General features: G+C 68.8%; 51 protein-coding genes (1 of these 51 only partly in view). 23 read left to right on the top strand and 28 right to left on the bottom strand.

Annotation, left to right across the window (positions count from 1 at the left end):
• From atpA to Q0Z44_RS05860, 6 genes are all read right to left on the bottom strand, one after another.
• Positions 1 to 1,104, bottom strand: the 5' portion of a protein-coding gene (gene atpA / locus Q0Z44_RS05885; RefSeq protein ID WP_298011210.1) for a F0F1 ATP synthase subunit alpha. It extends 450 nt beyond the left edge of the window; 1,104 of the gene's 1,554 nt are visible here — the first part of the coding sequence; it begins with the start codon at positions 1,102 to 1,104; its stop codon lies off the left edge, out of view.
• 118 nt (positions 1,105 to 1,222) lie between these two features.
• A complete protein-coding gene (locus tag Q0Z44_RS05880; protein ID WP_298011209.1) occupies positions 1,223 to 1,756 on the bottom strand; it encodes a F0F1 ATP synthase subunit delta in 534 nt (177 codons plus the stop codon).
• Positions 1,757 to 1,758: 2 nt separating this feature from the next.
• On the bottom strand, positions 1,759 to 2,229 hold the full coding sequence (locus Q0Z44_RS05875; RefSeq protein ID WP_109037740.1) for a F0F1 ATP synthase subunit B: 471 nt from the start codon (positions 2,227 to 2,229) through the stop codon (positions 1,759 to 1,761).
• A 50-nt stretch (positions 2,230 to 2,279) separates the two neighbouring features.
• Positions 2,280 to 2,537: a F0F1 ATP synthase subunit C gene (atpE, locus tag Q0Z44_RS05870; protein WP_058088930.1), complete on the bottom strand. Its 258-nt coding sequence runs from the start codon at positions 2,535 to 2,537 to the stop codon at positions 2,280 to 2,282.
• 66 nt (positions 2,538 to 2,603) lie between these two features.
• A complete protein-coding gene (gene atpB / locus Q0Z44_RS05865; protein WP_298011208.1) occupies positions 2,604 to 3,500 on the bottom strand; it encodes a F0F1 ATP synthase subunit A in 897 nt (298 codons plus the stop codon).
• Positions 3,501 to 3,512: 12 nt separating this feature from the next.
• Positions 3,513 to 4,022 (bottom strand): ATP synthase subunit I, encoded by a 510-nt coding sequence (locus Q0Z44_RS05860; protein WP_298011207.1) that lies wholly within the window; start codon positions 4,020 to 4,022, stop codon positions 3,513 to 3,515.
• A gap of 398 nt (positions 4,023 to 4,420) precedes the next feature.
• Here Q0Z44_RS05860 and Q0Z44_RS05855 point away from each other — a divergent pair, with 398 nt between their 5' ends.
• Genes Q0Z44_RS05855 through Q0Z44_RS05845 form a run of 3 tightly spaced genes read left to right on the top strand, consistent with a single transcriptional unit; the run spans position 4,421 to position 8,069 of the window.
• Positions 4,421 to 5,275 carry a hypothetical protein gene (locus Q0Z44_RS05855; protein WP_298011206.1) on the top strand — a complete coding sequence of 285 codons (855 nt, stop codon included), beginning with the start codon at positions 4,421 to 4,423 and terminating at the stop codon, positions 5,273 to 5,275.
• Positions 5,276 to 5,277: 2 nt separating this feature from the next.
• Positions 5,278 to 6,921 carry a GH3 auxin-responsive promoter family protein gene (locus tag Q0Z44_RS05850; protein WP_298011205.1) on the top strand — a complete coding sequence of 548 codons (1,644 nt, stop codon included), beginning with the start codon at positions 5,278 to 5,280 and terminating at the stop codon, positions 6,919 to 6,921.
• 50 nt (positions 6,922 to 6,971) lie between these two features.
• Positions 6,972 to 8,069 carry a hypothetical protein gene (locus Q0Z44_RS05845; RefSeq protein ID WP_298011204.1) on the top strand — a complete coding sequence of 366 codons (1,098 nt, stop codon included), beginning with the start codon at positions 6,972 to 6,974 and terminating at the stop codon, positions 8,067 to 8,069.
• Between the two features lie 26 nt (positions 8,070 to 8,095).
• Here Q0Z44_RS05845 and Q0Z44_RS05840 read toward each other — a convergent pair whose 3' ends face one another.
• The gene (locus Q0Z44_RS05840; protein WP_298011203.1) at positions 8,096 to 9,469 is read right to left on the bottom strand and encodes a hypothetical protein; all 1,374 of its coding nucleotides are present in this window, start codon (positions 9,467 to 9,469) and stop codon (positions 8,096 to 8,098) included.
• A gap of 136 nt (positions 9,470 to 9,605) precedes the next feature.
• On the opposite strand from Q0Z44_RS05840, the gene hemE reads away from it, so the two are divergent.
• Entirely contained in the window at positions 9,606 to 10,718 is a 1,113-nt protein-coding gene (gene hemE, locus Q0Z44_RS05835; protein ID WP_298011202.1) for a uroporphyrinogen decarboxylase, read from the top strand.
• A 27-nt stretch (positions 10,719 to 10,745) separates the two neighbouring features.
• Here the strand turns inward: hemE and Q0Z44_RS05830 are convergent, their stop codons facing one another.
• Complete coding sequence (locus tag Q0Z44_RS05830) at positions 10,746 to 11,825, bottom strand: septal ring lytic transglycosylase RlpA family protein (protein WP_298011201.1); 1,080 nt, start codon at positions 11,823 to 11,825, stop codon at positions 10,746 to 10,748.
• A 203-nt stretch (positions 11,826 to 12,028) separates the two neighbouring features.
• Here Q0Z44_RS05830 and Q0Z44_RS05825 point away from each other — a divergent pair, with 203 nt between their 5' ends.
• The 3 genes from Q0Z44_RS05825 to Q0Z44_RS05815 all read left to right on the top strand — a co-directional run bounded on the left by Q0Z44_RS05825 (position 12,029) and on the right by Q0Z44_RS05815 (position 16,007).
• Complete coding sequence (locus tag Q0Z44_RS05825; RefSeq protein ID WP_298011200.1) at positions 12,029 to 13,288, top strand: alpha/beta fold hydrolase; 1,260 nt, start codon at positions 12,029 to 12,031, stop codon at positions 13,286 to 13,288.
• Positions 13,288 to 15,378, top strand: coding sequence for a UvrD-helicase domain-containing protein (locus Q0Z44_RS05820; RefSeq protein WP_298011199.1), 2,091 nt, complete (start codon positions 13,288 to 13,290; stop codon positions 15,376 to 15,378). The genes Q0Z44_RS05825 and Q0Z44_RS05820 overlap by 1 nt, the downstream gene beginning before the upstream one ends.
• 206 nt (positions 15,379 to 15,584) lie before the next feature.
• Complete coding sequence (locus Q0Z44_RS05815) at positions 15,585 to 16,007, top strand: OsmC family protein (RefSeq protein ID WP_298011198.1); 423 nt, start codon at positions 15,585 to 15,587, stop codon at positions 16,005 to 16,007.
• Between the two features lie 12 nt (positions 16,008 to 16,019).
• Here the strand turns inward: Q0Z44_RS05815 and coq7 are convergent, their stop codons facing one another.
• The 9 genes from coq7 to Q0Z44_RS05770 all read right to left on the bottom strand — a co-directional run bounded on the left by coq7 (position 16,020) and on the right by Q0Z44_RS05770 (position 27,351).
• On the bottom strand, positions 16,020 to 16,682 hold the full coding sequence (gene coq7, locus Q0Z44_RS05810) for a 2-polyprenyl-3-methyl-6-methoxy-1,4-benzoquinone monooxygenase (RefSeq protein WP_298011197.1): 663 nt from the start codon (positions 16,680 to 16,682) through the stop codon (positions 16,020 to 16,022).
• Positions 16,683 to 16,758: 76 nt separating this feature from the next.
• The gene (gene rodA, locus Q0Z44_RS05805; RefSeq protein ID WP_298011196.1) at positions 16,759 to 17,913 is read right to left on the bottom strand and encodes a rod shape-determining protein RodA; all 1,155 of its coding nucleotides are present in this window, start codon (positions 17,911 to 17,913) and stop codon (positions 16,759 to 16,761) included.
• Entirely contained in the window at positions 17,910 to 20,051 is a 2,142-nt protein-coding gene (mrdA, locus tag Q0Z44_RS05800; protein WP_298011195.1) for a penicillin-binding protein 2, read from the bottom strand. The genes rodA and mrdA overlap by 4 nt, the downstream gene beginning before the upstream one ends.
• Positions 20,052 to 20,122: 71 nt before the next feature.
• A complete protein-coding gene (locus Q0Z44_RS05795; RefSeq protein WP_298011194.1) occupies positions 20,123 to 21,799 on the bottom strand; it encodes a ShlB/FhaC/HecB family hemolysin secretion/activation protein in 1,677 nt (558 codons plus the stop codon).
• 94 nt (positions 21,800 to 21,893) lie between these two features.
• Positions 21,894 to 23,708 carry a filamentous hemagglutinin N-terminal domain-containing protein gene (locus Q0Z44_RS05790; RefSeq protein ID WP_298011193.1) on the bottom strand — a complete coding sequence of 605 codons (1,815 nt, stop codon included), beginning with the start codon at positions 23,706 to 23,708 and terminating at the stop codon, positions 21,894 to 21,896.
• A 60-nt stretch (positions 23,709 to 23,768) separates the two neighbouring features.
• Positions 23,769 to 24,605, bottom strand: coding sequence for a PEP-CTERM sorting domain-containing protein (locus tag Q0Z44_RS05785; RefSeq protein WP_298011192.1), 837 nt, complete (start codon positions 24,603 to 24,605; stop codon positions 23,769 to 23,771).
• Positions 24,606 to 24,753: 148 nt separating this feature from the next.
• Positions 24,754 to 25,269: a rod shape-determining protein MreD gene (mreD, locus tag Q0Z44_RS05780; protein WP_298011191.1), complete on the bottom strand. Its 516-nt coding sequence runs from the start codon at positions 25,267 to 25,269 to the stop codon at positions 24,754 to 24,756.
• A complete protein-coding gene (mreC, locus tag Q0Z44_RS05775; RefSeq protein ID WP_109037763.1) occupies positions 25,266 to 26,225 on the bottom strand; it encodes a rod shape-determining protein MreC in 960 nt (319 codons plus the stop codon). The genes mreD and mreC overlap by 4 nt, the downstream gene beginning before the upstream one ends.
• Before the next feature lie 82 nt (positions 26,226 to 26,307).
• Positions 26,308 to 27,351, bottom strand: a complete 1,044-nt coding sequence (locus Q0Z44_RS05770; RefSeq protein ID WP_109037765.1) for a rod shape-determining protein — start codon at positions 27,349 to 27,351, stop codon at positions 26,308 to 26,310.
• Between the two features lie 384 nt (positions 27,352 to 27,735).
• Between Q0Z44_RS05770 and gatC the strand changes: the two genes are divergently transcribed.
• From gatC to Q0Z44_RS05745, 5 genes are all read left to right on the top strand, one after another.
• Entirely contained in the window at positions 27,736 to 28,035 is a 300-nt protein-coding gene (gene gatC, locus Q0Z44_RS05765) for an Asp-tRNA(Asn)/Glu-tRNA(Gln) amidotransferase subunit GatC (RefSeq protein ID WP_109037767.1), read from the top strand.
• Positions 28,032 to 29,588: an Asp-tRNA(Asn)/Glu-tRNA(Gln) amidotransferase subunit GatA gene (gatA, locus tag Q0Z44_RS05760; RefSeq protein WP_298011190.1), complete on the top strand. Its 1,557-nt coding sequence runs from the start codon at positions 28,032 to 28,034 to the stop codon at positions 29,586 to 29,588. The genes gatC and gatA overlap by 4 nt, the downstream gene beginning before the upstream one ends.
• A 26-nt stretch (positions 29,589 to 29,614) precedes the next feature.
• Positions 29,615 to 31,093: an Asp-tRNA(Asn)/Glu-tRNA(Gln) amidotransferase subunit GatB gene (gene gatB / locus Q0Z44_RS05755; RefSeq protein WP_298011189.1), complete on the top strand. Its 1,479-nt coding sequence runs from the start codon at positions 29,615 to 29,617 to the stop codon at positions 31,091 to 31,093.
• Between the two features lie 81 nt (positions 31,094 to 31,174).
• Positions 31,175 to 31,660, top strand: a complete 486-nt coding sequence (locus Q0Z44_RS05750) for a hypothetical protein (protein WP_298011188.1) — start codon at positions 31,175 to 31,177, stop codon at positions 31,658 to 31,660.
• Complete coding sequence (locus tag Q0Z44_RS05745) at positions 31,657 to 33,033, top strand: GAF domain-containing protein (protein ID WP_298011187.1); 1,377 nt, start codon at positions 31,657 to 31,659, stop codon at positions 33,031 to 33,033. Before Q0Z44_RS05750 ends, Q0Z44_RS05745 begins: the two co-directional genes overlap by 4 nt.
• Before the next feature lie 16 nt (positions 33,034 to 33,049).
• Here Q0Z44_RS05745 and Q0Z44_RS05740 read toward each other — a convergent pair whose 3' ends face one another.
• The 3 genes from Q0Z44_RS05740 to pyrE form a co-directional block, all read right to left on the bottom strand.
• Entirely contained in the window at positions 33,050 to 33,784 is a 735-nt protein-coding gene (locus Q0Z44_RS05740) for a hypothetical protein (RefSeq protein WP_298011186.1), read from the bottom strand.
• A gap of 112 nt (positions 33,785 to 33,896) precedes the next feature.
• Entirely contained in the window at positions 33,897 to 34,649 is a 753-nt protein-coding gene (locus Q0Z44_RS05735) for a DUF4124 domain-containing protein (RefSeq protein ID WP_298011185.1), read from the bottom strand.
• Between the two features lie 63 nt (positions 34,650 to 34,712).
• A complete protein-coding gene (pyrE, locus tag Q0Z44_RS05730) occupies positions 34,713 to 35,390 on the bottom strand; it encodes an orotate phosphoribosyltransferase (RefSeq protein WP_298011184.1) in 678 nt (225 codons plus the stop codon).
• Positions 35,391 to 35,405: 15 nt separating this feature from the next.
• Here pyrE and Q0Z44_RS05725 point away from each other — a divergent pair, with 15 nt between their 5' ends.
• Both Q0Z44_RS05725 and Q0Z44_RS05720 read left to right on the top strand, forming a co-directional pair.
• Positions 35,406 to 36,218 carry an exodeoxyribonuclease III gene (locus tag Q0Z44_RS05725; RefSeq protein ID WP_298011183.1) on the top strand — a complete coding sequence of 271 codons (813 nt, stop codon included), beginning with the start codon at positions 35,406 to 35,408 and terminating at the stop codon, positions 36,216 to 36,218.
• 318 nt (positions 36,219 to 36,536) lie between these two features.
• Positions 36,537 to 36,875 carry an RNA-binding protein gene (locus Q0Z44_RS05720; RefSeq protein ID WP_298011182.1) on the top strand — a complete coding sequence of 113 codons (339 nt, stop codon included), beginning with the start codon at positions 36,537 to 36,539 and terminating at the stop codon, positions 36,873 to 36,875.
• 60 nt (positions 36,876 to 36,935) lie between these two features.
• On the opposite strand, the gene Q0Z44_RS05715 is transcribed toward Q0Z44_RS05720, so the two are convergent.
• The 4 genes from Q0Z44_RS05715 to Q0Z44_RS05700 all read right to left on the bottom strand — a co-directional run bounded on the left by Q0Z44_RS05715 (position 36,936) and on the right by Q0Z44_RS05700 (position 42,267).
• Positions 36,936 to 38,381 (bottom strand): SulP family inorganic anion transporter, encoded by a 1,446-nt coding sequence (locus tag Q0Z44_RS05715; RefSeq protein WP_298011181.1) that lies wholly within the window; start codon positions 38,379 to 38,381, stop codon positions 36,936 to 36,938.
• A gap of 71 nt (positions 38,382 to 38,452) precedes the next feature.
• On the bottom strand, positions 38,453 to 39,910 hold the full coding sequence (locus tag Q0Z44_RS05710) for an NAD(P)/FAD-dependent oxidoreductase (protein WP_298011180.1): 1,458 nt from the start codon (positions 39,908 to 39,910) through the stop codon (positions 38,453 to 38,455).
• A gap of 74 nt (positions 39,911 to 39,984) precedes the next feature.
• Positions 39,985 to 41,181, bottom strand: a complete 1,197-nt coding sequence (locus tag Q0Z44_RS05705; protein ID WP_298011179.1) for an alkane 1-monooxygenase — start codon at positions 41,179 to 41,181, stop codon at positions 39,985 to 39,987.
• A 42-nt stretch (positions 41,182 to 41,223) separates the two neighbouring features.
• Positions 41,224 to 42,267 carry a 2Fe-2S iron-sulfur cluster binding domain-containing protein gene (locus Q0Z44_RS05700; protein WP_298011178.1) on the bottom strand — a complete coding sequence of 348 codons (1,044 nt, stop codon included), beginning with the start codon at positions 42,265 to 42,267 and terminating at the stop codon, positions 41,224 to 41,226.
• A 106-nt stretch (positions 42,268 to 42,373) separates the two neighbouring features.
• On the opposite strand from Q0Z44_RS05700, the gene Q0Z44_RS05695 reads away from it, so the two are divergent.
• The 5 genes from Q0Z44_RS05695 (at position 42,374) to Q0Z44_RS05675 (ending at position 46,634) form a co-directional block, all read left to right on the top strand.
• Positions 42,374 to 43,396: an AraC family transcriptional regulator gene (locus tag Q0Z44_RS05695; RefSeq protein ID WP_298011177.1), complete on the top strand. Its 1,023-nt coding sequence runs from the start codon at positions 42,374 to 42,376 to the stop codon at positions 43,394 to 43,396.
• A gap of 197 nt (positions 43,397 to 43,593) precedes the next feature.
• The gene (locus Q0Z44_RS05690; RefSeq protein WP_366517576.1) at positions 43,594 to 44,307 is read left to right on the top strand and encodes an EAL domain-containing protein; all 714 of its coding nucleotides are present in this window, start codon (positions 43,594 to 43,596) and stop codon (positions 44,305 to 44,307) included.
• 40 nt (positions 44,308 to 44,347) lie between these two features.
• Positions 44,348 to 44,794: a thioesterase family protein gene (locus tag Q0Z44_RS05685; protein ID WP_298011175.1), complete on the top strand. Its 447-nt coding sequence runs from the start codon at positions 44,348 to 44,350 to the stop codon at positions 44,792 to 44,794.
• A 67-nt stretch (positions 44,795 to 44,861) separates the two neighbouring features.
• Positions 44,862 to 45,698: an OBAP family protein gene (locus tag Q0Z44_RS05680; RefSeq protein ID WP_298011174.1), complete on the top strand. Its 837-nt coding sequence runs from the start codon at positions 44,862 to 44,864 to the stop codon at positions 45,696 to 45,698.
• A 12-nt stretch (positions 45,699 to 45,710) separates the two neighbouring features.
• The gene (locus Q0Z44_RS05675) at positions 45,711 to 46,634 is read left to right on the top strand and encodes a hypothetical protein (RefSeq protein ID WP_298011173.1); all 924 of its coding nucleotides are present in this window, start codon (positions 45,711 to 45,713) and stop codon (positions 46,632 to 46,634) included.
• A gap of 27 nt (positions 46,635 to 46,661) precedes the next feature.
• Here the strand turns inward: Q0Z44_RS05675 and Q0Z44_RS05670 are convergent, their stop codons facing one another.
• From Q0Z44_RS05670 to selD, 4 genes are all read right to left on the bottom strand, one after another.
• Entirely contained in the window at positions 46,662 to 47,771 is a 1,110-nt protein-coding gene (locus tag Q0Z44_RS05670) for a phospholipase A (protein ID WP_298011172.1), read from the bottom strand.
• 191 nt (positions 47,772 to 47,962) lie between these two features.
• A complete protein-coding gene (locus Q0Z44_RS05665) occupies positions 47,963 to 48,862 on the bottom strand; it encodes an NAD(P)/FAD-dependent oxidoreductase (RefSeq protein WP_298011171.1) in 900 nt (299 codons plus the stop codon).
• A 14-nt stretch (positions 48,863 to 48,876) separates the two neighbouring features.
• Positions 48,877 to 49,530, bottom strand: a complete 654-nt coding sequence (locus Q0Z44_RS05660) for a type 1 glutamine amidotransferase family protein (RefSeq protein WP_298011170.1) — start codon at positions 49,528 to 49,530, stop codon at positions 48,877 to 48,879.
• Positions 49,531 to 49,581: 51 nt separating this feature from the next.
• A complete protein-coding gene (selD, locus tag Q0Z44_RS05655; protein WP_298011169.1) occupies positions 49,582 to 50,634 on the bottom strand; it encodes a selenide, water dikinase SelD in 1,053 nt (350 codons plus the stop codon).
• A 45-nt stretch (positions 50,635 to 50,679) separates the two neighbouring features.
• On the opposite strand from selD, the gene mnmH reads away from it, so the two are divergent.
• Genes mnmH through Q0Z44_RS05635 form a run of 4 tightly spaced genes read left to right on the top strand, consistent with a single transcriptional unit; the run spans position 50,680 to position 55,081 of the window.
• On the top strand, positions 50,680 to 51,747 hold the full coding sequence (mnmH, locus tag Q0Z44_RS05650; RefSeq protein WP_298011168.1) for a tRNA 2-selenouridine(34) synthase MnmH: 1,068 nt from the start codon (positions 50,680 to 50,682) through the stop codon (positions 51,745 to 51,747).
• Positions 51,737 to 52,492, top strand: coding sequence for an ATP-binding cassette domain-containing protein (locus Q0Z44_RS05645; protein WP_298011167.1), 756 nt, complete (start codon positions 51,737 to 51,739; stop codon positions 52,490 to 52,492). Before mnmH ends, Q0Z44_RS05645 begins: the two co-directional genes overlap by 11 nt.
• Complete coding sequence (locus tag Q0Z44_RS05640) at positions 52,467 to 54,188, top strand: ABC transporter permease subunit (protein ID WP_298011166.1); 1,722 nt, start codon at positions 52,467 to 52,469, stop codon at positions 54,186 to 54,188. Before Q0Z44_RS05645 ends, Q0Z44_RS05640 begins: the two co-directional genes overlap by 26 nt.
• Positions 54,185 to 55,081, top strand: coding sequence for a putative selenate ABC transporter substrate-binding protein (locus tag Q0Z44_RS05635; protein WP_298011165.1), 897 nt, complete (start codon positions 54,185 to 54,187; stop codon positions 55,079 to 55,081). Before Q0Z44_RS05640 ends, Q0Z44_RS05635 begins: the two co-directional genes overlap by 4 nt.
• Positions 55,082 to 55,221 lie beyond the last annotated feature (140 nt).

The following is a 55,221-nucleotide window of genomic DNA, read 5'->3' as shown; positions in this document are numbered from 1 at the left end:
GCCAGCGTTGAACAGGCTGGTTTCCAGGAAGATCTGACCGTCGGTGATCGAGATCACGTTGGTCGGAACGAAAGCGGACACGTCACCGGCTTGGGTTTCGATGATCGGCAGGGCCGTCAGCGAACCGGTCTTGCCCTTGACTTCGCCATTGGTGAAGGCTTCGACGTAGTCGGCGTTCACGCGGGCGGCGCGCTCGAGCAGGCGCGAGTGGATGTAGAACACGTCGCCGGGGAAGGCTTCACGGCCGGGCGGACGACGCAGCAGCAGCGAGACCTGACGGTAGGCCACGGCCTGCTTGGACAGGTCGTCGTACACAATCAGGGCGTCTTGACCGCGGTCGCGGAAGTACTCGCCCATGGCGCAGCCAGAGTAGGCGGACACGAACTGCATGGCAGCCGAGTCAGAAGCCGAGGCGGCCACCACGATGGTGTACTCCATGGCGCCAGCCTGTTCCAGCGAGCGCACGACGTTCTTGATCGACGAAGCCTTCTGACCGATGGCGACGTAGATACAGGTGACGCCCTGGCCCTTCTGGTTGATGATCGCGTCGATGGCGACGGCGGTCTTGCCGGTCTGACGGTCACCGATGATCAGCTCGCGCTGGCCACGGCCGATCGGCACCATCGAGTCGATCGACTTGATGCCGGTCTGCAGCGGCTGGTCAACGGACTGACGTGCGATCACGCCGGGGGCGATCTTCTCGATGGGAGAAGACAGCTTGGCGTTGATCGGGCCCTTGCCGTCGATGGGCTGACCCAGGGCGTTCACCACGCGGCCGACCAGCTCGGGGCCCACGGGCACTTCCAGGATGCGGCCCGTGCACTTCACGGTGTCGCCTTCGGAGATGTGCTCGTACTCGCCCAGAATCACGGCGCCGACGGAGTCGCGCTCGAGGTTCAGGGCCAGGCCGAAAGTGGGCACGCCAGCGGCGTTGGCGGGGAACTCCAGCATTTCGCCTTGCATCGCATCGGACAAGCCGTGGACGCGCACGATACCGTCCGTCACGGAGATGACGGTACCCTGGTTGCGAATGTCGGCAGCCGCGCCGAGACCTTCGATGCGGCTCTTGATCAGTTCGGAAATTTCTGCGGGATTCAATTGCATTGCTTAGCTCCCAGTCTGGTCAAGGGCTGCACCTTGGCAAACCTCGTTGACGGCAACCGGTGGCACGAAGCCACCGGCGGGGTTGAGCGACTGTTCTTGGTTGAGGCCGGGCTCCGGATCACGCCAGGAGGGCCGACTTCATGCGTTCCAGGCGGGCCTTGACCGAGGTGTCGAGCACCTCGTCACCGACCACGACGCGCACGCCACCGATGAGGCCGGCATCGACCTCCACCTTGGCTTCCAGCTTGCGGCCGAAGCGCTTCTCGAGCGGCGTCACGATGTCGGCCACCTGGGCGTCCGAGATCGGGAAAGCGCTGACGATGCGGGCTTCAGACACGCCCTGGCGGGCTTGCACGAGCGCTTGGAACTGCTCGGCCATCAGCGGCAATGCCGCCAGACGGCCGTTCTCCAGAACGGTACGCAGGAAGTTGGCCACGACCGGCGCGAGAGCCACCTTGGCAGCCTCGGTGAGCACGCCGAACACCTGGTCCTGAGTGACACGGGGGTTGTCGGCGAAGCTCTGCACAGCGGCGTCGCTGGCGACCTGGGCCAGGGCAGCGACTTGCGCCACCCAGGCGGATTGCTCCGCCTCCGGTGTGGCCTTGAACAGCGCTTCGGCGTAAGGACGGGCGATGGTGGCAAGCTCGGCCATGATCACAGCTCCGACTTCAGGCGGCTCAGCAGGTCGGCATGGACCTCCGGAGACACCTCACGACGCAGAATCTGCTCGGCACCCTTGACGGCCAGACCGGCGACCTGCTCGCGCAGGGCTTCACGGGCCTGGATGGCCTGCTGATCGGCTTCGGCCTTGGCGTCGGCTACGATCTTGGCGGCTTCTTGCGAAGCGCGCTGCTTGGCCTCCTCAACGATGGCCGCGGCACGCTTTTCAGCGTCGGCCAGTCGTTGGGCGATCTCGTCACGGGATTGGGCGAGCTGTTCCTGGACGCTCTTGTTGGCATTCGCCAGTTCCAGCTTGGCCTTGTCGGCGGCAGCCAGACCGTCGGCGATCTTGCTTGCGCGCTCGTCGAGCGCCTTCGTGATCGGCGGCCACACGAATTTCATCGTGAACCACCACAGGATCCCGAAGACCACGATCTGCGCGAACAGCGTTGCGTTCAGATTCACGGCTCGGACCTTTCTCGGTTAAATGGGATGTTCAGTCGAGAACGGACCGATTACTTGGCCAGAGCGGCGATGAAGGGGTTCGCGAAGGCGAACAGCATGGCGATACCGACACCGATCAGGAAGGCGGCGTCGATCAGACCGGCCAGCAGGAACATCTTGGTCTGCAGTTCGTTCATCAGTTCGGGCTGACGAGCGGTGGCTTCGAAGTACTTGCCACCCATCAGAGCGATACCGATACAGGCACCGATGGCGCCCAGGGCGATGATCAGACCACAAGCCAGAGCGACGTTTGCCAACACCAGTTCCATGATTGCTCCTAAAGAAAGTAAGGTTGGTTTAGAGAAAAGGGAGAGAGGACTTTTTGTGAAACCTGATCAGTGACCTTCGTGGGCCTGACCGATGTACACCAGGGTCAACATCATGAAGATGAACGCTTGCAGCGCAATGATCAGGATGTGGAAGATGGCCCAGGCCGAACCGGCCAGCACGCCCAGCATCCAGAGGCCGACGCCTCCAGCCGACAGGGACGCACCGACAGCGGCGCCGAGCAGGGCGATCAGCATGAACACGAGTTCGCCAGCGTACATGTTGCCCCACAGTCGCATGCCGTGGGAGATGGTCTTGGCGCCGAACTCGACCAGGTTCAGGAAGAAGTTCGGGATCAGCAGCAGGATGGTGCCGACGGGGCCATGGGCGTGGAACGGGGCCGTGAACAGCTCCTTGATCCAGCCGCCGACACCCTTGATCTTCATGTTGTAGTACAGGCAGATCAGCAGCACGGAGATGGACATGCCCAGGGTGATGGACAGGTCAGCGGTGGGCACGACGCGCATGTAGGCGTGGTGCGGGTCGTGGCCGGCCGCAGCGTAGACGCCTTCCCAGACACGGGGCAGCAGGTCGACGGGCAGCAGGTCCATCGCGTTCATGAAGAAGATCCAGATGAACACGGTCAGGGCCGCCGGGGCCACGGCCTTGCGCGAGGTGGCGTTGTGCACGATGCCCTTGGCCTGGGTGTCGACCAACTCGACCAGCAGTTCAACGGCAGCCTGGAAGCGGCCGGGCACGCCAGAGGTGGCCTTGCGGGCTGCCTTCCACAGCAGGAAGACACCCAGGGCACCCATCACGACGGACCAGAACACCGAGTCGATGTTGATGTAGGACCAGTCGACGATGGCCTGCGGCTCGACCTTGTTCTGCAGGTGACGGAGGTGGTGCCCGATGTACTCGGGTGCAGTGAGCGCGTGTTCAGCGGCGTGAGCTTCGGCAGACATCGGCAGTTCTCGTTAAACAGATTTCTTCGCGCGGCCCTGCCCCAAGAGCAGAACCACTCCAATCACTTTCAGGCACAACACCAGGGTCACCAGCATGGCCGCCCAGTCGATCGGACGGAGCAGCACGGGCGACAGCGCCAACATGGCCCCGCTCAACCCGAGCTTGAGCAACTCCCACACGAGGAGCGCCCCCACACTGCGTCCCGCGCCCCGCCCGAAGATCCCGCGCGCCATCAGGGCATTGGGTATCACGACCACCGCACCGCCATACAGGGCAGACACAGCAGAAGCCGGGCTTTGCGACAGGACACCCCAGACCAGCGCGACCAGCACCGCCACCGATGCCTGCCAGGCGAGAATTCGCCAGACCGACATGGAAGGGTGCCTGGCAACAAGGGCTTGCGCCTCCTGTCGCGTCAGCGGCCGGACGGGGGGATCGATGTCTTCGGTCCAATCGGAATCGTCGAAGGCCTGTTGCGCTGCATGCTGACCTCCCGGCTTGTGACTCTGAGGTGGCTGCATGACGACTCGCTTGGCGCATTCAACCCGCTGACTGGGCGCCCGGCCTCCTGGATCTGACAGAAGACGCAGCGCACGCGTGAACAGCGGCGACAGTGGAGCAAGACACCGACCTGCGTCGGCAAAACCTAAAGATTATACGCGGTTACCCGGAGCCGAACCAAGCCCCGGCACTGTACTGAGTTGACACATCCCTTACACGGACGTCCGCGTCGCGGCGCACTGGCGACGCACTTGATCACCCGCCCCCTCATGTCGCGGTGCACTGAGGGCAAGCCCGGTGCCTGCCCCCGCGGTCGGCCGGCATCCTGTGTTTAACAAGCGGCCAACAACGGGTCGCAGATGCAGTCACCCACACGGCCGTGCTCGCACACAGGCCGCGTTCCTCCCCGGAGCCCGCGATGTCTTCTTCAGCCTCTCGCGACAAGGTCAGCACGTTCTTCAGGCCGATCTCAGCCGTCACGGTCACCCACATCCGGCAGATGTACGACCTGTACGCCGGCTTCTACGAGAACACCTCGCTGGATGTCTTTCTCAATGACCTGAGCAAGAAGTCGGGCGTGATCCTCGTGACGCGCAAGGCCGACGACCGGGTGGTGGGTTTCTCGACGCAGACCTTCTTCGACCTGAAGGTGGACGGCAGGCGTGTGCGCGGCATCTTCAGTGGCGACACGATCGTCGACCCCGCCTACTGGGGCAACAACGCGCTGGCCAACACGTTCTACCGGCGGCTGGTGATCGAGCGGATCAAGCAGCCGTTCGTGCCCTTCTACTGGTTCCTGATCTCGAAGGGCTACAAGACCTACCTGCTGCTGACCAACAACTTCTATAACTACTACCCGAATGTGCGCGGGCAGGACGAGAAGTACCGCCGCATCACCGAGGCGTATTGCGAGCAGCTGTTCCCACAGTACTTCGACCGCGAGAAGATGCTGCTGGATTTCGGCGACGACTATGTGCGCCTGAAGGGCGACGTCGCCGACATCACGCCGGAGCTGCGCGCGACCAATCCGCACATCGCGTTCTTCGAGAAGGTGAACCCGACATGGCGGCGCGGCACGGAGGTGCCATGCATCGGCGCCTGCGACTACGAGAGCCTGTTCCGATCCATCGTGGACGTGCCGGTGAAGTGGGTGCGCAAGCACCTGCTGGGCACCCACCGGCCGGCGGGGCTGGACGTCGAGCGCAAGCCGGCGCGCAGCGTGGTGTGGCGTGAGTCCGACGCCGAAGGCATCGAGCAGGGCCGGACCTTGTGAGCATGGGAGCAGGCGCGACGTTGGGGCACCACCTGCTGAAGGCGCTGGTTGAACCAGGGCGGCGGCGGTTTGCACGGCACGTGAGCGAGCTGGAGTCGGTGCAGCGGGCCAGGCTGGCGCGCTGGCTGTCGGCGGCGGCGCGCTCACCCGAGGGACAGCGGCGTGGCGTGCGGGCCGACTGGTCGTGGGAAGAGTTTGCCCGCCAGCAGCCGGTGACCACCTATGCAGACTACGCGACCGCACTGAGCGCCCAGCGCCAGCAGCGGCAGGCGCTGCTGATCGATTCGCCGGTGATGCGCTACCAACCCACCAGCGGGTCGACCTCGGCGGTGAAGTGGATCCCGTACACGCGGCTGTTTCTCGACGAGCTCGATCAGGTCATCACCGCGTGGGTGGGTGACCTGTACCGGCAGTTCCCGAACCAGGGCCACGGGACGCATTACTGGTCGCTGTCGTGGATCCCGACGGCGTTGCGGGGCCAGACCGCGGGCGACATCAACGATGACATGAAGATGCTGTCGTGGGGCAAGCGCCTGCTGGCCTATCTGACGCAGGCGGCGCCGCAGGAGATCGCGCTGGCCGAGACCTCGGAGGATTCGCTGTTCGCCACGGCGGCCTGGCTGGCCGCCGACCGTTCGCTGGGCTTCATGTCAGTGTGGAGCCCGACCTTCGGCATCGGGCTGCTCGAGCAGATGGGGGCCTGGCGTGCCGAACTGGCCGAGGTGCTGCAGCGGGGAGACTGGGGGGCGCGTGCCCCTCGCATGACCGGCGTGCCCTGTCCGCGCGCGCCCCATGCAGCACGGCTTCTGGCCGCCTGGAATGGGGTGCCGGACGGCGGCTTCTTTCAGCAGCTGTGGCCGGAGCTTGCGGTGCTGAGCGCCTGGGACACGGCCGCGGCGGCCCCGTGGGCGCGGCGCCTGCAAGGTCTGCTGCCGCATGCGGCCTTTCAGGGCAAGGGCCTGTGGGCGACCGAAGGGGTGGTGACGTTTCCCTTCGAGGGGCGCTATCCGCTGGCCTACCTGAGCCATGTCTACGAGTTCGAGGATGCACACGATGGCCGTGTGCTGGCGCCGTGGCAACTGCGCACGGGTCAGGAGGTGATTCCCCTGCTGACCACGGGCAGCGGCTTTGCGCGCTATCGCATGAGCGACGTGTTGCGGGTGGATGCGCCGCTGGGCCAGGTGCCGTGCTTCACCTTTCTTGGCCGCAACGACGGGGTCGACCTGGTGGGCGAGAAGACGAGCGCCCAGACGGCACAGGCCGTTCAGGACAGTCTGACGCTGGACGGCGCCCTGCCCGTGACGCTGCTGGCCCTTGATGAGGCGCGCCGCGGCCAGCCTGGCTATGTGCTGCTGGTGGAGTGCGATGGCACGCGGCCACGGGCCGCACTCGAGCACGATCTGGCGAGACAGGTGGAGCAGGCCCTGCAGGCCAACTTCCATTACAAGCTCGCGCGCGAGCTGGGTCAGCTGCAGCCGGCTGCCTGCGTGGCACTGCCCCACATGCGGGCCATCTACCTCGAGCAATGCCGCGAGCGCGGAATGATCGAGGGCAACATCAAGATCGAACCGCTGCGCCACTGGACGGGCCCCGCACCCGCCGTGCTGCGCGACGCACTGGATGGCTGCGTGCTGTCGGCCGCCTGAACCCCCTTCGCCCCACCGCCTCTGTCGCTCCCATTTCAAGCAGTCTCGCCATGGCCATCACCATCCGTCTGGGCACCCCCGCCGACAACCCCCGCATCCAGGACCTGATCACCAAGATCACCATGCCGGGCCTGGCGCAGATGTGCTTTCAGCGCACGCCCGACTTCTTCACCGGTGCGCGGGTGATCGGTGACGAGTTCATCCTCGCCGTGGCCGAGGACGACGAGCGCCCGGAGGTGCTCGCGGGGCTCACCGTGATCTCGGGGCGCGACCTCTACATCAGCGGCCAGAAGCGCCGTGTGTACTACTCGGGTGACACGCGGGTCGACCCCTTCTACCGGCGGCGGGGCATTGCCTCGTCGCTGTTCATGGAGCAGAAGAAGTACCGCACCGACCAGGAGTTGCTGCAGGGCATCGTGCTCAAGGACAACACGGCCCCGCTGGAGGCTGCGGCCAACGTGGCCGACGGCGTGCTGTTCCGCTTCTGGGTGAGCCACACGATCGAAACGAGCTTCATCTATGTCCGCAAGCAGGCCCCGCGCATCCCGAAGGGCGTGACCTTGCGGCAGGCCACGCGCGCCGATGCGCCGCGCATGCAGGCCTACTTCGACCGCGAGGCACCGCGTCGCAACGGCTACCCGGTATACGACTTCGGCAAGCTGCTGGCCGGTGACCCGTACTACACCGGGCTGCGCATTGAGGACTATGTGCTGGCCGAACGGCACGGCGAGATCGTCGGGATGCTGGCGGGTTGGGATCAGAAGGCCTACAAGCAGACGCGCATCGTGGGCTTCAAGCCGGTGGTGAAGGTGCTGCGGCCGCTCTACAACCTCTACGTGGGGCTGGCGGGCGGCTTCCGGCTGCCGCCGGTGGGCGGCGTGCTGAACTACCTGACGGTCTACAACACGCTGGTGAGCGAGGACGACCCGGCCGTGCACCGCGCGCTGCTGGACTGGTTGATGGCGCACCAGGGCCAGAAATACGATGCGATCGCGACGGCATTCACGCACGGCGACCCGCTGGCAGAGGTGCCACGCGGCTACAAACGGCAGAAGCTCATCTCGAGCAACTTCTGGCTGAGCTATGGCGACGACCCGCGGCCCGGCATCGATGCACGGCCGCTGTATGTGGAGCTGGGCCGGCTCTGATCCACCCCGGGCGTGAAGCCCGGCCGTCAGGCGGCGGCGCGGGCGACGGGCAACTCGGGTGGCCCCTCCGTGGCGGACAGGACCTCGTCCGCCATGCGGGCCAGCACCGCGTCCACCCGGGTCAGGAAGGCGCGCACATCGGCCTCGTCGGTTTCGGCGCGCTGCCAGGTCATGGGGATGCCGAGGCGGCCATCGAGCTCGGTGAGCACTGGCAGCGGCGAGATGCTGTTGACCACACCGACCATCTGCTCGACACGCACGCGCCCGGCAGGCGGCTGGATCGCGGCGACATCGCCCAGGCTGGTCGCGTGGCAGCTGATTTTCGGGAATCGACCGGCGCGCATCATCTTCACCGCGATGTGGCCGATGAGCGTGCGGCCCAGCCAGGGCGTCAGCTCGTCCCACAGGTAGGTCCAGGCCATTTCGCGGCGGGCGTAGCGGGCCTGGCCTTCGCGGATGGCGGCGTCGACCGAGCGCACGCGGGCGAGCAGCGGCTTGCGGGGATCCGCTTCGATCACGAGGAAGGCGCCGACGTGGTTGCCCCACAGCGGACCGTGGCCGGCCGATGCAGGGTAATGCCGGCGCAGGTTGACGGAGATGCGGATGACGGCCGCGGCCAGCGGGTCATCGGGCGCCTGCTCGAGAAAGGCCTGGGCCAGCGCGGCCACGACCAGGGTGTTGAGCGACACACCGCGCCCCCGGGCGGCAGCGCGCAGCCGCGCTGTGCCGACAGGCACCTGGTGGTGGCACAGGCCGGTGGTGGTGTAGTGCGGCTGCAGGCGGGTGGGCAGTTGCTGCACGTGCAGCGCGGCCAACTGCCGTCGCTCGGCAACGCGGTGGGCGCGCGACCGCCAGAGTTGACGCGGCCACTGCCACCAGTGCGTGGGCGCGATGGCGCCCAGCATCGAGGGTGCCTCGAGCGGCATCGGCTCGATGGGGCCGCCCTCGAGGCCCCGCAGCAGTTGTGACACGAGGTGCACCATGGTCATGCCATCGGCAAAGATGTGGGGCACGCCGAAGATCAGCGCGGGGCGCGCCGGATGGGGAGCGAAGTGAACCCGCACACCCAGGCCGCGCTCGAGCGGCACGACCTCATGCAGGGCGTCGCGGTGCCAGGCCAGCAGGACATCCGGGTCATCGAGCTCAAGGCCGGGGTGGACACGCAGCACGCGCTCGAACAGCTGGTCGATCAGCCGCCCCTCGGGCAGCACGCGGAACTGGCAGCGATGCAGGCCCGGCTCGACCACCGTCCTCAGCTTGGGGTAGGCCGTGATCAGCGCGCGTAGCACGCCGCGCAGCGTAGCCTCGTCGACGGGGGCGCTCAGGCGCACCAGATAGGGCTGGATCATCGTGCCCGCCAGGCCCTCGATGGCGGCATAGCCGTGCTCGGTGCGGTTCATCGGCACCGTCGAAGGAGGCTCATCAGACAAAACGTGTGACATACAACGCATGCTGGCAGAGCCGGATGTGATCTGGCTCAGGACTTGCGCGCCCTCCCCCCTGAGTGCGCTGAGGGGGACTGCCTACAATGCGCGGATGACCGTCGCCACCTCATCCCCCTCGCTGCCCCCTCTGGCCAACGACCGCTTTCTGCGCGCCTGCCTGCGCCTGCCCACCGACTGCACGCCTGTGTGGCTGATGCGCCAGGCCGGCCGCTACCTTCCGGAGTACCGCGCCACGCGCGACCAGGCTGGCAGCTTCATGGGCCTGGCCACCAACCCGGAGCTGGCCTGCGAGGTGACGATGCAGCCGCTGCGCCGCTATGACCTCGACGCGGCCATCCTGTTCAGCGACATCCTGACCGTGCCCGACGCCATGGGCCTGGGTCTGAGCTTTGCCGTCGGAGAAGGCCCGAAGTTCGCCAAGGTGGTGCGCGACGAGGCCGCCGTGGCCGCGCTGGCCGTGCCGGACATGGACAAGCTGCGCTATGTGTTCGATGCCGTGCGCACCATCCGCCGCGAGCTGTCGGACGCCAACGGCGTGGGCAAGGTGCCGCTGATTGGTTTCTCGGGCAGCCCCTGGACGCTGGCCTGCTACATGGTCGAAGGCGGCGGCTCGGACGACTACCGCGCCGTCAAGACGCTGATGTACCAGCGCCCGGACCTGATGCACCGCATCCTGAGCGTCAACGCCGACGCCGTGGCGCTGTATCTGAACACGCAGATCGAAGCCGGCGCGCAGGCCGTGATGGTGTTCGACTCGTGGGGTGGCGTGCTGGCCGACGGTGCCTTCCAGCAGTTCAGCCTGGCCTACACGCAGCGCGTGCTCGCCCAGCTGAAGAAGGAACACAACGGCTTCCGCATCCCGCACATCGTGTTCACCAAGGGCGGCGGCATCTGGTTGAACGAGATCGCCGACAGCGGCGCTGACGTGGTGGGCCTCGACTGGACCATGGGGCTGGACAAGGCCCGCGCCCTGACCGGCGACCGCGTGGCCCTGCAAGGCAACCTGGATCCGAACGTGCTGTTTGCCAACCCCGAGCAGGTGCAGGCCGAGGTCAAGCGCACGCTGGACGCCTTCGGCAAGCACACGGCGCAATCGGGCCACGTGTTCAACCTGGGCCACGGCATCAGCCAGTTCACTCCGCCGGAAAACGTCTCGGTGCTGGTGGACACGGTGCACGCCCACAGCCGCGCGCTGCACGGCTGACCCATCCGGGCGGCCGATCGACGTCGATCAGCGCCGCTCGATCACGACCGGGCGCACCTGCAGCGCATGCTGCGCCTGGCGGGCTGCCGCGTGCGCCTGCTCGCGCGAGGCATACGGCCCGACCTGCAGCTTGAACAGCGAAGCCTCCTGGAACACCGCCAGCAGCGGTTGAAGTGCGTGCAGATCGGTGGCGATGCGCTGCTGCAAGCGCTCGACGCCGTCTCGGCGCGTCAGCGCGGCCAGCTGGACCCAGAAACCGCGCGCGGCGGTCGTGTAGGCCCGCGCGGGAGCCGGCTCGGTGGCCACCGGGGGAGTTGCCGGCGGCGTGGCCACGGCGGGCGCGGTCGATCCTGCGGTCAGCGTGACAGGCTCCGCGCCGCCCTCGATGCGGCCCGAAGCCAGGGTCGCGGCCTCGCTTTCCGGCGAACCGGGCAGCGTCGGGTCGAGCGGGGTGCCGCGGCGCCAGGCCCCCGAGCGGATCTCGTCAAAGGTCAGGCGCTCGACCTCGACCTCACTGAGCCCGCCGGTGATGCCCAGCCGGTGGGCGGCCGCATAGCTGAGATCGATGACGCGCTCGCGGTGGAAGGGCCCGCGGTCGTTGATGCGCACGATGACCTCCTTGCCGGAAGCCACATGGCGGACGCGGGCGTAGCTCGGGATGGGCAGGGTGCGGTGCGCGGCCGTGAGGCCGTAGACGCTGTACAGCTCGCCACTGGCGGTGCGGCGGCCATGAAAACGCGTGCCGTACCACGACGCGAGCCCGCGTTCGCGGAATGCCAGGTCTTCGCGTTCCGGCGTGTAACGCTGACCCAGCGCGGTGTAAGGCTTGTTGGCGCCACCGGAGCGGATGGGCTCGATACGCGGCTCGGAGGCAGCGGCCGCCAGCAGTTCGGCAGGCGGGTTCACGGGGGGGCCATCGCGGTCGGGGTGACGCGCGACCACCGGGGGCACGCCGGCCGGCGTCCGGGCCGTCGGCCCTGCCCCGCGGTCGCTGCCCGGACCGCTGGCACAGCCAGCCAGCACGCTTAGCAGGGCCAGCCAGATGGCCACGTCGGCACCGCGGCACAGCGCGTTCACGGTCGGGGCGGAGGGCAGGAGGCGGAGCATGCGCGCACGATACCGCAAGCGCACCGGCTGAAGTGACAGGTCGTTTCCGCCCGAACAGGCGGCCGGGGCGCGCCCTGGTGTTACACGACGCCCCCACCGACTTGCCCCGATGTGCACGGCAAGGAAGGCAACGCGGCACAATTCGCATCTCGTTGCCGCCACCCGGCCGCCCTTTCCCGATTGCCCAGCCTGCCCACGCCGCCATGTCACGAACAGAGGACCCCGTTTTCCAGCACGACTTCGAGCGCGGCATGCGCAACCGCCGCGCCGCCCTGGGTGACGCCTGGGTGGACAAGTCGATTGCCAAGGCCAACACCTTCAACGCCGAGTTCCAGCACTTCATCACCGAATACGCCTGGCATGGCGCCTGGGGGCGCCCCGGCCTGGACTGGAAGACCCGCCGCGTGCTGGTTCTGGCCGTCACCAGTGCGCTGGGTCGCTGGGACGAATTCGAGATCCATCTCCGCGGCTCGCTGACTCCCGGCAATGCCCACACGCTGACCCCGGAAGAGGTGCGCGAGGCGCTGATCCAGATCGCCATCTACGCCGGCGTGCCGGCCGCCAACACCGGCTTTGCCAAGGCGGTGCAGATCCTGCGCGAACTGGGCATGGAGCCGGAACCCCACCCGGCGGACCAGGCCTGGCACACGGGCGTGGGCCGATCGGTGTTCACGCACACCCGCCCCAAGCTGCATGCCACGGTGCGCGACGCCCGCAACAAGGCGCCGGCCCACACGCTGGTGCTGAGCCACGCGCTGGGCCAGGACGGCAGCATGTGGGACCTGGTGGCCAATGAGCTGGCCGCCGGGCACCGCGTGATCTGCCCGGACACCCGGGGCCATGGCCGCTCACAGACGCCCTCGGAGCCGCTGACGCTCACCGAACTGGCCGCCGACGCCGCCCGCCTGATCGACGAAGTGGCCGGTGGCGAGCCCGTGGTGTGGGTGGGCCTGTCGATGGGCGGCCTGATTGGGCAGGAACTGGCCCTGCGCCACCCGGACAAGGTCAAGGCCCTGGTGCTGGCCAACACGACAGCCGGCTACGACGAGGCCGGCCGCGAGGCCATCGGGCAGCGTATTGCCACCGTCGAATCGCATGGTCTGAGCGCCATCGGCACCTCGACCATGGCCCGCTTCTTCAGCGAGGCGTTCCGCCGCACCCAGGCTGCCGCCGTGGCCCGCCACCAGCGTCTGCTCGAATCCACCGACCCCGAGGGCTACACCGCCTGCGCCGCCGCGCTGTGCGAGGCCGACTACGGCTACCGCCTGGGCCAGCTCCGGCTGCCCACCCTGGTGGTGGCCGGCAGCGTCGACCAGACCACGCCGGTGGCCGCAGCCCAGGCGCTCGCACGGGCCATCCCGGGCGCGCAGCTGGCGGTGCTGGAGGGCTGCGCCCACCTGAGCGCAGTCGAGCAACCGCAGGCCTTTGCCGAGCTGCTCAGCGAGTTCGTGGCCAGCCTCTGATGTCTGTTCCGACCATGAACCCGGCCCAGATGGCGGCCGTGGAGCACCTGGACACGCCTTGCCTGGTGCTGGCCGGCGCCGGCTCGGGCAAGACCCGCGTGATCACGCACAAGATCGCGCGGCTGCTGCAGCCGGGCTACGGGGCCGACCTGGCCCCGTCGCAGATCGGCGCCATCACCTTCACCAACAAGGCCGCCGCGGAAATGCGCGAGCGCGTCAAGAGCCTCATCGGCCCGCGGGCCGCAGCCAAGCTGCTGGTCAGCACCTTCCACTCGCTGGGCGTCAAGCTGTTGCGCGAGGACGGCACCGCGCTCGGACTGAAGCAGGGCTTTTCCATCCTCGACAGCGACGACGTCACCAGCATCCTGCGCGACTGCGGCGCCACGACCGACGCCAAGCTGGCGCGCAGCTGGCAGTGGACGATCAGCCTGTGGAAGAACCAGGGGCTGGATTCGAACGCCGCGCTGAGCCACTGCAAGACCGACGACGACGTGGTGGCCGCCCGGGTGATGAAGCTGTACGAAGAGCGCCTGCTGGCCTACCAGGCGGTCGACTTCGACGACCTGATCGGCCTGCCGCTGAAGCTGCTGCAGGAGCACGAGGCCGTGCGCCAGAAGTGGCAGCGCCAGCTGCGCCACGTGCTGGTCGACGAATACCAGGACACCAACGCGACGCAGTACGAGCTGCTCAAGCTGCTGGTGGGGCCGGACGGCATCTTCACCGCCGTGGGCGACGACGACCAGTCCATCTACGGCTGGCGCGGCGCCACGCTGGACAACCTCAAGCGCCTGCCGCAGGACTTCCCCAGCCTCAAGGTCATTCCGCTGGAGCAGAACTACCGCTCGACCAGCGCCATCCTGCGGGCGGCCAACCACGTCATCCAGCTCAACCCCAAGCTGTTCCAGAAGACGCTGTGGTCGGACCTGGGCGAAGGCGAGCCCATCAAGCTGATGGCGTGCGACAACGAAGAGCATGAGGCCGAGCGCACCGTGGCCCACTTCCAGTTGCTGCGCAACCGCCTGCTGCACGACCACCCGGGCAGCGACAAGGCCGACTGGAGCAACTTCGCCATCCTGTACCGCGCCAACCACCAGGCGCGGCCCTTCGAGCAGGCGCTGCGCAAGGCCAACATCCCGTACAAGGTGTCGGGCGGCCAGAGCTTTTTCGACAAGGCCGAGATCAAGGACCTGTGCGCCTGGCTGCGCCTGCTGATCAACAACGACGACGACCCGGCCTTCCTGCGCGCGGTGACCACGCCCAAGCGCGGCATCGGTCATCAGACGCTGGGCGCCCTCGGCGAGTTCGCGGGCAAGTGGAAGGTCAGCCTGTTCGAGGCGCTGTTCTCGGAGTCGCTGGGCACGGCGCTGAACCGGCGGGCCCTTGATGGCCTGCACGAGTTCGGCCGCTACGTGAACGACCTGGAGTACCGCGCCCGCCAGACCGTGGGCGCTGAAGCGGCCAAGGAGCTGCTGCTGGAGTGGCTGAAGGAGATCGGCTACGAGCAGCACCTCTACGACAACGAAGAAAACGAGAAGGTCGCGGCCGCGCGCTGGGCCAACGTACTCGATTTCGTCGACTGGGTGGCCAAGCGCTGTGGGGGCGAGATCGAGAACGACGGCGGCATGGCGGTCGAGAGCGAGCGCAAGAACGTGCTGGAGGTGGCGCAGCTGATCTCGCTGATCACCAGCCTCGCCGAGCGCGAGAGCGACCAGAAACAGGTGACGCTGACCACGCTGCATGCGTCGAAGGGCCTCGAGTGGCCGCACGTGGTGCTGGCCGGCGTCAACGAGGGGCTGCTGCCCTTCTCGCGCGAGGACGGCGAGATCAGCGGCCAGCAGGTCGAAGAAGAGCGCCGGCTGATGTACGTGGGCATCACCCGCGCGCGGCTGACGCTGGGCGTGAGCGTGCTCAAGCGCCGCAAGAAGGGCCGCGAGTACGTGCAGGCCACGCCCAGCCGCTTCATTGCGGAGATGAAGCTGGAGGAAGGCGGCGGGCCCCGGGAGGACCCGCGCGAGAAGCTGAAGCGCCTGCGCGAAGAGATGGCCGCCAAGGCCAAGCTGAGCGCCGCCGCGGCGAAATCGCAGCTCTAGCCGCCATCGGGGCGAAAAAAAACCCGAGTCCTTGCAGACTCGGGTTTAAATCCACCAAAGGAGATGGGTGGAGGAGACAAACGAAACAAGCAGTGGAACGACTCCGCGTCAGCAGGAAAAGTTCCATCGCGATGTCGCCAAGTGTACAACCGCCCGCGATTGTTCACAAGGGTTTTTACGGATATCACCCGCAGCAGGACCGACAAATGGAATGCACGATCAACTGGCAACCCGCCTCCGGCATGGCCTTCATGGCTGAAACGGGCAGTGGCCACATCATCAACATGGACGGTGCGCCCGAAGGCGGCGGCCGCAACCTGGCCCCCCGGCCGATGGAAACCGTGCTGGCGGGCACCGGCGGTTGCACCGCCTACGACGTCGTGCTCATCCTCAAGCGCGGGCGCCACGACGTGCGCGGCTGTCAGGTGAAGATCACGGCCGACCGCGCCGAGGTCGACCCCAAGGTGTTCACGAAGGTCAACATGCACTTCGTGGTGACGGGGGTGAACCTGCCGGAAACCGCGGTGGCCCGCGCCATCCAGATGTCGCATGAGAAGTACTGCTCGGCCTCGATCATGATCGGCAAGACCGCCGAGATCACGACCAGCTTCGAGGTGGTGGCGGCCTGAGCCGCCGAGGGCTCAGATGCGGTGGGCGGTGAAGGTCATCACCTTGGCCGCCAGCTTCATGAGCCCGCGCACCGGCCCCGGCAGCGCCTGACCGCCGGCCGCCAGCGCGGCGTCGGCGTGCTCGACCTCGTCGTCGCGCATCTGGCGCACGATGGCCCGCGAGGCGGTGTCGCCCTCGGGCAGCCGGTCGAGGTGGCTGTTGAGGTGGGCCTCGACCTGGCGCTCCGTCTCGACGACAAAGCCCAGGCTGACGCCGTCGCCCGCGCGCGCGGCGAGCAGGCCGATGCCGAAGGCGCCGGCGTACCACAGCGGGTTGAGCAGGCTGGTGCGCCCGCCCAGCTCCTTCAGGCGCTGCTCGGTCCACGCCAGGTGGTCGGTTTCTTCGCGCGCGGCAGCGTCGAACTGCGCTTTCAGCACCGGGTCCTTCGTGCCCCAGGCTTGCGAGGCATAGAGCGCCTGGGCGCAGACTTCCCCGACGTGGTTCACACGCATCAGCGCGGCAGACAGGCGCTTCTGCTCGTCGCTCAGGGCGCTGCCTTCCGTCTCGGGCTGCGGGCACGGACGCGCCGCCGTGTGCTCGGCAAACACAGTGCGGATGGCCGAATCGAACGAGATGAGCAGGCGGTCCAGGCCGTCATGCTGGACGGCGGCAGGGGAAGAGGAGGCGGTGTGCATGGTCGCCGATGGTGACAGGTTGGAGGAGGGCCGACCCTGATCGTACGCAAAACCCCGCATCCGGGGCGGGCGCGACTCAGCGCTGCATCAGACCGCGGCTCTTGGCGATCGACATCAGGATGCCCAGCGCCAGGCCGAGCGTGACCATGGCGGTGCCACCATAGCTGATGAAGGGCAGCGGCACGCCGACCACCGGCAGGATGCCGCTGACCATGCCCATGTTGACGAAGGAGTAGGTCAGGAAGCTCAGCGAGATCGCGCCGGCCAGCAGCCGGGAAAACAGCACGGGTGCCTGCGAGGCGATGTAGAGCCCGCGGAAGATCAGCGCCAGGAAGCCGGCCATCAGGCCGAGGCAGCCGATCAGGCCGAATTCCTCGGAGAAGGCCGCGAAGACGAAGTCGGTGGTGCGCTCGGGGATGAACTCGAGGTGGGTCTGTGTGCCCTGCATGAAGCCCTTGCCCGTGACCCCGCCGGAGCCGATGGCGATCATGCCCTGGATGATGTGGAAGCCCTTGCCCAGCGGGTCGGCGGTCGGGTCCAGCAGCGTGCAGACACGGGTCTTCTGGTAGTCGTGCAGGCCGACCCACTTCACGCCCGGCTGGCACAGCTGCGGCTCGTACCAGATGATCAGGCTGATGCCGATGAAACCGGCCAGCAGCACCGGCACGATGAGGCGCCAGCTGAGGCCGGCAAAGAAGATCACGTACAGGCCGGACGACAGCACCAGCATGGCCGTGCCCAGGTCGGGCTGCTTCAGAATCAGGCCCACGGGCAGCATCAGGATGGCACCGGCCATCGCGAAATCGGGGCCCCGCAGCTGCCCCTCGCGCCGCTGGAACCACCACGCCAACATCAGCGGCGCGGCAATCTTCAGGATCTCGGACGGCTGGATGACCATGCCGACGTTCAGCCAGCGGGTCGAGCCCTTCTTGGTGATGCCGAACAGCTCGGTGGCGACCAGCAGCACCACGCCCAGCACGTACAGCGGCACGGCGAGGCTCATGAGGCGCTGGGGCGGGATCTGGGCCACGGCGAACATCACCAGGGCAGCCAGCACCATGTTGCGCGACTGGTCGGCGAACCGCGTGCCGTGGTCGAAGCCGGCCGAGTACATGGTGACCAGACCGGTGGCACACAGCGCCATCACGATCAGCAGCAGCGGCAGGTCGAAGCCCTGGAAGACCGGGCGGATTCGTTGCCACAACGAGGGCTTGTCGAAGGCGATGCTCATGGCTGCACGCGGGGCGAAGAAGCGTTGACGGCCGCGGGGGGTGGCGCGGCGGGAACCGAGGGCGCCGGAGCGGGCGCCGGCACCGGGGCAGGCGCTGGCGCAGACGGCGACGACGCCACCGAGGAAGGCGCGCTGGCGGAGGCCGGCGCACTGCCGACGAGCCGGGGTGGCTCGGCACCGAACACATCGGTGGCGCGCGGCAGCGGCACGTCGGCAACGCGGCGCGGCGTGCCGACCGGCGCAGCGGCCTTGCCTTGCTGCACCAGCGCGATGTCTTCCTCGCTGGGGTAGACGCCGAGCAGCAGGTAATCGAGCACGCGGCGGGCAATGGGGGCGGCCGCGGCGGCGCCGAAACCGGCGTTCTCCACGATGACGGCCAGCGCCACGCGGGGGCTGTCGACCGGGGCAAAGGCCTCGTAGAGCGAATGGTCGCGCCGGTACTCGTCAAGCCGCGAGGCCACGTACTTCTCGTTCTGCCGCAGCCCCACGGCCTGCGCCGTGCCGGTCTTGCCGCCGCTGGTGTAGCCCGCGCCCAGGAACACACGGGTGGAGGTGCCCTGCAGCGTCACGCCCTGCATGGCCTCGCGGATCAGGCTGGTGTGCCCCGGCTGGAAGCGCAGCGGTGTCAGCTGCGTGCGCTCGGGCACGTGGCGTTCGCGGGTCACGACGTTTTCGATCTCGCGCACGATGCGCGGCTGATGGCGCTGGCCATCGCTCACCATCGTGCCCAGCGCGGTCGCGATCTGCAGCATGGTGAAGTTGTTGTAGCCCTGGCCGATGCCCAGCGAGATGGTCTCGCCGGCGTACCACTTCTTCTGTTCGGGTCGGCGGTAGGCCTTGCGCTTCCATTCGGTCGACGGGAGGATGCCCGTGACCTCGCCCTTGAGGTCGATGCCGGTGTGCCGGCCGAAGCCCAGCTGCGCCATCTGGTCGTGGATCAGGTCCACACCCATTTCGTTGGCCAGTGAATAGAAGTAGACGTTGCTGGACTCGACGATGGCGCGGCGCATGTCCATGGCGCCCCCGCGCTCGTTCTCGGGACTGCGAAAGCGGTGTCCGCCGAACAGGAACACCCCGTTGTCCATGATGATGGTGTTGGGGTTGCGCTTGCCGGTGTTCAGCGCGGCCAGGGCCATGAAGGGCTTGTAGGTCGAGCCCGGCGGGTAGGTGCCGCGCAGGGCGCGGTTCAGCAGCGGCTTGTCGGTGCTTTCGTTGAGCTCCTTCCAGTTCTCGCTGTCGATGCCGTCGACGAACAGGTTGGGGTCGAACGTGGGCTTGGAGACGAAGGCCAGCACCTCGCCGTTGCGAGGGTCGATGGCCACCAGCGCGCCACGGCGGTTGCCGTACAGGCGCTCGATCAGGCCCTGCAGCTTGATGTCGATCGACAGGTGGACCGTGTTGCCCGGCGTGGCGGGGGTGGAGCGCAGGCGGCGCACGGCCCGACCGCCCGCGCTGGTCTCGACCTCTTCGACCCCGGTGATGCCGTGCAGCTCGCGCTCGTAGCTCTGCTCGATGCCGAGCTTGCCGATGTGCTCGGTGCCGCGGTAGTTGGCCTGGTCCTCTTCCGGCCAGTCCTCCATCGCGGCGGCCTCACGCTGGTTGATGCGCCCGATGTAGCCCAGCACGTGGCTGGCGAGCGCACCGTACGGGTAGTGGCGGAACAGGCGCGCCTGGATGTCGACCCCGGGGAAGCGGTAGCGCTGGGCGGTGAAGCGGGCCACCTCTTCGTCGCTGAGTCGCGTGCGGATCGGGATGGACTCGAAGCTCTTGGATTCTTCGCGCAGGCGCTTGAAGCGGCGACGGTCACGGGCCTGGATGTCGACGATCTCGGCCAGCGCGTCGATCGTGGCCTCGACATCCTGCACCTTGGAGGGCGTGATCTCGAGTGTGTAGGCCGAGTAGTCGTTGGCCAGTACCGCGCCGTTGCGGTCGACGATGAGGCCGCGGTTCGGCACGATGGGCACGACCGCGATGCGGTTGCTTTCGGCCTGCGTGGCGAGTTGTTCGTGGCGCACCACCTGCAGCGTGACCAGGCGAAAGACCAGCAGGCTGAAACAGAGCAGCACGAAGCCGGCCGCGGCCCACAGGCGGAGCCGGAAGCGGCTGAGTTCGGCTTCGAGGTTCTTGAGTTCGGTCATGGGCGGGTGCGCAACCCGCTATCGTAGCGCGAGCAGGTTGCCGGCGCCCCCGCGAGGGCAGCCGGCCGGCCTCAGAAACGCACCACGCTCTGCACCCACAGGCGGGTGCGGCTTTCGGGCTCCGTCTCGATGCGCGCGTCGCCCAGGCGGGTGGCGACCATGGCCTTCAGGCCGATGTCCGGCGTGGGCGCCCACACCAGCGACAGCCCGGCCCCGGTGAGGGTGCGGCCGTGGCGGCCGGCCGACTGGAACCGGTCGAAGCGCACATGGCCCGAATCGACGAACAGGCCCAGCTGCACCGGCTGCAGCGGCAGGGTGTAGCGCAGTTCGGCCGTGCCCAGCACGCCCTGGTCGCCCAGGGCCTCGCCCTCCGGATAGGCGCGCACACCGTTGACGCCCCCGATGGACATCTTCTCGGACGGATCGAGGTTGCGCGATGTGGCCTGGCCGTAGACCGAGCCGAACACCGACCAGCCCGGACGCAGCGTCGCATTCAGGTTGGCGGTCAGCACCGCCTTGCTGAAGTAACCCAGGGTGCGGCGGCTGTCGCTGGCCACCTGCTCGGCGGCCGGCAGGTTCAGCTTGCCGCGGGACAGCACGGCCGTCCACGCGTGGCTGGTGGCGCCCTGGGTGCCGAAGCCGTTGAAGCTCGCCGACACGACGTCTGCCTGCTTGCGGTTGAAGTGGTTGCTCAGCACGGCGATCTTGTCGGCGTACAGCTTCTGATCCCAGCTGAGGCGACCGAGCAGGCCGGCGCCTGGCGAACGGGCCAGCGTGGCGGCCACGTCCACCGTGCCCATGCGGGCGGTTCCGCTGGCGCGCAGGTTTTCGTACTCGCGGCGCAGCTGGTAGTCGACCTGCGAATAGGCCGCGCCGACCGTCACGCCTGGGCGCGCCACCGGCACACGCCAGCCCAGACGCAGGTTCTGGGTCGACTCGTCGGTGACCAGCGCGCGGGCCGTGAGCTGGTCGCCCAGGCCCAGCGGGCTGTTCCAGGCAAGCTGCGCCGCCGCGCGCCAGTAACCGGTGTAGCGGTTTCCGTGGTTGTCGAAATCCAGCTGGCCGGTGACGGCCGGCGCCGGGTCGACGCGCACCGTGAGGTCGGATTCACCGGTGCGGGTGCCGGGTTCGAGCACGACGCTGGCGCGGCTGGTCCCGGGGATGTCGCCCAGCGTGAGCAAGCGGGCCTCGAGCTCGGGGCCGCGCACCACCGAGCCGCCGGGGATGTCGCCGAGCAGGCGGGCCACGGTGGCATCGGTCAGGCGGGAGGTGTTCTCCAGCCGAACCTGGCCGACCTGGCCTTCCAGCACCCGCACCTCGATCGCGCCGTCGACGATGTCCTGCGCGGGCAGGATGGCGCGGGCGATGGGGTAGCCACGCTCCTGGTACAGGCGGGTCACGCGGGCGACGGCACGCTGAAGTTCGACCAGGGACCAGCTGCGGCCCACCAGTTCGTCCAGCGGCGCTCGAACGTCGGCTTCGGGCAGCACGGTGACGCCGGTCAGGCGCACCGCCCGCACGTGCACGCGAGGGCCGGCTGCATCGGCCTGGGCAGCCGGAGCGACGGGCGGGGTCAGCGGGGCGGCACGGTCTTGTGGCACGGCCGGGGCCACGGGGGGCGTGAGCGCACGCTGCACGTCACCCGCACCTGGCAATGCCGGCGTCTGGGCATGCAGCCCCACGGCGGCCATCAGGCCGGCTGCGGCCACACCGAGGTCACGCGGGCGGAAGGGAATCGGTCGGGACATGGTAATCGGAGGGAATGAGCACGGCGGCCGACATCGGCCGGCCGCCGTGAGAGGTCTCAGGCGCGCCAGACCCGACGGGCCGGCGCAACTCATTTCAGCGCAGCGTGGCCGGCACGCGCACGCCGCCGTCCTTCACCTGCAGCGGGCTGTTGCCCGACAGGCGCACCGTGCCGAGCAGGTCCGGGTCCTCTTCCTCACCCGCTGCGGTGGCCGGGAAGCGGCTCAGCAGGTCGGAGAGACCGGCCAGGTTGGCGCCCAGGCCGGTGGGCTGGCCGCCCTGCTGCACGGTGCCGATCACGGTGCCCGGCACGGACGGGGTCGTCGGTGTGGTGGGGGTGGTCGGGGTGGTGGGGGTGGTCGGCGTTTCGGGCACAACCACGGCCGGCACGATGCGCCCGCTGGTCACGAAGACCGGGCCGGGGGACAGGCTGGTGGCCGCGCCTTCGGGGAGCAGGGCGAAGGTGTAGTTGCCAGCTTCCGAACCGGAGAACGTCAGCCCACGGAACTGCACGCGAATGTGCTCGGCACTGGCCTCGGCCGAATCGAACATGATGTCTTCCACACGCAGGGGATCGACGTTGTCGCCGTCAATCAACTGGCTGCGGTCGATGTCGATCAACTCGGCAGTGCGGGTGCCGTCGACCACCTTGGTCTTCACCAGCACGTCGAGCTCCTTGGGAAGAATGGCGGCCAGCACACGGCCGTCATCCGATTCGCGCGGCGCCGCCATGATGAAGCCCTCGCCGTCGAGGCTGGCCCGGATCTCGGTCGCCACGTCCCAGCGCGGATCCGATTCGTCGGACACGAAGGAGGCATCGAAGCGCGCCTTCACCACCTCGATCGTGGTCGGCACCTTGCTCGGCAGCCCACGCAGATCGAAGCGCAGCGACGCCACGTCGGTGCCGTCGTACACCTTGTCCATCGCCTGGGCCGCAACGAAGTACTCGCCCCAGTTCCAGCCGGCGCCTTCAAGCGCGGCCTGCCAGCGCAGCACACCGCCTTCGGCCAGCTCTGCGCTCACCGGCATGGTGCGCCAATCCACGGTTTCCAGATCACCGGCCCGCAACTGCCCCTGGACATCGATCTGGCTGCCCGGTGCACCGAGCGCCACGAGCCGGATCACGCCCTGGGTCCCGGATTCGATGCTGCCGGCTTCGAGCACGCCCGAAGTGTTCACCACGGCCTGCTGAAGCGAACGCGCGTCGAGCACGACGGTTCCGCCCTGTGCCGACACCGTGCCGGACTGTTGCACCAGCGCATCGACCGCCGCCTTGTCCAGCACGTAAGACAGCGCCCCGCTTTCGCCATTGGGCTTGAAGACCACGCGGTCGCCCGCCAGCATCAGCGCCTGCCCTTGCGGCGCCGAGATCAGGCCGCTGTTCGTGACCTGCCGGCCGACCAGGACCACCGTGCCGCCGCCGCTGGCCACGATCTCGCCTTCGTTCGTCACGACGCCAGCGCTGCCGGTGCTCTTGAGCACGACCTTGCCGGTTGCCGGCTCGAGGACGGACAGGCCAAGCGCGCTGCCGACGAAGCTGCCGACGTCCACGCGGGCGCCCTTGGCGATGAAGAGGCCGTTCGGGTTGATCCAGTAGACCGAGCCGGGGGCCGTCACCGTGCCGAGCACCTGCGAACCGGTGTTGCCCGTCACGACGTTGACGGCCACCTGCGTGGCGCTGCCCTGCGCGAAGGCCAGCGTGTGCCCGGTCGGCACATCAAGCGAGGTCCAGTTCAGGCGCAGCACCGCGCTGCCCTGCGTCACGGTGGTCGTCGTGCCGCTGGTGCTGACCGAGCCCGTGCCGGACACCACGGTGGCCTGCGACGCGTCCAGCGTCAGCGCCCAGGCCGGTGCCTGGCAGACAAAGGCGGCAGCCAGCGCCAGCGCGCCCCGTTGAAAACGATGAGACATGGAAGCTCCAATCGGCCCGCAATGCGGGCCGCGACACGGTTCAGAAAAGGGACGGCGCGCTCAGTGGCCCGCAGCCGCGCGGCGACGGCGCGCCGACCAGGCCAACACGCCGAGGCCGACCACCGCGAGGGCCATCGTCGACGCCTCGGGCACGGGCGCAGCCGGATAACGCATGTCCGGCGCCGAGAACGACAGAATGTCGAAGTTGGCACGCTCGCCGCCCAGCGTGCTGGCGCCAAAGCCGATGCGAACGTCACTCCAGTCGGAGAAAGTGCTTTGCGAGACGGTCGACGTCGCGAAGGTGCGCCATGCCTCGCCAGGGCGGCTGTCGTCCATCGACAGGTTCAGCGCCCAGCCCTTGTCCTTCCAGATGAACTGAAGCTTGGCGTGCACCAGCATGCTGTCAAGCATGTTGACCTTGTCGGCACCGAACTTGAGCTTGGAGGCAGCCAGCGCGGCGACCGGGTCGCTGGAAGCACCAGCCTGCCGCGACAGGGCCTTGTTGGCGGCCGGGTCGATCAGAAAGGCCATGCCGTCGTCGAACGCGTTGAGGCCGAAGGCACCTGACGCGGTGCCGACCGGCGCCTGGCTGGAGACGAACACCGCGAATCCATCGCCCCAGCTGCTCTGCGCCCCGGTCCCGGTGACGCGGAAGTCGAAAAAGACTTCGACAGGCTTCTTTTCTTCACGGGCAAGCAGGTTGCTCAAGTTCAGCGAACCGGGGCCCCAGGTGACACCGACTTGACTGGACTGGTTCGCTGTCAGGCGCACGGTGTTGCCGCCTTCGATCAACGCCGCCGAGCCGTCAAGATCCCAGTTCGAAAACGTGGCGGCCTGGGCCGAGGCGCCACCCAAGAGGGCAACAGACACCAGAACGGAAGACATTGCAAACCGCATCAGACACTCCTTCATTTGAAACAGATTGTGTCTGCGGTATCCGTTTGGCGCCACCCCGAAACAGAGGGGGTCATGATGCGACGCCCCCCCCGTTAACCGGACAAAGGAAACCAAAAACCCACAAAAAATCGGCTTCCAGGATCGGCAGTCACAGCGGCCGGTTCTTGTCCCGGTCGGGCGGGCGGCGCTGCGGGGCCAGCAGCAACCAGTTCGCGACCGGCCACAGCAGCGACTCGAACAGCGGCGCGAGCACCAGCGGCCAGCCGGGCCAGCCGGCCCCTGCCATCAGCCGCACCAGCAACGAGACGGCATGCGCGGCGATGAACAGTGGCACGATCTGCGCCGCCTGCGAAGGCACCGCGAACCACAACAGGCGGCGGTGCACCGTGATGGCGAAGAAGCTCAGCAGCGTGTAGGCCAGCGCGTGCTGTCCCAGCAAGGCGCCCTGGTGCACGTCCATCAGCAGCCCGAAGACGAAGGCCGCGCCCACCCCGACGCGCCGCGGCTGGTGCACGTTCCAGAACACCAGCACCACGGCCAGCAGGTCCGGCACGCCGGCCCAGCGCCCCCACGGCAACATGTTGAAAAGCATCGCCAGGAGCAGCGAAAACCAGATGAAGACCGGGTTGACCGGCAGCAGCAGCTCGCTGCCACGCGGCATCATGGTCGCACCCCCGACGGCGTGACGGTGACCGACGAGGCCGCCTTGTGGCGTCCGCCCGCGGCCGACGCGCCCGAAGCAGCCGCATCGGCCGGCTTGGCGGGCATCTGCGATGACAGCGGCTCGAGCAGCAGGACATGGCGGGCGCTGTCCGGGTGAGCCAGCGGGCCCAGCGCGATGCGCGCGAAAGCCGAGTCCGCGCGCCGGTCGACACGCACCACGCGGGCCACGGGCAGCCCGGGCGGGTAGACCCCGTCCAGGCCCGAGGTCTGCAGCACGTCGCCCGCCTGCACATCGGCGTTGCCCGCCATGAAGCGCAACTCCATGCCACTGTTTTCCGGCTGGCCGTAAGCCACGCCCCGCTGCCGGGTTCGCACGTTCACCACCGGCACGGCCGCGTCCTTGTCCGTCACCAACGTGACTTCGGATGTGAGCGGGTAGACCCGCGTGACCTGCCCCAGCACCCCGGTCTCGTCGATGACGGGCGAGCCCAGCACCGCGCCATGGCGACTGCCCTGGTCGATGACGACCTTGCGGGTGTAGGGGTCGGGGGCGTCGTACAGGATTTCGGCGGCGCGGGTGCCGACCTCGATGCGCGGACGGAGTTCGAGCAGCGCGCGCAGGCGGTCGTTCTCGCGTTCGAGCTGGCTCATGCGGGTCACACGCTCGGACTGGGCTGCCAGCAGCAGCTCGGCGCGGGCCTGCGTGCGCCTGGCTTCATCGACGCCGGCCAGATACTGGCTGGCGCCGTCCCACCAGCGCGAGGGCGCCAGCAGCACCTCCTGCACCGGGTGCAGCACGGTGGCCACCAGCGCACGCAGCGGCTGCGTCATCTGCCAGCGGGCGTCGGCCACCATGAGGAAAACAGCCAGCGCAGCAAAAAACATCAGGCGCGTGAACGCCGACGGCCCCTGCTTGAAGAAGGGCGGCGGCGTGCGGTCCAGCGTGGCCAGGGGCATGTCGGCGGCTCAACCCGGGCAAGGCGTCGGCAAACGGGGATGCGGCAGGATGCCTGCGCCTTCCGCCTGCGCCAAGCGGGAATTACTCCGAGGTGAAGATGCTGCCCAGGCGCTCCATGCGTTCGAGCGCCATGCCGCAACCGCGCACCACACAGGTCAGCGGGTCTTCGGCCACCAGCACCGGCAGGCCGGTTTCCTCGGCCAGCAGGCGGTCGAGGTCGCGCAGCAGGGCGCCACCGCCCGTCAGCATCATGCCGCGCTCGGCGATGTCGGCACCCAGCTCGGGCGGGGTCTGTTCCAGCGCGTTCTTGACGGCCGAGACGATCTGGTTGAGCGGGTCGGTCAGGGCTTCCAGAATCTCGTTGGACGAGATGGTGAAGCTGCGCGGCACGCCTTCAGACAGGTTGCGACCCTTGACTTCCATCTCCTTGACCTCGGAGCCCGGGAACGCGCTGCCAATTTCCTTCTTGATGGCTTCGGCCGTGGGCTCGCCGATCAGCATGCCGTAGTTGCGACGGATGTAGCTGATGATGTGCTCGTCGAACTTGTCACCGCCGACGCGGACCGAGCCCTTGTAAACCATGCCGCCCAGCGAGATCACGCCGACCTCGGTGGTGCCGCCGCCGATGTCGACAACCATCGAGCCCGATGCTTCCGACACGGGCAGTCCGGCGCCAATGGCCGCGGCCATGGGCTCTTCGATCAGGTAGACCTCGGAGGCGCCGGCGCCCAGCGCGGACTCGCGGATGGCGCGTCGCTCGACCTGGGTCGAGCCGCAGGGCACGCAGATGATGATGCGCGGCGACGGTTTCAACACCGAGCGCGGATGCACCATCTTGATGAACTGCTTGAGCATCTGCTCGGTGACGGTGAAGTCGGCGATCACGCCGTCCTTCATCGGCCGGATGGCCTCGATGTTGCCGGGCACCTTGCCGAGCATGGCCTTGGCCTCGGCGCCCACCGCCTGGATGGTCTTCTTGCCGTTGGGGCCACCCTCGTGGCGGATCGAGACCACCGACGGCTCGTCCAGCACGATGCCCTTGTCACGCACGTAGATCAGCGTGTTGGCGGTACCCAGGTCGATGGCCAGGTCGGTCGAGAAGTACTTGCGGAACATGGAATACATGAATCAGGGCTCCAGCGCGGGCGGCGCATCCCTGCGGGCGGCACGGCGGACTCACGTGCGGCGGCAGGCGGACAGCGCAGCCCCTCGGAAAACGACACGCGCAGCCTGTGTCCGAAGACCCCGGCTGCGCGTCATGAAAGCATCCCCCAGGCCACCTTTCTGCGCGTCTCCGGCCGGGCTCTTTTGTGAAGAACACGCGACCCGCTTTCCCTGCAGAAACGTGGCTTGTGGATAACCTAGGATAATACCCCAAGGCCCCGCCTTTGCCGCCCTCGAAGGGGTGCGGAAACGCGTGCTTGCACTTGCACACAGGCATGACCCCGTCTGTGCAGCGCGACACGCCACGGGCGGTCGGCAATCCATTCGAGAACCTGGACAGCACCCATGGCCCTGACCCCCACCGACGTCAGCCGCATCGCCCAGCTCGCGCGCCTTGAACTGCGCGACGACGAGCAGGCTGCGATGCTCACGCAGCTCAATGATTTCTTCGCCATCGTCGAGAAGATGCGCGCCGTCGACACCTCCGGTGTCGCGCCCCTGTACACCCCCCTGTCTGCCATCCAGGACGTGACCCTGCGCCTGCGCGAGGATGCGGTCACCGAAGGTGACGCACGCGAGGCCAACATGGCCAACGCCCCCGCCCGCGACGGCGGCCTGTTCCTGGTTCCGAAGGTGATCGAATGACCGCCGCTTCCACTGCACTGCACGACCTGACCCTGGCCCGTCAGGCCGATGCCCTGGCCGCCGGCCAGACCACCTCCGTGGCCCTCACGCAGCACGCGCTCGACCGCATTGCCGCGCACACCCAGCTGGGTGCCTTCCTGCACGTCGACGCCGAGGGCGCCCTGGCCGCCGCAGCCGCGTCGGACGCCCGCCGCGCGGCCGGCCAGGCCCTGAGCCGGCTGGACGGCGTGCCCATCGCCCACAAGGACATCTTCGTGACCGAAGGGCAGCCGACCACCGCCGCCTCGAAGATGCTGCAGGGCTACCAGAGCCCGTTCGACGCCACGGTGGTGGCCCGGCTCAAGGCCGCCGGCGTGGTGAACCTGGGCAAGCTCAACTGCGACGAGTTCGCGATGGGCGGCGCCAACGAGAACTCGGCCTATGGCGTGGCCCGCAACCCGTGGGACACCAGCCGCATTCCCGGCGGCTCGTCGGGCGCCTCGGCCGTGGCCGTGGCCGCGCGCCTGGTGGCGGCCACCACCGGCACCGACACCGGCGGCTCGATCCGCCAGCCCGCGGCGCTGACCGGCATCACCGGCATCAAGCCGACCTACGGCCGCTGCTCGCGCTACGGCATGATCGCCTTTGCCTCGTCGCTCGACCAGGCAGGCCCGATGGCCCGCACCGCCGAAGACTGCGCGCTGATGCTGGATGCCATGAGCGGCTTCGACCCGCGTGATGCCACCAGCGCCGAGCAGGTGCGACTGCATGACGGCAGCCTGGCCGCCAACCAGCCCGGCGTGATCGGCAAGGACCTCGCCGCGCTGACCCTGTCGGCCGAACTCGCCGACAAGGCCCGCCCGCTGGCCGGCCTGCGCGTGGGCGTGCCCAAGGAATTCTTCGGCGAGGGCGTGGAAGCCGGCGTGCTGGCCGCCACGCGCGCCGCACTGGCCCAGCTCGAAGCCATGGGCGCCACGCTGGTCGACATCAGCCTGCCGCGCACCGAGCTGTCGATTCCCGTGTACTACATCATTGCGCCGGCCGAGGCCTCGTCCAACCTGAGCCGCTACGACGGCGTCAAGTTCGGCCACCGCGCGGCCAAGTACAGCGACCTGAACGACATGTACCGCAAGACCCGCGCCGAAGGTTTCGGCGCCGAGGTCAAGCGCCGGATCATGATCGGCACCTATGTGCTGAGCCACGGCTATTACGACGCCTACTACCTGCAGGCCCAGAAGCTGCGCCGCATGATTGCCGACGACTTCCAGGCGGCCTTCCAGCAGTGCGACGTGATCGCCGGCCCGGTGGCGCCCACGGTGGCCCGCCCGATCGCAACCACGTCTGGCTCACAGACTGATCCAGTGGCCGAGTACCTGGCCGACATCTTCACGCTGCCCGCCTCGCTGGCCGGCCTGCCGGGCATGAGCGTGCCCTGCGGCTTTGGTGAGCACGGCATGCCCGTGGGCCTGCAGCTGATCGGCAACTACTGGCAGGAGGCCCGCCTGCTGCACGCGGCCCACGCCTTCCAGCAGGTGACCGACTGGCACCAGCGCGTGCCCGCCGCCCTGGCCTGACCCGAACGCCCAGCGAGACACACACCATGAGTTCCCTTCTTGTCCGTGGCTACGAGGTCGTGATCGGCATCGAAACCCACGTCCAGCTCTCGACCCAATCGAAGATCTTCTCGGGCGCCTCGACGCGCTTCGGCGCCGAGCCCAACACCCAGGCCTGTCCGGTGGACATGGCCCTGCCCGGCACGCTGCCCGTGATGAACCACGGCGCCGTCGAGCGCGCGATCGCGTTCGGCCTGTCGGTCGGCTCGCACATTGCGCCGCGCTCGATCTTCGCGCGCAAGAACTACTTCTACCCCGACCTGCCCAAGGGCTACCAGATCAGCCAGTACGAGATCCCCGTCGTGCAGGGCGGCACGGTCAGCTTCTTCGTGGGCGACAAGCCCCACACGGTGCGCCTGGTGCGCGCGCACCTGGAAGAAGACGCGGGCAAGTCGCTGCACGAGGACTTCGCCGGCTTCAACGGCGAGAAGTCGTCGGGCATCGACCTGAACCGCGCCGGCACGCCGCTGCTGGAGATCGTGACCGAGCCCGACATGCGCAGCAGCGCCGAGGCCGCCGAGTACGCGCGCGCGCTGCACGCGCTGGTGGTGTGGCTGGGCATCTGCGACGGCAACATGCAGGAAGGCTCGTTCCGCTGCGACGTGAACGTGTCGGTGCGCAAGCCGGGCGGCCCGCTGGGCACGCGCCGCGAGATCAAGAACCTCAACAGCTTCAAGTTCCTGCAGCAGGCCACCGACTTCGAGATCAACTGGCAGATCGACCAGATCGAGGACGGCTACGCCATCCAGCAGGCCACCGTGCTGTTCAACCCGGACACGGGCGAGACGCGGGCCATGCGCACCAAGGAAGACGCGCACGACTACCGCTACTTCCCCGACCCCGACCTGCCGCCGCTGGTGATCGCCCCCGAGTGGGTGGAGCGCGTGAAGGCGACGATGCCCGAGCTGCCGCGCGTGATGGCCGAGCGCTTCGTGAAGGACTACGGCCTGCCCGAGTACGACGCGACGATGATGACGCAGTCCAAGGCCTTCGGCGCCTTCTTCGAGACGGCGGCCAAGGCCTGCGGTCAGCCGAAGCTGGTGTCGAACTGGCTGATGGGCGAGGTCTCGCGCAGGCTGAATGCGGCCGAGCAGACGCTGGATGCCTCGCCCGTGTCGCCCGAACTGCTTGCCGCCATGATCGGCCGCATCAGCGACGGCACGATCTCGAACGCCGGCGCCAAGCAGGTGTTCGACGCGCTGTGGAACGGCGAAGGCGCGGGCGACGGCCTGGCCCGGGTCGATGCGTTGATCGAGGCCAAGGGCCTCAAGCAGATGAGCGACACCGGCGAGCTCGAGCGCATCCTCGACGAGGTGCTGGCGGCCAACGCCAAGTCGGTGGAGGAGTTCCGCGCCGGCAAGGACAAGGCCTTCAACGCGCTGGTGGGCCAGGCCATGAAGGCCACCAAGGGCAAGGCCAACCCTGCGGCCGTCAACGAGCTGCTGAAGAAGAAGCTGGCGGGCTGATCCCCCGATGCGGGGTGGCCGCGCGTTGTGAGGGGGCCGGCTTTCCTCCAGAATCGGCCATCCCCCTCACCGGACCTGCGCGTGAGCCGCCCCCTTCACCCCGACCTGCTGGACTACCTGCGCATCGGCCTGTCGATCCACCTCGGCGGCCGCACGGCGCAAGGTCTGCCATTGCTGAACCGGGCGCTGGCCCTCCGGGTCGAGTCCGACCACCGCCTGTCGGTGCTGCTCTCCTCGCCCGCGGCGGACACCCTGCTGGACGCCATTCGCGAGGTGCCCCAGGTGGCCGTGGTGCTGTGCCAGCCGACCACGCACAGAACCGTGCAGATCAAGGGGCGGGACGCGGTGGTGTCGCCGGCACGGCCCGAAGACTGGCTGCACCGGAGCGAACACAAGCTGCGCTTCGTGACGGAGATCCGCCCCTTCGGATTCGATGAGGTGTTCGCGTCGGCCTGGCTCGATGTCGACAGCCCGGACCGCCTGCACGCCGTGACGTTCACGCCCTATGGGGCCTGGAACCAGAGCCCCGGCCCCGGCGCGGGCCGCCCGATCGAGGTGCACGCGTGAGCACCGGCACGCAGGCGATCACGCTCGGCGGGCTGCGCCGGATGTTCGAGGGTGTGATCCCCGCCACCATGTGCACGGTCTCGGCAGAGGGCGTGCCGCACCTGTGCTACCTGTCGCAGGTGGAGTACGTGGACGAGGCCCATGTGGCCCTGTCCTTCCAGTTCTTCAACCGCAGCCGCGAGAACATCCTCGCCACGCGGCGTTGTGCGGTCACGGTCGACGACCCCTACACCGCGGCCGGCGTGCGTCTGCAGCTGCGCTACCTGCGCACCGAGCACGGCGGCCCCGTCTTCGAGCGGATGAAGGCCAAGCTCGCCGGCATTGCCGCGCACTGCGGCATGGAAAAGGTCTATCACCTGCAGGGCGCTGACTTCTATGAGGTCGAGTCGGTGGAGATGATTCCGGGTCGCAGGACGCTGCAGGCGCCGGCGCCCCGCTGCGACATCGCGGCCGGCACCCGCGCCGTGATGGACCGGCTGAGCGCCTGTCACGACATGGCAACGCTGCTCGACGAAACCCTCGCTGCCATGCGGGACCACCTGCGCATCGAGCACAGCATGATCCTGCTGATCGACCCGCCGCAGCACAGCCTGTACACGGTGGCGAGCCTGGGATACGAGACATCGGGCGTGGGGGCGGAGGTGCCTCTGGGTCAGGGGGTGGCAGGCATTGCGGCACGCGAAGGGGTGCCCATCCGCATCGGCCACATGGCGATGTCCCAGACCTACGCCCGGGCCATCCGGCAACGCAGCGAGGACGTGGGGTTGGACGGCGGCCTGCGCGAAGAAATCCCCCTGCCTGGCCTGGCGGCCCCACGCAGCCAGCTGGCCGTGCCGCTCAAGCTCATGGGGCGGGTGGTCGGCGTGCTGATGGTCGAGAGCACTGAGGACCAGCACTTCAGCCACGATGATGAGGATGCCCTGGTCTCGGTGGCCGCGCCGCTGGCCCTGGCCCTGTCCCTGTTGCAGCCGATGGAGACGCCCGCGCCCGATGTCGCGGCGGACTCCGCGCCCTCAGCGGCCCGCTCTCCGACAGCGCACGCCGACCTCCAGAGGGTGGCCGTTCACCACCACCCGCACACGCACAGCGTGTTCGTGGGTCAGGAGTACCTGATCAAGGGCGTGGCCGGCGCCATCCTGTGGCGCCTGCTGCGGAGTTGGCATCACGATGGGCGACAGGACTTCAGCAACCGCGAATTGCGTCTGGATGCCAGCCTCGGTCTGCCGGATGTGGCAGACAACCTCGAAGCCCGGCTGATTCTGCTGCAACGTCGCCTGGCCGAGCGTGCCGCCCCCATTCAGATCGTGAAGACCGGGAGGGGGCGTTTCCGGCTGGATGTTCAGGCTGCGCTGGACCTCATCGAGCGCCTCTGACGGTCGGCCGCTCAGATCAGCCCTGCGCCGGCAAACAAACCGCGGGCAGGGCGGGCGGGAGCCCGAGGCCCTGCAGCAAGGCGGCCGCATCGTGCACATTCAGCGCTTCGTGAATCAGGGCCAGCACGCCCTCGAATGCACCGGCCGGCATCTTCGCGCGCATGTCGGACAGCATGCCGAGGCGCTCGCATGGCGCAAGGGCCGGCAGCATGTGGCGCAAGGTCTCGGCCATTTCCTGTGGAGCGATGCTCTGCACCAGCGCATCGTGGGTCTGCATGAGCTGGGCATCGGTGTAGCAGGCCCACAGCGTCTCGTTGTGCACGGTCTCTTCCCAGTGCATGTGCGTCAGGTTCTCGGCCACGAACAGCGCCAGCTCGCGGTACAGCTGCGTCAAGGCGGCGTGACGCACAGCCGGGGCGGCCTGCTTCAGAGAGTCGACCCGCTGACGCAGGTGGGCGATCTCGCGCGCATGGTCGAGATGCGCACCGTCTGCCTCCTTGGCCGCATCGTGGCGAGCCTGCTCCAGCAGCGGATGCAGAAAGGCTTGCTCATGGCGAATGTGGCTCTCGCAGATGGCCAGCAGCGACGCCACGCAAGACAAGGTCTGCTCGAAGGTGCGTGCATCGTGCCCATCCGTGCGCCCCACCCTTTGCAGCGTGTCGAACATCCAGGCGCGCAAGGCCTTGTGAATGGGGGCATACAGATCCAGACGCGGGGCCGCCTGGCTCGAGGTGTGGGGGTGATCGGGCATGTCTGCTCTCCGTGTTGTGGAGAGCGCAGCTTAGAAAGGCTGCTGCCGGCCCGCTGCTAAGACTCTGCTAGCAGAACCTTAAGAAAACACTAAGCAGCCTGCAGGCCCTGATTCACCGCCCCGCCGACGCGGCGGCGCTGGGCGGATCGGCCTCCAGTGACCCTGGGGTGGCCCCCGCCCACAGCTTGCGCAGGCGCGCCAGCTCGGTGTCGTAGAACGCGTTGATGCGCCCCATCTCGGCCTGCTGGTTGAGGATGATGTCGCGCTGGGCCTGCTGCTGCGCCTCGTTGGCATCGAGCTGGGCTTTCAGCTTGACGGGCAGCCGCTTGCCCTTGTAGAACTCCGCCTCGGCCATCAGGCCTTTGCGCTCGTCCTGCAGCTGCGCCACCTGGCGCTCGGACGAGGCAATGGCCTTGCGGAGGTCGTCGAGCGCCCCTTCGCGCGCGCGCTGGTGGGCGGCCTCGTTCGGGTACCGAAGCACCAGGTTGCGATCACGCCGGATGGCGTCCTTGCGGGCGGCCTCGGCGTGCGCGCGCTGACGCTGGCGCTCCTCCTCGGCCGCGCGCTCCTCGGCATTCATCCGCGGGGGCAGCACCTGACGCTGGGAGCCATCGCGGTTAAGCACACGCTGCTCGCGATCCAGGCACTCGGGAATCGGTCGGTCGGACGTGTAACGGCGGCCGGCACTGTCGACACAGGAGTAGATGCCAGAGCCGGAGGCCGCCGCAACAGCCAGATCGACGCCTCCGAGCAGGGCCAGCCCCAGGGCCGCGAGGCCCGGGCCGCGCCGCCGCCCGCGCACGCCGGCACCGCTGCACAGGGCGCGGACGCGGGACACGGAACGGCGAAAGGCAATCGGGCTCATCACGGACTCCATCATGACGCAGACCGCCGGTGGCGGCCACCTCAGTCTGCCATCATCGGTGGCTCAGACGCCGTAGCGCTGGCGATAGGCCTCCACCGAAGGGTGGAACGCTGACAGCGACGGGTCGGACTGGGCTGACAGGTACTGCAGCAGATCGCGCAGCGTGGCAATGGCCACGACCGGAAGGCCGTAGTGCTGCTCGACCTGCTGAACGGCGCTCTCGGCGGCATCCTGGCCGTTGGCCGTGGCCTTTTCCTGGCGGTCCAGGGCAATGGTCACGCCACAAGGGGTGGCGCCGGCGGCCTTGATCATCTCGATGGACTCGCGCACCGAGGTGCCGGCCGAGATCACGTCGTCGATGATCAGCACGCGGCCCTGCACGGGCGCGCCCACGAGGGTGCCGCCCTCGCCGTGGTCCTTGGCTTCCTTGCGGTTGTAGGCGAACGGTTTGTTGTGGCCCAGGCGGGCCAGCTCGATCGACACGGCCGCCGCCAGCGTGATGCCCTTGTAGGCCGGGCCGAACAGCATGTCGAACTGCAGGCCGGACGCGATCAGCCGACGTGCATAGAATTCAGCCAGACGGCCGAGCTTGGCGCCGTCGTCGAACAGGCCGGCGTTGAAGAAATAGGGCGACAGGCGCCCTGCCTTGGTCTTGAATTCCCCGAACCGCAGCACCTGCGATTGCACCGCGAAGGCCACGAAGTCCTGGGCCAGAGAGTCGTTCGAAAGGGTGGTGCTCATGATGGATGGTGTCTCGTGTTTCGTCTGGTCTCTCTGAACGTCAATGGCATCCGCTCTGCGGCCACGAAGGGCCTGGTGCCCTGGGCAGAATCGGTGTCGGCCGATTGTATGGGCGTGCAGGAACTGAAGGTCCACGCCGACGACATGCCGCCGGCACTCCGCACGATCGCGGGCATGCAGGGCCACTTCCACCACGCCGAGAAGAAGGGCTACTCGGGCGTGGGCATCTACACGCGCCATGAGCCGTCGGACGTGCTGATCGGCCTGGGCACGCACGACGTGACCACGCAGTTCGACGCCGAGGGGCGCTGGGTGGAACTGCGCTTCGACAAGCCGGGGCGCAAGCTTTCGCTGATCAGTTGCTACTTTCCGAGCGGCTCGAGCGGTGACGAACGCCAGGCGGCGAAGTACCGCTTTCTGGACATGATCGCGCCGCACCTGGCGCGGCTGCGCGCCGAGCGCGAGTTCATCCTGGTGGGCGACGTCAACATCGCGCACAAGGAAGCCGACCTCAAGAACTGGAAGGGCAACCTGAAGAACTCGGGCTTTCTGCCGGAAGAGCGCGCCTGGATGACGGCGCTGCTCGACCCGGCCGGCGGCGCGGGACTGATCGACGTGTACCGCCGGCTGCACCCCGACACGACCGACGCCTGCTACACGTGGTGGAGCAACCGCGGCCAGGCCCGGGCGAAGAACGTGGGGTGGCGGATCGACTACCACCTGGCCACGCCGGCCCTGGCCGAAACCGCCCGCGCCGCCAGCATCTACAAGGACACGTGGTTCAGCGACCATGCGCCGCTGACGGTGGATTACGACTTCAGCCTGTGACCGGAACGGAGGCGGCTCCACGCGGGATGCGTTGACCGCCTTTAAAACCAGCGATGATATTCATCACCCAAAACATTATTCGGTGATATAAAGACCGCCTGCGCTGGCCGCCCGAGCCCGCGCCACCTCTTGGCCGACCGCGCCCTCCTGCGCGCCCGCGCCCCCTTCCCGACTCATGGCAGGCAGCCCGCGCGCTGGCCGCCCTCCCCCGTGCCGAGCGAGCTGCCCCCCGCAGCTCCCTTCACACATCCCGTCGCTGCGGACGCAGATTCGCTCACCCGCATCGCGACGGTGCACTTCCTCCAGAAAGGCTCTTCCATGAGCAGCAAGATCTACGTGGGCAACCTGCCCTACTCCGTGACCGACGCCAGCCTCAAAAGCAACTTCGCCGAATTCGGCGGCGTGTCGTCTGCCAAGGTCATGACGGACCGTGACACCGGCAACTCCAAGGGCTTCGGCTTCGTGGAGATGGCTTCTGCCGCAGCCGCCCAGGCCGCCATCACCGGGTTGAATGGCATGTCCGTGGATGGACGTTCGATTGTCGTCAGCCTGGCGCGTCCCCGCGAAGACAAGGGCAGCGGCTCGGGCGGCTACACCGCCACCAAACGTTCGGACGTGGGTTATGGCACGGGCGGCTACGGTGGCGGTCGCTACTGAGGCTCATCGCGCCCTTTGAAAGACCGGCTCTTCTGAGTCGGTTTTTTTTCGGGCCTTCGACTACCCCCTCGCCACACCGGCCCGCTTGAGCAGTTGCCGGGAGCGGGGGGACAGATGCTCCACACGCAGGTGTTTGCCGGCGCGCTCGTAGCGCTCACGCAGGGTGCGCAGGGCCTCCACGGCCGAGTAGTCGACGAAGCTCAGGTGAGCGCAGTCGAGCGTGACCAGGGGCGGGTCGCCGGCCGGATCGAACTGCTGCAGGAACGGCGTGACCGATGCGAAGAAGAGCGTGCCGTGCACGCGGTAGCGTTTGCTGCCATCGGGCTCGACGTGGCTGTCGGCGTAGAGCGCGCGGGCGTGCTGCCAGGCAAAGTTCAACGCCGCCAGCACGATGCCGCACAGCACGGCCGCCGCCAGGTCGGTCAGCACGGTGATCACGGTGACCGCGACGATCATCAGCGCGTCATTGAGCGGCACCTTGCGGATCACCCGCAGCGAGGCCCACGCAAAGGTCTGCTGCGCCACCACGAACATCACCCCGACCAGTGCGGCCAGCGGAATGCGCTCGATCAGGGGCGACAGGAACAGCACGAACAGCAGCACCATCACGCCGGCCACAACACCCGAGAGGCGCCCTCGCCCGCCGGAGCGCAGGTTGATCACGGTCTGGCCGATCATGGCGCAGCCGCCCATGCCACCGAACAGGCCCGACACGATGTTGGCGCTGCCGAGCGCGACGCACTCGCGGTCGGGGTCACCCCGGCTTTCCGTGAGTTCGTCGGTGAGGTTGAGCGTCAGCAGGGTCTCGAGCAGACCGACCATGGCCATCACGATCGCGTAAGGCGCAATCGTCTTCAGCGTGTCGAGGTTCCAGGCGAGGTCGGGCCAGGCGAGCACCGGCAGGCCGCCGGCAATGTGCGCCATGTCGCCCAGGGTGCGCGTGGGCAGACCCAGCATGGCCACGGCCAGCCCCACGCCCACGATGGCCACCAGGGCGGGTGGCACCGCGCGGGTCAGGCGGGGCAGAAGGTAGACCACCGCCATGGTGGCGGCCACCAGCCCGGCCATCAACGCCAGCGGCGTGCCGGTCAGCCAGGCGCCATCGCGCTTGAAGTGTTCGAGCTGGGCCGTGGCGATGACGATGGCCAGCCCGTTGACGAAGCCGAGCATGACCGGGTGGGGCACCATGCGCACCAGCTTGCCCAGCTTCAGAAGGCCGAACGCCAGCATGATGAGCCCGGACAGCAGCACGGTGGCCAGCAGGTGCTGCACGCCGTGCTGCACCACCAGGGCCACGATGACCACGGCCATCGACCCGGCCGCGCCCGACACCATGCCGGGCCGGCCACCGAACAGCGCCGTGATCGTGCACAGGATGAAGGCCCCGTACAGCCCCATCAGCGGGTGCAGGTGGGCCACCAGCGCGAAGGCAATGCACTCGGGCACGAGCGCGAACGACGTGGTGATGCCGGCGAGCACATCGGCCCGCAGGTGTGAAGCTTTCATGAGAGACCCCATCGGCCGGTGCACCGCAGCCGACGGGCCGCGGGACCGCGATGGTACAGGTCCGGGCCGGCTCAGCTGAAACGGTGGTGCGCGGGCTTGAAGGCCTTGGCAAGCTGGCGGAAGGTGAAGCTGAAGCCAGGGAACATGGCAATCACATGGCCGCTCTTGCTCTGGTACCAGCTGCGACAGCCCCCTGCCTGCCACACGGTCTGCTTCATCTCGCGGTGGATCATGGCGGTGTAGTCGGCCTCGGCCTCCGCCTTGACCTCGATGGCTTTCGCGCCATGCTTCTCGGTGGCAGCGATGGCGCGGCGGATGTACTCCATCTGCGCCTCGATCACGAAGATCGCCGAGGTGTGGCCGATGCCGGTGTTCGGGCCTGTGACGACGAACAGGTTGGGAAAGCCCGGCATGGTCGTGCCCAGGTAGGCACGCGGGTAGGCGGCCCAGAAGTCCTGCACCGACTTGCCGCCCTTGCCCACCACGGGATAGGAGATGACGCCGTCGGTGGCGTCGTAGCCGGTGGAGTACACGATGAGATCGAGGTCGATCTGCTGGCCTGTGGCGGTGAGGATGCCCTTCTCGTTGATCTCGGCGATGCCGTCGTCCTTGGGGTGCAGTTGCACGTTGGGGCGGCACAGCGCGGGGTAGAGCGTGCTCGACAGGATGATGCGCTTGCAGCCGATGGTGTAGTCGGGCGTGACGGCAGCGCGGATCTTCGGGTCGGCAATCTGCCGCTCGATGTGCTTGAGCGCCACCCGCTGCGCGACCACGTTCAGCATGGTCTTGGAGTACTTGAAGCCGATCACGCGGCTTTCCAGCCCCCAGTAGATGGCCGTGCGCAGCAGCTTGTAGATGACGCGGTTCTTCAGCAGCGCGCGCTCGAAGCGCGAGAAGACATGATCGGGTCGAGGCAACACCCAGTGCGGCGTGCGCTGGAACACGTGCAGCTGCCCGACCTCCGGGGCAATGGCCGGGATGACCTGGGCCGCACTCGCCCCACTGCCGACGATCGCCACCCGCTTGCCCTTCAGGTCGTAGCCGTGGTCCCAGGCATTGGTGTGGAAGCTGCGGCCCTGGAAGGTGTCGCGGCCCTTGAAGTTCGGGATCACCGGCGTGCTCAGCGGACCCGAGGCGTTGATGACGTACTTCGCCTCGAACGTGCCCGCCCCTGCCGTGTGCACCTGCCAGAGCTGACGGGACTCGTCCCATTGAACCTGCGTGACGTTCGCATTGAGCCGGGTCTTGTCGCGCAAGCCGTGTTTCGCCAGCACGTGGTTGGTGTACTCGACCAGTTCGTGCTGCTCGGCAAACATCTGCGTCCACGGATAGGGTTCGAACGAGAGCGAATACAGTGGCGACTGCACGTCGACCGCGGCGCCGGGGTAGCTGTTCTGACTCCAGGTGCCGCCCATCCACGGCCGGCGCTCGAGGATCAGGAAGTCTTCGATGCCGATGCGTCGCAGGTTGACGGCGGCAGCCTGGCCGCCGAAGCCGCTGCCGATGATGAGGGCGGTGTGGTACTGCATCGCGGCATTGTGCGCAATTGACCACGGTCATTGTCAGAATGAAAACCCGCCCCCCTGGGTGCGGGGCGTGTGGCTCAGGCGGCCCGTGCACGCTGAGGCGCGGGCGACGACACCTGCGCCATCAGCGCCGGGATGCCGCTGCGGGCGTTGGCTTCGGCGGCCAGGCGGCGCTCGTCGGGCGTGGCGTAGCGGCGGTCCCACTCCAGCACCTTGGGCGTCATCAGCCGGTGCCACAGCGGCGGGATCATGGCGACCACGATGGTGGTGAGGTAGCCGCTGATCATCATGGGCGCATCCGGGAAGGGCTTCAGATCCTGGTAGGGCACCTCGCCCTGCGCGTGGTGGTGCGAATGGCGCGTCAGGTTGAACATCGACCACGAGCTGATGCGCTTGTTGGTGTTCCACGAATGGCGCGGCTGCACCGGCGTCTGCGGGTCGCGCACCATGCCATAGTGCTCCATGTAGTTGACGATCTCGAGCAGGGCCTTGCCCCACAGCGCGCAGGCCACAAAGAAGCCGGCCGCCACCCAGCCGCCCAAAGCCCCCGCGCCTGCCACCAGCAGCACGCTCATCAGGTGTCCGCGCATCACGGCGTTGTGCGGGCCGAACACGGCCTGGCCGGCGCGTTGCAGGCGGCGGCGCTCGATGCGCCACGCGCTCACATTGCCCTTGATCGTCGAGGCCACCACGTGGAAGTACACGTTGCGGCCGCGCGGCGCGGTAGCGGGGTCGTCGATGGTGGACACGTAGCGGTGGTGGCCGTAGACGTGCTCGATCGAGAAGATGGTGTCGAAGCTGAAGGCCAGCAGCCAGCGGCCGATCAGCATCGAAACCGGATCCCAGGTGCGGTGCGTCAGTTCGTGCGCGGTGATGGTACCGACCATGCCGATCATCAGGCCCGTGAGCAGGATGGTGGAGACATGATGGGCCCAGAAAGTGCCCTCGCGCGCGGCCAGCACGTCGTACCCAGTGAGGCCGGTGACGGCCGCACCGAAGCCCAGCGGATCCCCAGGGCTAACGGACCACACCGCCGCGAACACGATCAGCGTCAGCAAGGGCAGCGCCATCCAAAGCTGGAAGGTCAGGATGCCGGGATGACGGAAGGCGGGCGTGGACGTGTCATCGCCACAGACGGCATCGCCCACCATGTAGATGACGAGGACCGTGAGCAGCCCGCCGGTGACCCAGGCGCCCCCTGCAAGGATGAAGGCCAGGGACATCAGCCCGATGGCATGGAAGAGGAAATACTTGAGGTAGTGGAAGAGGGCCATGGTGTGTCTCCGTGTTCTTGGTGTGGGATGGCGGGCCCGGCCTCAGGCGGCCTGCGGACGGTCGTACAGCGTGGTGAAACGGTCGGCATGGATGTCGGCGGCGGCCACGCCCTGGCGCAGCAGGGCTTCGCGCGCGCTGTCGACCATGGGCGGTGGCCCGCACAGGTAGGCGTGGGCGCCGGGCAGCACGGCATCCGGCAGAAAGTCGGTGACCAGCCCGCGGGCGCCGAGCCAGGTGCTGCCCGGCGTCTCGGCCGACAGCACCGGCACGAAGCGGAAGGGAGCCGGCCAGCCCCGGGCGAAGGCCTCGATGGCCTCCATGCCATACAGGTCGGCCTGCAGGCGGGCGCCGAACAGCAGCGTGACGGGGCGCGCCACACCCTGCGCCCGCGCATCGGCCAGCATCGCGAGCATGGGCGCCAGACCGCTGCCGCCGGCCACCAGCACCAGCGGTGCGTCGGCCGGCCGCAGCCAGAAGTCGCCGCCCGGGCCGTGCACCGTCAGGCGCTGGCCGCTCAGGTCGTGGTCGACCACCAGGGTCGAGAAGCGCCCGCCCGGCACCTTGCGCACGAAGAAGCTCACCTGCGCATCAGGCTGCACGGGCGTTGCAAACGAGTAGCTGCGCGCCACGCCGGGCAGGCTGTCGAGCGTGAGGTCGGCGAACTGGCCCGCCTTGTAGGCCAGCGCCTCGTCGAGCTGCACGCGCAGTTGCACGATGTCGTGCGTGAGCCGCTCCTGGCTCACGATGCGGCCGCCCACCTGCCGACGTGCTGGCAGGGCCGAGAGGTCCACCTCGATGCGCACATCGGTCTGCGGCAGCGCCTGGCAGGCGAGGATGTAGCCCTGGTCCAGCTCCTCATCGGACAGGATGTAGCCGCTCTGCGTGAGCTCGCGCACCTTGCCGGACACCAGCTTGCACTTGCAGGTGGCACAGCCGCCGACGCGGCAGCTGTGCGGAAAGGCGATGCCCTCGCGCAGCGCCGCCTGCAGCAGCGTTTCCTTCGGCGCCACCGCCACCGGGCGGGCGTTGATGTGGGCCGTGACGGGCCCCTTGGGCGCAAACAGACGGGTGACAAGCGACAGCATGGGATGTCAGGAGGGGCGTGAGGATGACGGGATCGTAGAAATCAAGGCCCTCGCTGCACAGGGCGCGGATTGACATCCACAGGTCATTTTTTGACAATCGCGCCCCATGGCCGACTTCGTCCTGCCCGTCCAGTACCTGCGCCTGATTGCCGAACTGCTGGCCGGCATGCGGGTGGACGTGCCCGCCTGGCTGGGCCGCCACGGATGGGACGAGGCAGGCCTGGCGCAAGCCGAAGGCGCCCTGCCCTATGCGGCCTTCCAGGCACTGATGCGCGATGCACTGGCCAGCACGGACGAGCCCGCGCTCGGTCTGCTGGTGGGCGAACGGCTGCGCATCAACACGCACGGCATGCTGGGCTATGCCGCCATGAACAGCCGCTCGCTGCGGGAAGCCCTGGTGCTGTTCGAGCGGTTCGTGCCGGTGCGCACGACGCTGGTCACCGTGCGCCACGAGGTGGAGGGCGAGCAGGTGCGGGTGCACTTCGAGCCCGCCCGCCCGCTGGACGAACTGGAGCCCCTGGTCTGCGAAGCCGTGATGCTGACCGTGAAGAACCTGGTGGACCACATCACCATGGGGGCGTGCCCGGTACGACAGGCGTGCTTCCGGTGGCCCGAGCCCGCCTATGTCGCGCTGGCCGCGTCGATGTTCCGCTGCGACGTCCGGTACGACGCGGGATGGTCCGGCCTGGTGCTGCCTCTGGCCGGCCTCGACCAGCCCCTGAGCACCGCCGATCCGGCCAGTGCCGAAGAAGCGGTGCGCCTGTGCCAGCGCGAGCTCGACCGGCGGCACGCCGAAGATGGCCTCGCCAACCGGGTGCGACGCCTGCTGTTGGACAAGCCCACCGGCTTTCCGTCCCTGGTGGTGACCGCCCGGCTGTTCAACATGACACCCCGCACCTTGCACCGCCGGCTTCAGGATGAGGGCACATCGTTTGCCGCGCTGCTGGATGAGGTACGCCACCAGCTGGCGTTGCAGCACCTGAAGGCACGTCAGCTGAGCCTGCAGGAGATTGCATTCCACCTGGGCTACACCGACCCGGCCAACTTCCGACGGGCGTTCAAACGCTGGGAGGGCGTGGCGCCATCGGCCTACGCGCTGGAGGCTGCCCGGCAGAGGTCTCGCACCTGAACAGTGTTCTCCCAGGATTCCGGGCGACGTCGTTATGTGACATATTGCTGTAGGCCTCCCGTCGAATGCCCGTCGACCGTGACCCCAGGCCGTCTGCCTCTTGTCCAACGATGACCGATTCCGCCCCCCGCCCCGCTTCTACGCCCCCGCCTTGTCACGCCTGCCGGGAGGGCGATGCCGCGCCCATTCCGATCACCATGGCCTTCCAGCCGCTGGTGGACGTCCGCACCCGGTCGGTGATTGGATACGAGGCGCTCGTGCGCGGCCTGGCACAGGAGCCCGCCGGGCAGGTTCTGGCGCAGGTGAATGACACCAACCGCTACGCATTCGACCAAGGCTGCAGGGTGTGCGCCATCGAGTTGGCCGCGCGGCTCGGTTTGCAGGGGCTGCTGAGCATCAACTTCCTGCCCAACGCGGTGTACCGGCCAGAAACCTGCATCCGCGCCACCTTGAATGCCGCGCGCGCGCATGGCTTTCCCACCGAGCGGCTGATGTTCGAGGTCACTGAAAGCGAACAGGTGACCGACCACGCCCACCTCAAGGCGATCTTCACCGAGTACCGCCGCCAGGGCTTCACCACCGCCATCGATGACTTCGGCGCCGGCCACTCGGGCTTGAACCTGTTGGCCGAATTCCAGCCCGACATCGTCAAGCTCGACATGGCGCTGACCCGCAACATTCACCGCGACCGCGTGCGCCGCAGCATCGTGCAGGCCACGGCAGGGATGTGTGCGGACCTGGGCATCCGCCTGATCGCCGAGGGCATCGAGTCGGCCGAGGAATGCCTGGCCTTGCAGGACCTGGGGATCCACCTTTTCCAGGGCTACTTCTTCGCCCGCCCGGGCTTCGAGCACCTGCCCACCGTGGGCCCCGAGACCTGGGACGCCGTGACGCGCACGACCGGGGTGTGATGGCATGATCGGGCCATGCCCGCTCGATCCGATGCCCGACATGTCTGATGCCCCCGCCTGGGATCACCCCGAGCCCTTCACCCTGCCTCTGCGCGTCGATGCAAGCTGCATCGACCTCATGGGCCACACCAACAACGTCGTTTATCTGAAGTGGCTGGAGGACGTGGCCTGGGCCCATTCGGTGGGGCTGGGCCTGGGCCCGGCGCAGTACGCGGAGCTGGGCCACGGCGTGGTAGTGCGTCAGCACGAGCTGACCTACCTGCAGGCCACCCGGCTGGGCGAAGACCTGCTGCTGGCAACGTGGATCACCGGCGTGGACAAGCTCTCGCTGCACCGCGCCTTCCAGTTCGTGCGCGTGTCGGATGGCGCCACGGTGTTTCGCGGGCGCACGCACTATGTGTGCGTGGACATCGAGCAGGGCCGCGTGCGCCGCATGCCCGAGCGCTTCCTCCAGACCTACGCGCCTGCCGTGCTGAAGCCGGCCTGAATGGCGGGGCCTGCGGGCACGGGGTTTGCCGCCTGCGCGGCACCACGATCCCCGCATGAGGCCCCCGATGACACGATCGCTTTGCCCGGCCCACCGGGTGCTGGCCACCAGCTGCATGGCGCTGGCCTTCTGCACCCTGGCCGGCCCCACGCTGGCCCAGATCACGGCCGACGCCCAGCCTCCCGGCGCCGACAAGACCCGACGCACCCGCGCGCTCGAGCTGGGCGCCAAGGCGCTGCAGACCCATGCGCCCGTGGGTGCCCTGGACATCTACCTCAACGGCTTCCACCCGATGAAGGACGATCCGGCGCACCAGGTGGAAGCGCACCACTTCTGCCGCCAGGTCAACGAGGATTTTGCGCAGTGCGCGCTGTTCGACAGCGCCGCGCGCACCGCCAACCTGACCGGCATCGAATACATCATTTCCGAGAAGCTCTTCCTGCGGCTGCCCGAAGGCGAGCGCCGCTACTGGCACCCGCACAACGGTGAGATTCTGTCCGGCCAGCTGATCGCGCCGGGCATTCCACGCGCGGCCGAGAAGGCGCTGATGCGCGACAAGGTCAACAGCTATGGCAAGACCTGGCACGTGTGGCACACCGGCGCCTTCGGCATTCCGGGCGACGCGCTGCCCATGGGCGAGCCGCGGCTGGCGTGGTCGTTCAACCGCGACGGCGAGATCATCCCCGGCCTGCTGTTGCAGCGGGATCAGCGCCTGCGCCAGCAAAGCGTCGAGCGGCGGCGGGAGCGGGCCGACCTGCAGCAACTGGCCAAGCCGCAGGAGGGCGTGGACGCGTTGCTGGGCGCCTTCCCGCGGGACACCGGCCCCATCCCGGGTGTGGTGGACAGCCGGGCGGTGGCGCCCTCAGGGCAACCGGTACCCGATGCCGCCAGCGCGCCACGTTGACAGGAGCCCACCATGACCGCTGTCGTGACGACGCACCGCATCGAGGACGAGACCGAGCGCACCCTGCTGCAGGTGGCGCAAGCCGGCCCGCCCGCGATCGCACAACGCCTGAAGGACCTGGACCGGGAGTGGGACACCGACCGGGTGATTGAGCTGGATGCCGCCGTGACCGGCCTGACGGGGCTGCTGCTGGGCGCACTGCACCGCCGGGGCTGGCTGGGCCTGACAGCCTTTGTCGGTGGTGCGGTGTGGCTGCACGCGGTGCAGGGTTGGCACCCACTGCGGCCGCTGCTGCGGCGCGCCGGGGTGCGCACCGCCCGGGAGATCGCGCGCGAGCGTTACGCGCTCAAGGCCTTGCGCGGCGACTTCAGCGGCCTGACGGACGGCCACGGCGGCCAACCCACGCTGGAAGCCCCCGGGCAACCGGTCGAGAGCGGCTCAGCCAATGAGCCAGAGCCCGCATGCCAGTCGCGGCTGCCCGACACGGCACGGCGTGTGGCGTGCCACACCGATCCGGCGATCAACGCCGCGCTGCGCCGCCGCACCGAAGGCACACTGATGCGGCTGCAGCACGCCGCCCCCGAGGCCATCGACGCGCACGTGGTCACGCTGGAGCACGAGTGGGATGTGGAGCGGGTGGTGCAGCTGAACGCCTCGACCCTGGTGCTGGCAGGCGTGGCGCTGGGCACCCTGGTGGACCGGCGCCTCCTGCTGCTGCCGGCGGCCGTGCTCGGCTTCTTCGGGCAGCACGCGCTGCAGGGCTGGTGCCCGCCGATCCCGGTGATCCGCCGGCTGGGCGTGCGCACGGTGGGCGAGATCGAGCGCGAGCACCATGCCATCAAGGCCTTGCGTGGGGACTACGACGAGCTCCCGAGCGCCGACGCCCCGGACGCGCACGCCCGCGTGCGGTCGGTGCTCCGCGCGATCGACCGCTGAGCGCGTTCGGGCCGCGCACCGGACGCGTCAGAACTGGAAGAGCGAGAGCCCGACGCCCAGGCTGTCCTGCCGGTGGTTGTAGTCGAGCAGCGTCTCGCCGTATCCGGAAAACAGCTGCACATACCAGCGCAGGCCGGCCGGCTTGTCGCGGTGCACCGGGTGCGTCCAGTCCAGCTGCCAGGCGCCGCGTCGGCCCTCGGGCAGCCGGGTGCGCCACGCCAGCGACACGGTCGACGGGCCGCCCAGCCACGAGGCCACCAGCTCGGCGTTGCCCAGATAGCGCTGGATGTCGGGGTTGTCGTCGTTGCGGGCCTCTTCCTTCAGGCGGCGGTACATGCGCAAGGTGAACGCGTAGGGGCCGTTGTCGAACGCGGCGCTGACGTAGCTGCGGTTCCAGCTGCGCGACAGCGCATCGCTCTGCCCGTTCGACTGGTGCAGCAGGCCTACCTGCGTCATCCGCCAGCGCCAGCCGCCGGGCAACGCGGGCAGGTAGCGGCTCATCGGCACCACATAGATCATCTCGGGCTCGTGGTCGGTGCTGCGGAATGGGGCCGACTCGCGGCCGTTCCACAGCTGCCACAGCGAGCGCTGCGTGTAGGCAAACCACAGGTCGGCGTCGGGCAGCAGCAGGCCCTCGGCCACCTTGGTGCGCAGCGAGACCTGCACCTTGACCTCGACCGGCTTGTAGTCGATGCGGGCAGGCGACACCCCGCGCGTTGGCGAGCCGGGCGCGCGGTTGACGCGCGAGCTCACGTGCATCGGCAGCACGAAGTTCGGCAGGTAGGTCTTGACCGAAAAGGTGCCGCGCTTCTCGGCAGGCGTCAGCTCCCAGGCCTTGTCGAACAGGGTGGCGGCAGGCGGCGCCTCGGCCGGATCCAGCGGCTGGCGCTCGGGCGGCACCCCGGGCAGCGCCGCTGCGGGCGGTGCCTCGGGGCTGGCGCCCACCGGGGCCGGCGCTGCAGCCGCGGCGGGCATCACGCCTGGCGCCGGCTGCGGCCCCAGGCGGAAGACGGCGTCGTAGCACGCGAGCCGGGCTGCGTCATCCGGCAGGCGGGCGCACTGCGAGGGCGGCGTGGCAAGCGCGGCGCCGGCCGCCATCGCCAGTGGCAGACCCATCGCCCATCGCACCGGGCGCATGCGCCTGGATGAGCGTCGCGTCGCGTTGCCCTGCTGCCCCGGCCGTCCTGCGGCCCGCGCCGTGTCCTGCATGCCTGAATCCCCTGTGTCGCTTGTGGTGGCACACAGTATCAGGCAGAGCGCGCCGCGTGGCGTGACACATGAGGGGAGGCCCCCCGGGATCGTGGGGCCATCCGCCTGGCGCGGCGGCGTCACAGGCTGTTGTGGATGGCCGTGGCCGCCACCGCGCCCTGCGCCATCGCCACCACGATCTGGTCGAGGCCGCTCGTCACATCGCCCGCGGCAAACAGGCCTGGGCAGGTGGTCTGGCACCGGGTGTCGATGACCAGGTTGCCGCCCGCCTCGCACTGCGCCTTCACGGCCCGGCCCAGGTCGGCCGCCGGCTGGCACCCGAGGGCCGCGTAGAGCACGTCCACGGTCAGCGGCTCACCGACCACGCGGTGCACCTGCAACCGCCCGCTGCGGTGCTCGACATGGTGGATGCCGCCCGGTCGCCAGCCGATCTGGCGCGCCTGCAGCGCCTCGAAGTCCTCACGCGCGAGGATGTCGGAGGGGCGAATCGGCAAGAGCTGCACGTCCTCGCTGAAATGCCGCAAGAACAGCGCCTCGCGCACCGCGTGCGGGCTGCAGCCGATCACGCCGATGCGGCGGCCGCGGTGCTCGTGCGCATCGCAGATCGGGCACTCGCGCAGCAGGCCCACCGAGCGGACCGCGCGCAACCCGGGGATCTCGACCTCGCGGTCGCGCGCGCCGGTGGCCAGCAGCACGCGGCGGGCAGGCCACCGCAGCCCGCCCACGTGCACCATGAACAGGTTATCGTATTGCGCCAGCCCGGTGGCCCGCGCCCCGGTCACGGCCCCGCCCTGCCGCAGCAATTGCGCCCGCAGGCGCGCCAGCAACTCGGGCCCCGCGATGCCGTCCGGAAAGCCGGGCACGTTGTGCGAGCGCGGGATGCGCAGCGCGCGGGCCTCCCCGCTGTCGAGCACACGGATCGTGCGCTGAAAGCGCGCCAGGTAGATTGCCGCCGTGAGCCCAGCGGGGCCACCGCCCACGATGACGCAGTCGACCGGGGGCTGGCTCACCGAGTCCATGGCGGGGCCCCGATTCAGCCCGCGCGCTCGGCGGCCACGTCGGCCGAGGCCTCTGCCGCCTGCTGCATGCGGGCGTAGTGCTCGGAGTGGCCGGTGCGGTAAAGGTCGTACCACGCGTCGAGCACCGGCGGGTCGTACAGATCCAGGCAGCGGAAGATCTCGCGCGCGAACTCGAGCGGCGCCATGCCCGCCGCCGTGATCAGGGGCCCGTCTCGCCAGGCTGGCTGGGCTTCATAGCGGTCGCTGCCCTCGTAGGCAGGCACCCCTTTCAGATACGCCAGGGCGTTGCTGGTGTGCCGCCGCCCATTGAGCAGCCCGGCCCGCGCCAACCCCGCGGTGGCACCGCAGATGGCCGCCACCGGCACGTCGGCCGCGAGAAAGCGCCGCGCCGCCTCGACGGCCGCCATGTGCTGCCCCTCCTCCCACCCCAGCCCACCGGGCAGGATCAGCATGGCGCTGTCGGCAGGCGACAGCGTGTCCAGCAGCTGGTCGGGCAGCACCGCCACGCCGCCCATCGAGCGCACGGGCGCCTGGCTCAGGCCCACCGTGCACACGGTGTAGCGTCCGGGGGCACGCTGGAAGGTCGGTTGCTGGATGCCGGCAAGGGCGAACGCAGCTTCCCAGTCGGCGAAGCCGTCGTAGACGAAGAAGTGGACAGGACGGGCCATGCCGAAGGCCGGCAACGGCCGTGCCTGCTGGGCCTCCGAGGCCCCGGCGAATCAGGCGAAATGCAGACGCGGGGCCCCGGCCTGCGCGGGCGCGGCCAGCGTGCCGATCACGGCTGCCTCGCCGCAGCCCTCGGCCTGCATGGCGGTCAGCACGGCGGGCACCGCCTCCGGTGTGCAGCTCACGAGCAGGCCGCCGCTGGTCTGCGGGTCGGACACCAGAGCCTGCTGCCAGGCCTCGGCGTGGGCCGGCCAGTTCACCTCTGCACCATAGGCCGCCCAGTTGCGGCCCGACGCCCCGGTCACGATGCCCTCGCGCGCAAAGCCCGCCGCCACGTCGATCAGCGGCAGCTGCGACAGCGCCACCTGTGCATCCAGCCCCGAGCCACGGCACACCTCGAGCAGGTGGCCCGCCAGGCCAAAACCCGTCACGTCCGTCATCGCGTGCACACCGGGCAGCGCGCCCAGCGTCACACCGACCCGGTTGAGCTGCGTGGTGTGGCGGATCATCTGCGCATAGCCTGCCTCATCCAGCCGCTCTTTCTTGAGCGCGGCCGACAGCACGCCCACGCCCAGCGGTTTGCCCAGCACCAGCACATCGCCCGCGCGGCCATCGGCGTTGCGGTGCACGCGGTCCGGGTGCACCAGGCCCAGCGCCACCAGGCCGTAGATCGGCTCCAGCAGGTCGATGGAGTGGCCACCGGCGATCGGGATGCCCGCGGCCCGGCACACCTCGGCACCGCCGCCCAGAATCTGGCCGATCACCTCGGGCGGCAGCTTGGCGATCGGCATGCCGACCAGCGCCAGCGCCATGATGGGCGTGCCGCCCATGGCATAGATGTCCGACAGCGCGTTGGTGGCCGCAATGCGACCGAAATCCCGCGGGTCGTCGACGATGGGGGTGAAGAAATCGGTGGTGGCCACCAATGCCTGCTGGTCGTTGAGCCGGTAGACGGCCGCGTCGTCGCTGGTCTCCAGGCCGACCATGAGCTCGGGCGGCACGAGGCCCTGGGGGGCCCGTGACAAAATCTCGGACAGGAGGCCCGGGGCGATCTTGCAGCCGCAGCCGCCACCGTGAGAGAACTGGGTCAGCGCAATGGACATCATCGGTCAACAGAAGTACGAGGCGATTGTGCCAGCGGGGGCCCCCGCATGAGCGCACGCGGTCCGGTCCGCGTCGAGGACCGCCATGCATTCGACTGCCTGATCGACGCCCGCTCGCCCGCCGAGTTCGCGCTGGATCACATCCCAGGGGCCATCAACCTGCCGGTGCTGGACGACGAAGAGCGCTGCATCGTGGGCACGATCTACAAGCAGCAGGGCGCCTTCGAAGCCCGCCGTGTGGGGGGCGCCATGGTGGCCGCCAACCTCGCGAAGCACCTGCGCGAACAGCTGGCCGACAAACCCGCCAACTGGAAGCCGCTGGTGTACTGCTGGCGCGGTGGCATGCGCAGCGGCTCGATGGTGACCTGGCTGCGCCTGGTGGGCTGGGACGCCCAGCAACTGGCCGGCGGCTACAAGCGCTGGCGCCACCACGTGCTGGAAGTGCTCGATCGGCAGTGCGCCGGGCTGCGCCTGCGCGTGGTGTGCGGCGCCACCGGCAGCGCCAAGACGCGCGTGCTGCACGCGATGGCCGCCCAGGGTGCGCAGGTGCTCGACCTGGAGGGCCTGGCCTGCCACAAGGGCTCGCTGCTCGGCGCCATGCCGGGCCAGCCACAGCCTTCGCAGAAGGCGTTCGACACGCAGCTCGTCGAACACCTCGAACGCCTCGACCTGAGCCGGCCCATCTACGTGGAGGCCGAAAGCCGCCGCATCGGCCGCATCGCGCTGCCCGCGCCGCTGATCGAGCGCATGCGCGCCAGCCCCTGCATCGAGCTGAGCGTGCCGTTCGAGGCGCGGCTCGCCTTTCTGCTGCGCGACTACGCCTACCTGGGCGACGACCCTGCGCTGCTCGCGCGCCGGATCGACCCGCTGCGACCGCTGCTGGGCAACGAAGCCATCGACCGCTGGCAGAAGTGGGCCCTGGCCGGCGAGCTGCCGCCCCTGTTCGACGAACTGGCCCGCCTGCACTACGACCCACAGTACGCCCGCTCGCAAAGCCAGCACTTCCACCACTGGCCGCAGCGCCAGACGGTGCCGGGTGACACGCTGGACGAGGCGGGCATCGACGCCCTGGCCGCCGCCGTGCTGGCCGTCGAGGTGAACGACGATGTCCGCTGAGCTTCAACTGGAGGGCGTCAGCCGCCAGTGGGGCGGCAAGCCCGTGCTGCGCGACATCAGCCTGCGCGTGCAGCCCGGTGAGCGCATCGCCCTGATCGGCCCCAGCGGCGCCGGCAAGTCCACCTTGATCCGCCTGATGGCCGGCGCGCTGCGCGCGACGGCGGGCCACGTGCGGGTGGACGGCGTGGCGCTCGACGCGATGGGCTGGCGCGCGCTGCAGCGCCACCGCGCCCGCTGCCGCATCGTCGAGCAGCAGAACCTGCTGGTGCCGCAGGCGACGGTGCACCGCAATGTGGTGGCCGGGTTGCTGCCGCACTGGCCATGGTGGCGCACGCTGGCCGCGGCCCTGTGGCCGCTGGAATCGGCGCGCGTGGCCACGCTGCTGCAGTCGCTCGACATGGGGGGGCACCAGTGGGCCGCGGCCAGCGCGCTCAGTGGCGGGCAGATGCAGCGCGTGGCCATTGCCCGCGCCCTGATCGCCGAGCCCGACATCCTGCTGGCCGACGAGCCCACCGCCTCGCTCGACCCGCACACGGCCAAGGCCGTCACGCGGCTCATCACCGAACAGGCTCGCCAGCGCGGCATGACGCTGGTGTTCTGCACGCACTGGTTCGACATCGCACGGCGCGACTGCACCCGGGTCATCGGCCTGCGCCGCGGCGACATCCTGTTCGACTGCGCCCCCGAGGACGCCACCGAGGCCCGCCTGGAACAGCTCTATGCCGGCAGTGACGAGCGTCTCTGACGCGCGGCGCCAGGCCCGGTGGCGCTTTGCGGGGTGGCTGGCGATCGCGCTCTCGGGCCTGCTGTGCCTGTCGCTGACCGGCGCCGACCTGCGCCGCCTGCTCGACGCCGACGGGCTGCGCAATGCCGGTGAGATCCTGTCGGGCTTTGCGCACCCAGACCTGTCGGCCGACTTCCTGGCCCGCGTGCTCGACCTCTCGGTCGAAAGCCTGCTGATCGGCATCCTGGGCACGGTACTGGCCGCGCTGCTGGGCACGGTGCTGGCCTTCTTTGCCACGCGCGTGCCCGAGCTGGACGACCCGCCGCGTGGCCCGCCCGCCTGGGCGCGCACGGGGCTGGCGGCCACTCGCAGCGCCGCGCGCGTGCTGCTGGGCGTGGGCCGCTCGGTGCCCGAGATCGTGTGGGCCTACCTGTTTGTGCAGCTGCTGGGCCTGGGCCCGGGCGCGGCGGTGCTGGCCATCGGCCTGACGGTGGGCGGCAACATCGGCAAGCTGTTTGCCGAACTGGCCGAAGCCGTGGACCCGCGCCCGGTTCAGGCCCTGCGGGCCGCCGGCGCCTCGCGCTGGGCGCTGTTCCTGCACGCCGTGCTGCCCCAGGTGGGCCGGCAGTGGACGGGCTACGCGCTGTTCTGCCTGGAGTGCAACATCCGCATCGGCACCATCCTGGGCGTGGTGGGCGCGGGCGGCCTGGGCAGCGAGATCGCGCTGAGCCTGCGCTACTTCCAGTACGACAAGCTGGCCACGACGCTGCTCGCCGTGCTGGCCTTCGTGGTCGCGCTCGAGCTGCTGAGCAACCGCCTGCGCCGCGCCGCCATCGGCTGGACGCTGGGCCTGAGCGCCGCCGGCACGCTGTGGGCCTGGGTGCGGCTCGACGTGCCGTGGGCCGACCTGTTCTCGGGCGCCGGCCTGGCGCTCATGCCGCGCATGGACACGCTGGCAATCGACCTGGCCTTTCTGAAGACCGCGGCGGGCCAGATTGGCGACACGCTGCTGATGGCCTGGGTGGCCACGCTGCTGTCGGCCGCGCTGGCCTTCGTGCTGGCGCCGCTGGGCGCAGCGCGGCTGAGCACCGGCAGCTACCTGCCCGACCCGCCCCGGCCGCGCGGCATCGGACGGTGGCTGCGCCCGCTGGCCGCCGCGATGAGCCGGGTGGTGCAGCAGCTGACCCGCGTCATGCCCGAGCTGACGCTGGCCCTGGTCTTCGTGGTGTGGGTGGGCGGCGGCCCGCTGGCCGGCATCCTGGCGATTGCCGTGCACAACATCGGCGTGATGGGCCGCCTGTTTGCCGACGTGCTGGAAGAAGCCGAGCCCGGCCCGCCCGCCGCCCTGCAGAGCCTGGGCGCAGGCACGCTGGCCACTTTCCTGTTCGGCGTGCTGCCGCAGGTGCAGGCCCGGCTGGCGGCGCTCACGCTCTACCGTTTCGAAGTGAATGTGCGCGCCACCGCCATGGTCGGCTTCGTGGGCGCTGGCGGCATCGGCGACGCGCTCAACACCGCGATCAGCCTGTTCCACCTGCATGACCTGGGCATGCTGCTGCTGACCATGCTGCTGCTGGTGGCCGCCGTGGACGCCCTGGGCGACCGCGTGCGCGCCCGCATCCTGCGCGGCGATGGCGCGCGCCTGCCCCTGCCCGGCTGCGCGCCCGAAGCGCACCTGCCCGCCCCCCTTTCATCCTCAACCCGGATCCTCACACCATGAGCCACCCGTCTTCGCCGTCCGTCCGTCCCCGTCGCACCACGCTGGCTGCCCTGGCTGCACTGGCCCTGGCGCCGCTGCTGCCTGCCGTCGCGCAGGCCCAGGCTCAGGACGTGATCCGCGTCTCGGGCATTCCCGACGAGAACCCCACCGAGCTGGCCCGCAAGTACCAGCCGCTGATCGACCACCTGCAGAAGCACCTGGGCGTCAAGGTCGTCTATGTGCCGGTCATCGACTACGGCGCGGCCGTGTCGGCCCTGGCGGCGGGCAAGATTGATTTCGCCTGGCTGGGCGGCTTCACCTTCGTGCAGGCCCGCGTGCTGGCCGGCGCGCGCCCGGTGGTGATGCGCGACATCGACCGCGAGTTCCACAGCGTGTTCATCGTCAACACGGCCTCGGGCATCAGCAAGCCGGAAGAGCTGCGCGGCAAGAGCTTTGCGTTCGGCGCCAAGAGCTCGACCTCGGGCCACCTGTTCCCGCGCCACTTCCTGAGCACGCGCTTCCACATCGATGCGGACAAGGACTTCGCCGGCGCGCCCATCTACAGCGGGGCGCACGATGCGACGGTGAAGATGGTGGAGTCGGGCAAGGTGCAGGCGGGTGCACTGAACATCGAGGTGTGGAACCGGCTGGTGGCCGGCGACAAGTTCGACAAGACGAAGGTGAAGGCCATCTGGACCACGCCGGCCTTCGTGGACTATGTGTGGGCGGCCCGCAAGGACCTGCCGGCGGCCACGGTGCAGAAGTTCGCCAATGCCTTCATGACGCTGGAGGCGAGCGACCCGGCCGACCAGGCGGTGATGGCGCTGCAGGGGGCGAAGCGCTTTGTGCCGGCCAAGGGCGAGGACTTCGATGTGATCGAGCAGGTGGGGCGGTCGACGGGGTTGCTGAAGTAACAGCCGCGCGTTCCCCGGCCCCACATCCTTCCCCGCACCGAGGTGTGTCCTGCCGTGAGGCAGGACCACCCCGCATGGCGCCAGCCCCGAGACTGGCGCAGACCCCCCCCACCACAACCGAGCAACCCGCACCAACGCGG

This window comes from uncultured Aquabacterium sp., assembly GCF_947366995.1.
Taxonomy (GTDB): domain Bacteria; phylum Pseudomonadota; class Gammaproteobacteria; order Burkholderiales; family Burkholderiaceae_C; genus Aquabacterium.
Note: the sequence above shows the minus strand (reverse complement) of the source record. Positions and strands in the feature narration are given on the sequence as shown.

What these genes read in the sequence shown, in the direction of transcription:
- Q0Z44_RS05645 (WP_298011167.1), top strand. Translation starts at nt 51,737, where the DNA reads ATGTCCGCTGAGCTTCAACTGGAGGGCGTCAGCCGCCAGTGGGGCGGC.
- Q0Z44_RS05860 (WP_298011207.1), bottom strand. Translation starts at nt 4,022, where the DNA reads ATGCAGCCACCTCAGAGTCACAAGCCGGGAGGTCAGCATGCAGCGCAA.
- Q0Z44_RS05850 (WP_298011205.1), top strand. Translation starts at nt 5,278, where the DNA reads ATGGGAGCAGGCGCGACGTTGGGGCACCACCTGCTGAAGGCGCTGGTT.
- pyrE (WP_298011184.1), bottom strand. Translation starts at nt 35,390, where the DNA reads ATGAGCACCACCCTTTCGAACGACTCTCTGGCCCAGGACTTCGTGGCC.
- Q0Z44_RS05825 (WP_298011200.1), top strand. Translation starts at nt 12,029, where the DNA reads ATGTCACGAACAGAGGACCCCGTTTTCCAGCACGACTTCGAGCGCGGC.
- coq7 (WP_298011197.1), bottom strand. Translation starts at nt 16,682, where the DNA reads ATGCACACCGCCTCCTCTTCCCCTGCCGCCGTCCAGCATGACGGCCTG.
- mrdA (WP_298011195.1), bottom strand. Translation starts at nt 20,051, where the DNA reads ATGACCGAACTCAAGAACCTCGAAGCCGAACTCAGCCGCTTCCGGCTC.
- Q0Z44_RS05665 (WP_298011171.1), bottom strand. Translation starts at nt 48,862, where the DNA reads ATGGACTCGGTGAGCCAGCCCCCGGTCGACTGCGTCATCGTGGGCGGT.
- Q0Z44_RS05830 (WP_298011201.1), bottom strand. Translation starts at nt 11,825, where the DNA reads ATGCTCCGCCTCCTGCCCTCCGCCCCGACCGTGAACGCGCTGTGCCGC.
- mnmH (WP_298011168.1), top strand. Translation starts at nt 50,680, where the DNA reads ATGAGCGCACGCGGTCCGGTCCGCGTCGAGGACCGCCATGCATTCGAC.
- Q0Z44_RS05815 (WP_298011198.1), top strand. Translation starts at nt 15,585, where the DNA reads ATGGAATGCACGATCAACTGGCAACCCGCCTCCGGCATGGCCTTCATG.
- Q0Z44_RS05670 (WP_298011172.1), bottom strand. Translation starts at nt 47,771, where the DNA reads ATGCGCCCGGTGCGATGGGCGATGGGTCTGCCACTGGCGATGGCGGCC.
- Q0Z44_RS05640 (WP_298011166.1), top strand. Translation starts at nt 52,467, where the DNA reads ATGCCGGCAGTGACGAGCGTCTCTGACGCGCGGCGCCAGGCCCGGTGG.
- Q0Z44_RS05660 (WP_298011170.1), bottom strand. Translation starts at nt 49,530, where the DNA reads ATGGCCCGTCCTGTCCACTTCTTCGTCTACGACGGCTTCGCCGACTGG.
- gatB (WP_298011189.1), top strand. Translation starts at nt 29,615, where the DNA reads ATGAGTTCCCTTCTTGTCCGTGGCTACGAGGTCGTGATCGGCATCGAA.
- Q0Z44_RS05695 (WP_298011177.1), top strand. Translation starts at nt 42,374, where the DNA reads ATGGCCGACTTCGTCCTGCCCGTCCAGTACCTGCGCCTGATTGCCGAA.
- Q0Z44_RS05700 (WP_298011178.1), bottom strand. Translation starts at nt 42,267, where the DNA reads ATGCTGTCGCTTGTCACCCGTCTGTTTGCGCCCAAGGGGCCCGTCACG.
- Q0Z44_RS05785 (WP_298011192.1), bottom strand. Translation starts at nt 24,605, where the DNA reads ATGCGGTTTGCAATGTCTTCCGTTCTGGTGTCTGTTGCCCTCTTGGGT.
- Q0Z44_RS05820 (WP_298011199.1), top strand. Translation starts at nt 13,288, where the DNA reads ATGTCTGTTCCGACCATGAACCCGGCCCAGATGGCGGCCGTGGAGCAC.
- Q0Z44_RS05715 (WP_298011181.1), bottom strand. Translation starts at nt 38,381, where the DNA reads ATGAAAGCTTCACACCTGCGGGCCGATGTGCTCGCCGGCATCACCACG.
- rodA (WP_298011196.1), bottom strand. Translation starts at nt 17,913, where the DNA reads ATGAGCATCGCCTTCGACAAGCCCTCGTTGTGGCAACGAATCCGCCCG.
- Q0Z44_RS05795 (WP_298011194.1), bottom strand. Translation starts at nt 21,799, where the DNA reads ATGTCCCGACCGATTCCCTTCCGCCCGCGTGACCTCGGTGTGGCCGCA.
- gatA (WP_298011190.1), top strand. Translation starts at nt 28,032, where the DNA reads ATGACCGCCGCTTCCACTGCACTGCACGACCTGACCCTGGCCCGTCAG.
- Q0Z44_RS05880 (WP_298011209.1), bottom strand. Translation starts at nt 1,756, where the DNA reads ATGGCCGAGCTTGCCACCATCGCCCGTCCTTACGCCGAAGCGCTGTTC.
- Q0Z44_RS05675 (WP_298011173.1), top strand. Translation starts at nt 45,711, where the DNA reads ATGACCGCTGTCGTGACGACGCACCGCATCGAGGACGAGACCGAGCGC.
- gatC (WP_109037767.1), top strand. Translation starts at nt 27,736, where the DNA reads ATGGCCCTGACCCCCACCGACGTCAGCCGCATCGCCCAGCTCGCGCGC.
- mreC (WP_109037763.1), bottom strand. Translation starts at nt 26,225, where the DNA reads ATGCCCCTGGCCACGCTGGACCGCACGCCGCCGCCCTTCTTCAAGCAG.
- Q0Z44_RS05770 (WP_109037765.1), bottom strand. Translation starts at nt 27,351, where the DNA reads ATGTATTCCATGTTCCGCAAGTACTTCTCGACCGACCTGGCCATCGAC.
- mreD (WP_298011191.1), bottom strand. Translation starts at nt 25,269, where the DNA reads ATGATGCCGCGTGGCAGCGAGCTGCTGCTGCCGGTCAACCCGGTCTTC.
- Q0Z44_RS05740 (WP_298011186.1), bottom strand. Translation starts at nt 33,784, where the DNA reads ATGCCCGATCACCCCCACACCTCGAGCCAGGCGGCCCCGCGTCTGGAT.
- Q0Z44_RS05710 (WP_298011180.1), bottom strand. Translation starts at nt 39,910, where the DNA reads ATGCAGTACCACACCGCCCTCATCATCGGCAGCGGCTTCGGCGGCCAG.
- Q0Z44_RS05720 (WP_298011182.1), top strand. Translation starts at nt 36,537, where the DNA reads ATGAGCAGCAAGATCTACGTGGGCAACCTGCCCTACTCCGTGACCGAC.
- Q0Z44_RS05855 (WP_298011206.1), top strand. Translation starts at nt 4,421, where the DNA reads ATGTCTTCTTCAGCCTCTCGCGACAAGGTCAGCACGTTCTTCAGGCCG.
- Q0Z44_RS05705 (WP_298011179.1), bottom strand. Translation starts at nt 41,181, where the DNA reads ATGGCCCTCTTCCACTACCTCAAGTATTTCCTCTTCCATGCCATCGGG.
- Q0Z44_RS05680 (WP_298011174.1), top strand. Translation starts at nt 44,862, where the DNA reads ATGACACGATCGCTTTGCCCGGCCCACCGGGTGCTGGCCACCAGCTGC.
- Q0Z44_RS05845 (WP_298011204.1), top strand. Translation starts at nt 6,972, where the DNA reads ATGGCCATCACCATCCGTCTGGGCACCCCCGCCGACAACCCCCGCATC.
- selD (WP_298011169.1), bottom strand. Translation starts at nt 50,634, where the DNA reads ATGATGTCCATTGCGCTGACCCAGTTCTCTCACGGTGGCGGCTGCGGC.
- Q0Z44_RS05735 (WP_298011185.1), bottom strand. Translation starts at nt 34,649, where the DNA reads ATGAGCCCGATTGCCTTTCGCCGTTCCGTGTCCCGCGTCCGCGCCCTG.
- Q0Z44_RS05685 (WP_298011175.1), top strand. Translation starts at nt 44,348, where the DNA reads ATGTCTGATGCCCCCGCCTGGGATCACCCCGAGCCCTTCACCCTGCCT.
- Q0Z44_RS05790 (WP_298011193.1), bottom strand. Translation starts at nt 23,708, where the DNA reads ATGTCTCATCGTTTTCAACGGGGCGCGCTGGCGCTGGCTGCCGCCTTT.
- atpB (WP_298011208.1), bottom strand. Translation starts at nt 3,500, where the DNA reads ATGTCTGCCGAAGCTCACGCCGCTGAACACGCGCTCACTGCACCCGAG.
- Q0Z44_RS05690 (WP_366517576.1), top strand. Translation starts at nt 43,594, where the DNA reads ATGGCCTTCCAGCCGCTGGTGGACGTCCGCACCCGGTCGGTGATTGGA.
- Q0Z44_RS05840 (WP_298011203.1), bottom strand. Translation starts at nt 9,469, where the DNA reads ATGAACCGCACCGAGCACGGCTATGCCGCCATCGAGGGCCTGGCGGGC.
- atpE (WP_058088930.1), bottom strand. Translation starts at nt 2,537, where the DNA reads ATGGAACTGGTGTTGGCAAACGTCGCTCTGGCTTGTGGTCTGATCATC.
- hemE (WP_298011202.1), top strand. Translation starts at nt 9,606, where the DNA reads ATGACCGTCGCCACCTCATCCCCCTCGCTGCCCCCTCTGGCCAACGAC.
- Q0Z44_RS05635 (WP_298011165.1), top strand. Translation starts at nt 54,185, where the DNA reads ATGAGCCACCCGTCTTCGCCGTCCGTCCGTCCCCGTCGCACCACGCTG.